At 66.7% G+C, this 57,317-nt stretch carries 50 protein-coding genes (2 of these 50 only partly in view); 22 read left to right on the top strand and 28 right to left on the bottom strand.

Annotated elements, in window-relative coordinates:
- Nucleotides 1-1,777 carry the 5' portion of a putative bifunctional diguanylate cyclase/phosphodiesterase gene (locus ACFSC3_RS08965; RefSeq protein WP_380940064.1) on the bottom strand. The gene continues 290 nt to the left of window position 1, outside the view, so the window shows 1,777 of its 2,067 coding nt (coding positions 1-1,777); its start codon is at nucleotides 1,775-1,777; the stop codon falls past the left edge of the window.
- A 140-nt stretch (nucleotides 1,778-1,917) separates the two neighbouring features.
- On the opposite strand from ACFSC3_RS08965, the gene thyA reads away from it, so the two are divergent.
- Nucleotides 1,918-2,847 carry a thymidylate synthase gene (gene thyA / locus ACFSC3_RS08960; RefSeq protein WP_380940063.1) on the top strand — a complete coding sequence of 310 codons (930 nt, stop codon included), beginning with the start codon at nucleotides 1,918-1,920 and terminating at the stop codon, nucleotides 2,845-2,847.
- Between the two features lie 77 nt (nucleotides 2,848-2,924).
- A complete protein-coding gene (locus ACFSC3_RS08955; RefSeq protein ID WP_380940062.1) occupies nucleotides 2,925-3,323 on the top strand; it encodes an STAS/SEC14 domain-containing protein in 399 nt (132 codons plus the stop codon).
- 642 nt (nucleotides 3,324-3,965) lie between these two features.
- Here ACFSC3_RS08955 and ACFSC3_RS08950 read toward each other — a convergent pair.
- Complete coding sequence (locus tag ACFSC3_RS08950) at nucleotides 3,966-4,487, bottom strand: hypothetical protein (RefSeq protein WP_380940061.1); 522 nt, start codon at nucleotides 4,485-4,487, stop codon at nucleotides 3,966-3,968.
- A 138-nt stretch (nucleotides 4,488-4,625) separates the two neighbouring features.
- On the opposite strand from ACFSC3_RS08950, the gene ACFSC3_RS08945 reads away from it, so the two are divergent.
- A complete protein-coding gene (locus tag ACFSC3_RS08945) occupies nucleotides 4,626-5,000 on the top strand; it encodes a PRC-barrel domain-containing protein (protein WP_380940060.1) in 375 nt (124 codons plus the stop codon).
- 3 nt (nucleotides 5,001-5,003) lie between these two features.
- Here the strand turns inward: ACFSC3_RS08945 and ACFSC3_RS08940 are convergent, their stop codons facing one another.
- Genes ACFSC3_RS08940 through ACFSC3_RS08930 form a run of 3 tightly spaced genes read right to left on the bottom strand, consistent with a single transcriptional unit; the run spans nucleotide 5,004 to nucleotide 9,533 of the window.
- Complete coding sequence (locus ACFSC3_RS08940; RefSeq protein WP_380940059.1) at nucleotides 5,004-6,056, bottom strand: hypothetical protein; 1,053 nt, start codon at nucleotides 6,054-6,056, stop codon at nucleotides 5,004-5,006.
- Nucleotides 6,053-8,254, bottom strand: coding sequence for an excinuclease ABC subunit UvrB (gene uvrB / locus ACFSC3_RS08935; protein WP_380940058.1), 2,202 nt, complete (start codon nucleotides 8,252-8,254; stop codon nucleotides 6,053-6,055). Before uvrB ends, ACFSC3_RS08940 begins: the two co-directional genes overlap by 4 nt.
- A 40-nt stretch (nucleotides 8,255-8,294) precedes the next feature.
- The gene (locus ACFSC3_RS08930) at nucleotides 8,295-9,533 is read right to left on the bottom strand and encodes an MBL fold metallo-hydrolase (protein WP_380940057.1); all 1,239 of its coding nucleotides are present in this window, start codon (nucleotides 9,531-9,533) and stop codon (nucleotides 8,295-8,297) included.
- Nucleotides 9,534-9,804: 271 nt separating this feature from the next.
- On the opposite strand from ACFSC3_RS08930, the gene ACFSC3_RS08925 reads away from it, so the two are divergent.
- The gene (locus ACFSC3_RS08925) at nucleotides 9,805-10,413 is read left to right on the top strand and encodes an opacity protein (RefSeq protein ID WP_380940056.1); all 609 of its coding nucleotides are present in this window, start codon (nucleotides 9,805-9,807) and stop codon (nucleotides 10,411-10,413) included.
- 95 nt (nucleotides 10,414-10,508) lie between these two features.
- Here the strand turns inward: ACFSC3_RS08925 and ACFSC3_RS08920 are convergent, their stop codons facing one another.
- Genes ACFSC3_RS08920 through ACFSC3_RS08910 form a run of 3 tightly spaced genes read right to left on the bottom strand, consistent with a single transcriptional unit; the run spans nucleotide 10,509 to nucleotide 12,635 of the window.
- Nucleotides 10,509-10,802, bottom strand: a complete 294-nt coding sequence (locus ACFSC3_RS08920) for a type II toxin-antitoxin system RelE/ParE family toxin (protein WP_380940055.1) — start codon at nucleotides 10,800-10,802, stop codon at nucleotides 10,509-10,511.
- Nucleotides 10,799-11,077 (bottom strand): antitoxin of toxin-antitoxin stability system, encoded by a 279-nt coding sequence (locus ACFSC3_RS08915; RefSeq protein ID WP_380940054.1) that lies wholly within the window; start codon nucleotides 11,075-11,077, stop codon nucleotides 10,799-10,801. Before ACFSC3_RS08915 ends, ACFSC3_RS08920 begins: the two co-directional genes overlap by 4 nt.
- Nucleotides 11,078-11,111: 34 nt before the next feature.
- A complete protein-coding gene (locus ACFSC3_RS08910; RefSeq protein ID WP_380940053.1) occupies nucleotides 11,112-12,635 on the bottom strand; it encodes a fumarate hydratase in 1,524 nt (507 codons plus the stop codon).
- Between the two features lie 81 nt (nucleotides 12,636-12,716).
- On the opposite strand from ACFSC3_RS08910, the gene ACFSC3_RS08905 reads away from it, so the two are divergent.
- Nucleotides 12,717-13,154 carry a JAB domain-containing protein gene (locus tag ACFSC3_RS08905; RefSeq protein WP_380940052.1) on the top strand — a complete coding sequence of 146 codons (438 nt, stop codon included), beginning with the start codon at nucleotides 12,717-12,719 and terminating at the stop codon, nucleotides 13,152-13,154.
- Nucleotides 13,155-13,158: 4 nt separating this feature from the next.
- Here ACFSC3_RS08905 and ACFSC3_RS08900 read toward each other — a convergent pair whose 3' ends face one another.
- The 4 genes from ACFSC3_RS08900 to ACFSC3_RS08885 form a co-directional block, all read right to left on the bottom strand.
- Nucleotides 13,159-13,866 (bottom strand): class I SAM-dependent methyltransferase, encoded by a 708-nt coding sequence (locus ACFSC3_RS08900; RefSeq protein WP_380940051.1) that lies wholly within the window; start codon nucleotides 13,864-13,866, stop codon nucleotides 13,159-13,161.
- 134 nt (nucleotides 13,867-14,000) lie between these two features.
- Entirely contained in the window at nucleotides 14,001-15,128 is a 1,128-nt protein-coding gene (gene prfB, locus ACFSC3_RS08895; RefSeq protein WP_380940050.1) for a peptide chain release factor 2, read from the bottom strand.
- Nucleotides 15,129-15,248: 120 nt separating this feature from the next.
- Nucleotides 15,249-17,759, bottom strand: coding sequence for a penicillin-binding protein 1A (locus ACFSC3_RS08890; protein ID WP_380940049.1), 2,511 nt, complete (start codon nucleotides 17,757-17,759; stop codon nucleotides 15,249-15,251).
- Between the two features lie 209 nt (nucleotides 17,760-17,968).
- Nucleotides 17,969-19,186 (bottom strand): N-acetylmuramoyl-L-alanine amidase, encoded by a 1,218-nt coding sequence (locus ACFSC3_RS08885; protein ID WP_380940048.1) that lies wholly within the window; start codon nucleotides 19,184-19,186, stop codon nucleotides 17,969-17,971.
- Between the two features lie 540 nt (nucleotides 19,187-19,726).
- Between ACFSC3_RS08885 and ACFSC3_RS08880 the strand changes: the two genes are divergently transcribed.
- The 5 genes from ACFSC3_RS08880 (at nucleotide 19,727) to ACFSC3_RS08860 (ending at nucleotide 26,839) form a co-directional block, all read left to right on the top strand.
- Nucleotides 19,727-22,432, top strand: coding sequence for an Rne/Rng family ribonuclease (locus tag ACFSC3_RS08880; RefSeq protein WP_380940047.1), 2,706 nt, complete (start codon nucleotides 19,727-19,729; stop codon nucleotides 22,430-22,432).
- A gap of 199 nt (nucleotides 22,433-22,631) precedes the next feature.
- The gene (locus ACFSC3_RS08875; RefSeq protein WP_380940046.1) at nucleotides 22,632-23,996 is read left to right on the top strand and encodes a M48 family metalloprotease; all 1,365 of its coding nucleotides are present in this window, start codon (nucleotides 22,632-22,634) and stop codon (nucleotides 23,994-23,996) included.
- On the top strand, nucleotides 23,993-24,706 hold the full coding sequence (locus ACFSC3_RS08870) for a DsbA family protein (protein WP_380940045.1): 714 nt from the start codon (nucleotides 23,993-23,995) through the stop codon (nucleotides 24,704-24,706). Before ACFSC3_RS08875 ends, ACFSC3_RS08870 begins: the two co-directional genes overlap by 4 nt.
- A 286-nt stretch (nucleotides 24,707-24,992) precedes the next feature.
- Entirely contained in the window at nucleotides 24,993-25,925 is a 933-nt protein-coding gene (locus ACFSC3_RS08865; RefSeq protein ID WP_380940044.1) for an ABC transporter ATP-binding protein, read from the top strand.
- A gap of 152 nt (nucleotides 25,926-26,077) precedes the next feature.
- Complete coding sequence (locus ACFSC3_RS08860; RefSeq protein ID WP_380940043.1) at nucleotides 26,078-26,839, top strand: ABC transporter permease; 762 nt, start codon at nucleotides 26,078-26,080, stop codon at nucleotides 26,837-26,839.
- Nucleotides 26,840-26,978: 139 nt separating this feature from the next.
- Here ACFSC3_RS08860 and glpX read toward each other — a convergent pair whose 3' ends face one another.
- Nucleotides 26,979-27,947 (bottom strand): class II fructose-bisphosphatase, encoded by a 969-nt coding sequence (gene glpX / locus ACFSC3_RS08855; protein ID WP_380940042.1) that lies wholly within the window; start codon nucleotides 27,945-27,947, stop codon nucleotides 26,979-26,981.
- 126 nt (nucleotides 27,948-28,073) lie between these two features.
- On the opposite strand from glpX, the gene ACFSC3_RS08850 reads away from it, so the two are divergent.
- Both ACFSC3_RS08850 and ACFSC3_RS08845 read left to right on the top strand, forming a co-directional pair.
- Nucleotides 28,074-28,406, top strand: a complete 333-nt coding sequence (locus ACFSC3_RS08850; protein WP_380940041.1) for a hypothetical protein — start codon at nucleotides 28,074-28,076, stop codon at nucleotides 28,404-28,406.
- A 60-nt stretch (nucleotides 28,407-28,466) separates the two neighbouring features.
- Nucleotides 28,467-30,326: an ABC-F family ATP-binding cassette domain-containing protein gene (locus ACFSC3_RS08845; RefSeq protein ID WP_380940040.1), complete on the top strand. Its 1,860-nt coding sequence runs from the start codon at nucleotides 28,467-28,469 to the stop codon at nucleotides 30,324-30,326.
- Between the two features lie 171 nt (nucleotides 30,327-30,497).
- Here the strand turns inward: ACFSC3_RS08845 and ACFSC3_RS08840 are convergent, their stop codons facing one another.
- Nucleotides 30,498-30,764: a DUF3297 family protein gene (locus ACFSC3_RS08840; RefSeq protein ID WP_380940039.1), complete on the bottom strand. Its 267-nt coding sequence runs from the start codon at nucleotides 30,762-30,764 to the stop codon at nucleotides 30,498-30,500.
- A gap of 69 nt (nucleotides 30,765-30,833) precedes the next feature.
- Nucleotides 30,834-31,208, bottom strand: coding sequence for a hypothetical protein (locus ACFSC3_RS08835; protein WP_380940038.1), 375 nt, complete (start codon nucleotides 31,206-31,208; stop codon nucleotides 30,834-30,836).
- 141 nt (nucleotides 31,209-31,349) lie between these two features.
- On the opposite strand from ACFSC3_RS08835, the gene ACFSC3_RS08830 reads away from it, so the two are divergent.
- Genes ACFSC3_RS08830 through amaB form a run of 4 tightly spaced genes read left to right on the top strand, consistent with a single transcriptional unit; the run spans nucleotide 31,350 to nucleotide 36,508 of the window.
- Nucleotides 31,350-31,751, top strand: coding sequence for an EVE domain-containing protein (locus ACFSC3_RS08830; RefSeq protein ID WP_380940037.1), 402 nt, complete (start codon nucleotides 31,350-31,352; stop codon nucleotides 31,749-31,751).
- Nucleotides 31,752-31,755: 4 nt separating this feature from the next.
- Nucleotides 31,756-34,032 carry a thiamine pyrophosphate-dependent enzyme gene (locus ACFSC3_RS08825; RefSeq protein WP_380940036.1) on the top strand — a complete coding sequence of 759 codons (2,277 nt, stop codon included), beginning with the start codon at nucleotides 31,756-31,758 and terminating at the stop codon, nucleotides 34,030-34,032.
- Nucleotides 34,032-35,030 carry an ACP S-malonyltransferase gene (locus tag ACFSC3_RS08820; RefSeq protein WP_380940035.1) on the top strand — a complete coding sequence of 333 codons (999 nt, stop codon included), beginning with the start codon at nucleotides 34,032-34,034 and terminating at the stop codon, nucleotides 35,028-35,030. Before ACFSC3_RS08825 ends, ACFSC3_RS08820 begins: the two co-directional genes overlap by 1 nt.
- The gene (gene amaB, locus ACFSC3_RS08815) at nucleotides 35,027-36,508 is read left to right on the top strand and encodes an L-piperidine-6-carboxylate dehydrogenase (RefSeq protein WP_380940034.1); all 1,482 of its coding nucleotides are present in this window, start codon (nucleotides 35,027-35,029) and stop codon (nucleotides 36,506-36,508) included. The genes ACFSC3_RS08820 and amaB overlap by 4 nt, the downstream gene beginning before the upstream one ends.
- Before the next feature lie 354 nt (nucleotides 36,509-36,862).
- Here amaB and ACFSC3_RS08810 read toward each other — a convergent pair whose 3' ends face one another.
- Nucleotides 36,863-37,339 (bottom strand): Ros/MucR family transcriptional regulator, encoded by a 477-nt coding sequence (locus ACFSC3_RS08810; protein ID WP_380940897.1) that lies wholly within the window; start codon nucleotides 37,337-37,339, stop codon nucleotides 36,863-36,865.
- 251 nt (nucleotides 37,340-37,590) lie between these two features.
- Between ACFSC3_RS08810 and plsY the strand changes: the two genes are divergently transcribed.
- Nucleotides 37,591-38,211, top strand: coding sequence for a glycerol-3-phosphate 1-O-acyltransferase PlsY (plsY, locus tag ACFSC3_RS08805; protein WP_380940033.1), 621 nt, complete (start codon nucleotides 37,591-37,593; stop codon nucleotides 38,209-38,211).
- Entirely contained in the window at nucleotides 38,204-39,286 is a 1,083-nt protein-coding gene (gene dprA / locus ACFSC3_RS08800) for a DNA-processing protein DprA (protein ID WP_380940032.1), read from the top strand. The genes plsY and dprA overlap by 8 nt, the downstream gene beginning before the upstream one ends.
- On the opposite strand, the gene ACFSC3_RS08795 is transcribed toward dprA, so the two are convergent.
- Nucleotides 39,277-41,058, bottom strand: coding sequence for an AcrB/AcrD/AcrF family protein (locus ACFSC3_RS08795; protein WP_380940896.1), 1,782 nt, complete (start codon nucleotides 41,056-41,058; stop codon nucleotides 39,277-39,279). The genes dprA and ACFSC3_RS08795 overlap by 10 nt on opposite strands.
- Before the next feature lie 154 nt (nucleotides 41,059-41,212).
- On the opposite strand from ACFSC3_RS08795, the gene ACFSC3_RS08790 reads away from it, so the two are divergent.
- Nucleotides 41,213-41,629 (top strand): GtrA family protein, encoded by a 417-nt coding sequence (locus ACFSC3_RS08790; protein WP_380940031.1) that lies wholly within the window; start codon nucleotides 41,213-41,215, stop codon nucleotides 41,627-41,629.
- 1 nt (nucleotide 41,630) lies between these two features.
- Nucleotides 41,631-42,359 carry a class I SAM-dependent methyltransferase gene (locus tag ACFSC3_RS08785; protein WP_380940030.1) on the top strand — a complete coding sequence of 243 codons (729 nt, stop codon included), beginning with the start codon at nucleotides 41,631-41,633 and terminating at the stop codon, nucleotides 42,357-42,359.
- 180 nt (nucleotides 42,360-42,539) lie between these two features.
- On the opposite strand, the gene ACFSC3_RS08780 is transcribed toward ACFSC3_RS08785, so the two are convergent.
- From ACFSC3_RS08780 to ACFSC3_RS08735, 10 genes are all read right to left on the bottom strand, one after another.
- Entirely contained in the window at nucleotides 42,540-43,580 is a 1,041-nt protein-coding gene (locus ACFSC3_RS08780; protein WP_380940029.1) for a glycosyltransferase family 2 protein, read from the bottom strand.
- 28 nt (nucleotides 43,581-43,608) lie between these two features.
- Complete coding sequence (locus ACFSC3_RS08775) at nucleotides 43,609-45,048, bottom strand: M48 family metalloprotease (RefSeq protein ID WP_380940028.1); 1,440 nt, start codon at nucleotides 45,046-45,048, stop codon at nucleotides 43,609-43,611.
- Nucleotides 45,049-45,235: 187 nt separating this feature from the next.
- Nucleotides 45,236-47,050 (bottom strand): DUF885 domain-containing protein, encoded by a 1,815-nt coding sequence (locus ACFSC3_RS08770; protein WP_380940027.1) that lies wholly within the window; start codon nucleotides 47,048-47,050, stop codon nucleotides 45,236-45,238.
- Between the two features lie 193 nt (nucleotides 47,051-47,243).
- Complete coding sequence (locus ACFSC3_RS08765) at nucleotides 47,244-48,284, bottom strand: sensor histidine kinase (RefSeq protein WP_380940026.1); 1,041 nt, start codon at nucleotides 48,282-48,284, stop codon at nucleotides 47,244-47,246.
- A complete protein-coding gene (locus tag ACFSC3_RS08760; RefSeq protein WP_380940025.1) occupies nucleotides 48,285-48,728 on the bottom strand; it encodes a response regulator in 444 nt (147 codons plus the stop codon).
- Nucleotides 48,725-50,236: a sensor histidine kinase gene (locus ACFSC3_RS08755; protein WP_380940024.1), complete on the bottom strand. Its 1,512-nt coding sequence runs from the start codon at nucleotides 50,234-50,236 to the stop codon at nucleotides 48,725-48,727. The genes ACFSC3_RS08760 and ACFSC3_RS08755 overlap by 4 nt, the downstream gene beginning before the upstream one ends.
- Nucleotides 50,237-50,275: 39 nt before the next feature.
- Entirely contained in the window at nucleotides 50,276-51,034 is a 759-nt protein-coding gene (locus tag ACFSC3_RS08750; protein WP_380940023.1) for a 3'-5' exonuclease, read from the bottom strand.
- Nucleotides 51,035-51,310: 276 nt separating this feature from the next.
- Entirely contained in the window at nucleotides 51,311-52,693 is a 1,383-nt protein-coding gene (gene pgmG / locus ACFSC3_RS08745) for a phosphoglucomutase/phosphomannomutase PgmG (protein ID WP_380940022.1), read from the bottom strand.
- A 189-nt stretch (nucleotides 52,694-52,882) separates the two neighbouring features.
- A complete protein-coding gene (locus ACFSC3_RS08740) occupies nucleotides 52,883-53,140 on the bottom strand; it encodes a J domain-containing protein (RefSeq protein WP_380940021.1) in 258 nt (85 codons plus the stop codon).
- Complete coding sequence (locus tag ACFSC3_RS08735; RefSeq protein ID WP_380940020.1) at nucleotides 53,140-53,958, bottom strand: division plane positioning ATPase MipZ; 819 nt, start codon at nucleotides 53,956-53,958, stop codon at nucleotides 53,140-53,142. The genes ACFSC3_RS08740 and ACFSC3_RS08735 overlap by 1 nt, the downstream gene beginning before the upstream one ends.
- A gap of 83 nt (nucleotides 53,959-54,041) precedes the next feature.
- Here ACFSC3_RS08735 and panC point away from each other — a divergent pair, with 83 nt between their 5' ends.
- Together panC and ACFSC3_RS08725 are read left to right on the top strand one after the other, a co-directional pair.
- The gene (gene panC, locus ACFSC3_RS08730) at nucleotides 54,042-54,881 is read left to right on the top strand and encodes a pantoate--beta-alanine ligase (protein ID WP_380940019.1); all 840 of its coding nucleotides are present in this window, start codon (nucleotides 54,042-54,044) and stop codon (nucleotides 54,879-54,881) included.
- 65 nt (nucleotides 54,882-54,946) lie between these two features.
- Complete coding sequence (locus ACFSC3_RS08725) at nucleotides 54,947-55,243, top strand: SEL1-like repeat protein (RefSeq protein WP_380940018.1); 297 nt, start codon at nucleotides 54,947-54,949, stop codon at nucleotides 55,241-55,243.
- A gap of 136 nt (nucleotides 55,244-55,379) precedes the next feature.
- Here ACFSC3_RS08725 and topA read toward each other — a convergent pair whose 3' ends face one another.
- Nucleotides 55,380-57,317: the 3' portion of a type I DNA topoisomerase gene (topA, locus tag ACFSC3_RS08720; RefSeq protein ID WP_380940017.1), read on the bottom strand. 624 nt of this gene lie beyond the right edge of the window; only the last 1,938 of its 2,562 coding nucleotides appear in the window; its start codon lies beyond the right edge, outside the window — the gene reads right to left on this strand; its stop codon occupies nucleotides 55,380-55,382.

Raw genomic sequence — 57,317 nt, 5'->3', positions numbered from 1 at the left:
TGACGCGGTGGCCGACCGGAGCCGCGGCGACACGGCCGCCGGCGCTTTGCGCCAGCACGTCCGCCTGCGACACCGCCTTGCCATACACCCACCCCTGGATGCTGGTGCAGCCCAGATCGCGGATGACGGCGATCTCGTCCTGCGTTTCGACACCCTCCGCGGTCGTCTCCATCCCCAGCGTCTCGGCCAGCGTCACGATCGCGCGGATGATGGCGGCGTTGCGGTTGCCGGGCACCGCCGCCCCGCAGACGAAACTGCGGTCGATCTTGATCTTGTCGAACGGCGCGCGGCGCAGATAGCCAAGCGACGAATAGCCGGTACCGAAGTCGTCGAGGCTCAGGCGCACGCCCAGCCCCTTGAGGCTGGCGAACATCGCATCGGTCGACGCGCCGTCGGTGACGAAGACGCTTTCTGTGATCTCCAGCTCCAGCCGCTCGGGCGCGATGCCCGAATTGGCGAGTGCGCTGGCAACGATCGCGGGTAGCGCGGGATTGGCGAACTGGATGGGCGAGACGTTGACCGCGACGCGCACCGTCTCGGGCCAGCAGGCGGCGTCGGAGCAGGCGCGACGCAGCACCCAGCTGCCGATCGCCTCTATCATCCCGCATTCCTCGGCTATGGGCACGAAGTCCGCCGGGCTGATCGCCCCGCGTTCCGGGTGCTGCCAGCGCAGCAGCGTCTCATAGCCGACGATGCTTTCATCCCGGGTCGACACGAGCGGCTGGTAGACGAGGTGGAACTGGTCGGCGACCAGAGCGTGGCGCAGATCGTCCTCCAGCTGTTTGCGGCTGCGCGCGTCGTCGAGCATTTCCTCGCGGAAGAAGCGGTGAACGCCGCGCCCGCTGCCCTTGGCGGCGTACAGGGCCAGGTCGGCGCTGCGGACGATCGTGTCGGAATCCTGCCCGTCCTCCGGCGCGACGGCGATGCCGATCGAACATCCGATCGAAATCGACGATCCGGCGATGAAATAGGGTTGCGACAGCGCGGTGATGATCGCGTCGGCGAGGACGGCAAGCTTCGCGCGGTCCGCCTCGCTCGGCACGATCACCTTGAATTCGTCGCCGCCTTGCCGACCGACCAGCCCCGCATCGCCGACCGCGCGGGTCAGCCGCTGCGCGACCTGCTTCAGCAGCGCATCGCCCGTCTGGTGGCCGAGCGTATCATTGACCGCCTTGAACCGGTCGAGGTCGAGCAGCAGCAGCGCAGCGGTGCGATAGCCGATGCCGATCTGCGCCAGCGTCTGGTCGAGCGCGAGGTTCATGCGCTGGCGGTTGGCGAGGCCGGTCAGCCCGTCGAACAGTGCCAGACGGGTGATCTCGGCCTCCGACCGGCGCTTGGCGGTCAGGTCGCTGCCCCAGCCGACGAAACCCTGGAAATTGCCGTTCGCGTCGATCAGCGGGCGGCCGGAGATCGACCACCAACGATCGGCGTCACCATCGACGGCACGCACCGAATATTCCTTGAAGGACGTCCGCGACGACAGGTGGAAGCCCAGCGTGCGTTCGGTCTCCGGCGAGTCGCTGTCGATCTGGAACAGGCTGGTGAGGGCAGCCCCCGCCGCGCCGTTGCGCGCCGACACCCGTTCGGCGACCTTCCGCGACAGATAGGTGATCCGCCCCTCGCGATCCGTCTGCCAGAACCAGCCGGAGCCCTGTTCCTCGAACGCGTCGACCAGTTGCAGCGCGCGGACACCGCCCAGCGCATCGTCCTCGCCGATATCCTCGGGTGCCGGTGACCGCCGGGAAGCGCCGAGCGCGCGAAAGGGTCGGATCATCATCGCCACGCCCTTAACCTATGATGGGCTGTCTTAAGGATTGCTCAAAAACGGTGGCGTCCCGGAAAAACACCGCCGCCGATCGGCGCGGCCCATGCGACGACGATTGTCGCTCCCCGGCTTCCCCCGTAAGGATCGTCGTCATGAACGGGGCGCATTACGAACAGCAATATCTCGACCTCCTGCGGCAGGTCTGGGACCATGGCGACGAGCGGCGCGACCGTACCGGGGTCGGCACCCGATCGCTGTTCGGGCCGACGATGCGATTCGACCTGAGCGACGACCGCATTCCGTTGCTGACGACGAAGCGTGTCGCGTGGAAGACGGCGACGCGTGAAATGCTGTGGTTCCTTAGCGGCAGCACCAATATCCGCGGCCTGGTCGAACAGGGCGTCCATATCTGGACCGACTGGCCGCTCGACACATATAATCGCGCGACCCGCGAAGCGCTGGACCGCGACGCGTTCGAGGCGCGTATCCTCGCCGACGACGCCTTTGCCGCGCGCTGGGGAGAACTCGGGCCGGTCTATGGCAAGCAATGGGTCGACTGGCCGGTGTACGAACCGGTCGAGGGTGGCCTGTATCGCAAGGCGGACCGCGGGATCGACCAGATCGCCGCGCTGGTGACGTCGCTGCGCACCAACCCGACCTCGCGCCGGCATATCTTCACCGGGTGGAACGTCGCCGAACTCGACCGGATGGCGCTGCCTCCGTGTCACATGACCTACCAATACCATGTCGCGGACGGGAAATTGTCGGGGATGCTGTGGCAGCGGTCCTGCGACCTGGGGCTGGGCTTCGCCTTCAATGCTTTTTCCGCCGCACTGCTGATCCGGATGCTGGCGCAGCAATGCGACTTGGCGCCGGGCGAGCTGGTGTGGAGTTGCGGCGACGCGCACGTTTATCTGAATCACGCGCATCTGGTCGAGGAACAGCTGACCCGGACGCCCCGCGGCGAACCGCGTCTGACGATCGCGCGGCGGCCGGAGACGATCTTCGACTATGCGATCGGCGACTTCGCCGTGACGGGCTATGATCCGCACGCGCATATCGCAGCACCGGTCGCGGTTTAAACCAAAACGGCGGAAAGTCGCAAAAATCGGCCATAAGGAACTGGTCGTAAATCCCTTACCGTGCAACACGCACCGCCATGAATACCGCACGCTTCACGGTCGACGTCCAGCCGGACAAGGGACTGTTCGAATCCGCAGTCATCGGATTCTGGACATTGTCCGACGTCGCCGCCTTCGCCGCGGCGATCGCGGCGGCCGCCAAGCGTATCCAGGACGAAACCGGCCGCGCCCCGGTGTCCGTCTGCGACTATACGCGCGCCGGCACCCAGTCGCAGGAGGTCGCAGATGCGATGGAGGCGATGATGCGCTCGCCCGTCGTCCGCTCCCGCCGGATCGGCATCTTCACCGGCAGCGCGCTGGCCCGGATGCAGGCCCGGCGTCTGCTGGCAGTGCGCGAGGAAGTGCGCTTCTTCGACACGCGCGCCGAGGCTTTGGCGTGGGTGATGGCGGATGACGAGGGCGCCGCCGAGCGCTGACTCGGTGTGGGCGTCGATTTAGTATCTAGCCCGTAAGCTGCTCCGTTCGCTTGGAACGGAATGAAGGCCTATCCTGGGGAAAGGCGAAGCGGGCGTGCGACTCATGTGCTTCGACTTCGCTCGGCACGAACGGCTCGGGATCAGCGCTACGATCGCTCGATGCGCCATGCCGCCACGCCGTCGGACGGAACCGCTGCGCGGTACCGCCGCCCGCCGTTGCGAGTCGGCGGTTTGCTGTCGCAAATCGCACGCCGCCCGAAAATGAAAGAGGCCGCCGGGGCGTCTCACGACGACCCCGACGACCTCCGACATGGTCAGCGGCCGGAGAGCTCCAGCCCGGGAGACCATGCGGGCCTCCGACATCTGATGCGGGTGGCGTTGATTGGGGGAGGATACCCCCCGCTCACCCTGACGGACCGACGATAGCGCCTGGTCCGCGCATCAGGTCAGACGCGCGTCTCCCGAACGAACTGAACCGACCCCACTGCTGAACCATGAGACATCGGATCACCTCCTTTCGCTTGTTGAACACGACGTACCGGTCACTCGGTACAGGGTGAATGTGAATCCGGACGCGCTCGCTTTCAAGTCTTGTAATGCGGGGAAATCACGTCACACTCGCGCGCCTGCCGGGACGCGGCCTTATCCGCGGCAATCCTCGACCACGCGCAACACTTCTGCCCAGGCGGGAACGACCAGCGGCGGCGCTCCTGCCGCCTCCACCACGAAGCGGCCGCGGCTGAAGCCCATCGCGTCGAGCAGCCGGTCGGTCGGCACCAGCGTCGCCTCCGCCCCGCTCGGTCCGACCTGCGCCGGCAATATTCGGTCGCCAGTACTGGTGCGGATCGTCAGCGCCGTCGCCGCGACGCCGGCACGCGTCAGCCGTACCGCATTGGCGGGTCGGTCGCAGGTCAGCGTCAGCACCGGGGAGCCCGTCCCGAACGTCGCCCGGCCGCCGCGCGCATCGGGGGCATAGCGCCATGTTCCCGGCGTCGCCGCCCAGTCGCGCCAATCAGACGACGGCGGCGGCGCAGGCGTCGGCGCAGGCGTGCGCACCGGCACGGGGATCGGCCGCGACGACGCAGGCGGCGGGGCATCCACGCGCGGTACGCAGCCGGCAAGGACGACGAGGGCGGCAAGCCCGGCGGCAGGAACGATACGCATCAGATACCTCTCATGAACCAGCGCCGCCGACGCCTCAAGGCGCGGTTCGGCCCGAACGGTGCCGACACCCGGGGAACCGAGCCCCGCCCCGCCGGTTCCCCATGCCAAGATACGCAATCCAGATCAGGACCCGATGAGATGACCACCGAAATCGATGCCGGCACGCTGCTGCTCGTCCAGGCCAACGTCGCCCACACGCTGAAAGTGCAGAGCCGCGACGGCAACACCGTCGGCACCGTCCATGCGCTGATGATCCACAAGGGCACCGGTCGCACCACCCACGCAGTCCTCAGCCTCGGCGGCTTCCTCGGCATGGGCAAGAGCTTCTATGCCGTGCCCTTCGAACTGCTGATCTACGATATCGCCCACGATCTCTACACGATCACCGTCGACAAGCGCCTTCTGGAAGGCGGCCCGAGCTGGGCTAACAACGCACCAACGTTCGACCAGGCCTATGCCGACCGGGTGGCAGGCTATTACGGCACGCGGACGGAGGATCTGCGCGAGGGGTGAGGGTTAGCGCCACGAAGCGCAGCGTATGGCAAAACGATAGAGTGTATCGCCGGGTGCTATCGGCGCGATCGAAACCCCTTTGGCTTCGATCGCAGCCGGATCAGTCGCTGTTTTTAGCGTAGCAAGAACAGCTTCCGGTGCTTCGAAATGGAAAACCGCGGGTTTCGCCGTGCCATCCGTAAAAAGGGCGCCACTGTTCTCCTCTTCGCGCGTCGAAGCCTTTACCGCGGCAAGCGTCTTAAAGCGCTTATCCCCGATACGCAGCGCGGGCCGCATTGTCGTTTCCGATGCGAGAATGCCGAACTGTCCGCTCCGACTGCAGAAAAGGCCACCGTCTGGCCGACGAGCATCGGCAGTGAATGGCACCGCAGCCGCATCGTCAGGGCCATTGGCTCCGCCCCAGCCTGTTCGGCGTTTCGCTTTCCGATCGAGATAACGGCCCAGATCTTCAACGGTCGCCGCTGCCTCGATGCCAAGCTCGCGGCGCAGCGCCGCCTGGGCCGCTCGTGCCCGAGCGTCCAGCGTCGCGGCGTTGCCCTGCGTGAGCGCCACGTAGCGATCCGCGACGCGCACCCACAAGTCGTCGACGGAATCGACACTTTCCGCCGAGCGCGAGAAAGGCTGACCGATCTGGTGGAGCGTGCCGTCGGTTCGGCCATACATCGCCAGCACCAGCTCGCCGGGTTGATAGAACATCCGGATGCAGGCGCCGAGACCGGAACTGAAATGTGGCTCGCTGAGCGGAGTGACCACACGTGGAACGGACTGACCGTTCCAGCCCGATACGCCTGTCAGCGCCAGATCGGAATCCGACGCTTGGCCTTTCAGAAATCGAATTGCACGAACCTTGACCCGGGGCTCGCTCGGGTCGTCGCCGAACTCGGACGGCGCCGACACCACCTCGACAACCGCGACGACCTCAGCCTGCCCGACAAGTTCGAGGTTGGTGGGCACGCGATAACTGCCGACCGTACTGCACGCACTGGATGATGTCGCGGCCACGCCCATCAAGACGGCCGTCACGATGAAGAACCATTTTTCCGTTCGTCGCATCACCGCCCCCGCCGCGACCCACCCGCCATACGTATAGCCTTCTGCTTGCCATAACGCGTCTTGCGCGTACCCGGCTTGCCCTCGTTCGACCGTCCCATCACCGGCGCCTTGTGCTCCGCGACGGGCAGGCCAAGTTCCTCCTGCTCCAGGCTGCGGATTTCGTCGCGGAGGCGGCCGGCCTCCTCGAACTCCAGGTTCGCGGCCGCGTCGCGCATCTTCTTTTCGAGCTCCTCGATATAGGCACGCAGATTGTGGCCGACCATGTGCGGGCGGTCCTCGTCGATCTCGACGGTGACCTGATCCTTCGAGGCGACGTGGGCGATGATGTCGCCGATGTTCTTCTTGACGGTCGCCGGCGTGATGCCGTGTTCCGCGTTGTACGCCTGTTGCTTCTCGCGGCGGCGGTTGGTTTCGTTGATCGCGCGTTCCATGCTGCCGGTCATACGGTCGGCGTAGAGGATCACCCGCCCCTCGACGTTGCGCGCGGCGCGGCCGATGGTCTGGATCAGCGAGGTTTCGGAGCGCAGGAAACCTTCCTTGTCCGCATCCAGGATCGCCACCAGCCCGCATTCGGGAATGTCGAGGCCCTCGCGCAGCAGATTGATGCCGATCAGGACGTCGTACACGCCAAGCCGCAGGTCGCGGATCAGCTCGATACGCTCCAGCGTCTCTACGTCGCTGTGCATGTAGCGGACCTTCAGCCCCGCCTCGTGCATATATTCGGTCAGGTCCTCCGCCATCCGCTTGGTCAGCGTGGTGACGAGCGTGCGATAGCCCAGTTCCGCGGTCTTCTTGCACTCTTGGATCAGGTCCTGGACCTGTTCCTCGACCGGGCGGATTTCGACCGGCGGATCGATGAGCCCCGTCGGGCGGATGACCTGTTCGGCGAACACGCCACCGGTCTGCTCCATTTCCCACTCGCCCGGCGTTGCCGAGACATAGGTCGTCTGCGGGCGCATCGCGTCCCATTCATTGAACCGCAGCGGCCGGTTGTCGATCGCCGAGGGCAGGCGGAAGCCATATTCGGCCAGCGTGATCTTGCGGCGGTGATCGCCGCGCGACATGCCGTTGATCTGGCCGATCGTCTGGTGGCTTTCGTCGACGAACAGCAGCGCGTTTTCGGGCAGATATTCGAACAAGGTGGGCGGCGGTTCGCCCGGCAGGCGCCCGGTCAGGAAGCGGCTGTAATTCTCGATCCCCGCGCAGGAACCGGTCGCCGCGATCATCTCGAGATCAAAGTTGGTGCGCTGCTCCAGCCGCTGCGCCTCTAGCAGCTTGCCTTCGCCGATCAGCTCCTGCAGCCGGTCGGCCAGCTCGAACTTGATCGCCTCGGTCGCCTGCTTCAGCGTCGGCCCCGGCGTCACATAGTGGCTGTTGGCATAGATGCGGATCGAATTGAGCGCCGCGACCTTCTGGACGGTCAAGGGATCGAACTCTACGATCTCCTCGATATCGTCGCCGAAGAAGGACACCCGCCAGGCGGTATCCTCATAGTGCGAGGGGAAGATTTCGAGATTGTCGCCCCGCACGCGGAAATTGCCGCGCTGGAAGGCGGCGTCGTTGCGCTTGTATTGCAACGCGACCAGCTTGCGCACGATCTCGCGCTGGTCGACCACCTGCCCCTTCTTCAGATCGAAGATCATCGCCGAATAGGTTTCGACCGACCCGATACCGTAAAGGCAGCTGACCGATGCGACGATGATGACGTCGTCGCGCTCCAGCAACGATCGCGTCGCCGAATGGCGCATCCGGTCGATCGCCTCGTTTGTCGACGATTCCTTTTCGATATAGGTGTCGGACCGCGGCACATAGGCCTCGGGCTGGTAATAGTCGTAGTAGCTGACGAAATATTCGACCGCATTGTTCGGGAAGAACGACTTCATCTCGCCATAGAGCTGTGCGGCCAAGATCTTGTTCGGCGCGAGGATCAGCGCGGGGCGCTGCACCCGCTCGATCACCTGCGCCATGGTGAAGGTCTTGCCTGAGCCCGTGACGCCCAGCAGCACCTGATCGCGCTCGCCCGCCTCAACCTGCGTCACCAATTCCTGGATTGCAGTCGGCTGGTCGCCGGCAGGTTCATAATCGCTGACGATCTCGAACCGCCGCCCGCCTTCCGCCTTGGGTGGACGCGCCGGGCGATGCGGCACGAAGCTCTGGTCGGTCTCGGGTTCGGCGAGGCTCTTGCGGATCTGGATGGCCATGGCGGGAATATGGCTCCTGTTGCGGTTTCGTTCCAGTGGCTCAACGCAATCCGCGAACCTCGGGCGTATCGAGGCAGCGGGTCATCGTGGCGGCAGAAACCGGCGCCGTCGCCGGCGGGGGCGCGTAGGCGGGGATAGTCTGGGGCATCCCGATCAAACGCACACCGAAATCCGAATATTCATCGCGTGGCGGCGGCAGGTCGATGCCGCGAACCTCGGGCACACGACGCATCATCCCCGCGCACCGGAGTGCCGCATCGAGCAACAGCGGCGGCGTGTCCCACGCCTCATAGCTCAACCGGAACGTGCCCCAGTGGATCGGGATCGCCCGCGACGCGCGCAAGCGGCGGAACACCTCGACCGCCTCGACGGGGCCGATGTGGCTGCCGGTTCGCATCTGACCGGGTTCGAAGCGGAACGCGCCGATAGGGATGAGTGCAAGGCGGATCGGCCCAAGTGCGGCCGCCTCGTCCGCCCAGCGGCCGTCGCCAAAGCCGGTGTCGCCGGCGAAGAACAGGTTGCCACCGGGCAGGGTCACGACGAAGCTCGACCACAGCGCGCGGTTACGGTCGGTGAACCAGCGGCTCGACCAATGGTGGTTGCGGGTGACATGGACGCGGACCGGTGCCGCACCGGCTTGCGGGCGCACCGGCACCGACCCGCCCCAATCCACCGCCGTCGCTTCGATACCGGCCGAACGCAGGATCGCGTCGTTGCCCAGCGCGGTGACGATCAGCGGCCGGTCGCGCTCCCACAATCGCTTGAGGGTCGCGAGATCGAGGTGGTCATAGTGATTGTGGCTGACGACGATCAGGTCGATCTTCGGCAGATCGGCAAACGCAATGCCGGGCGCCACGACCCGCTTCGGCCCGAAACCGAACGGGCCGGCACGTTCGCTCCATACCGGATCGGTCAGGATGTTGAGGCCGGCGGTCTGCACCAGCACCGTCGCATGGCCGACCCAGGTCGCGACCATGCGGTCGCCAACGATCCGAGCCTCTGGCTTGTTGGTCCGCATGGGTAGCGTCACGCGCCATTCTGGCCGCCCGTCGTCGCCCGTCGCCTGGCGCCACAGGAATCCGCCGCGTCCGCCTCGCCCCGGCGCGCGCGCCGTGTCTTCCCCGTCCGGATTCAAGAAGCGCGCGCCGTCATAATGCCCGCCAGCCGGCCCGACGTAATAGCGCCGGTCGAGGAAGCGCGGGACGATCACGGCAGCGAGTGCCGCCACGACGATCGCCCAGAGCAGGATCGCGCCGGCGCGTTTGAAGATCGTCGTCATGACATGGGTATCGCCGGGCGGGCACCGGGGTTCCATCTACCATAGCTAAATCGACATCAATATGCCGGATGACTGCCACGAAGCCGCCGCGGTCCATTCATCTTGCGGAAAGAAACCGTGGCAGAATCGCAACAATCGCAGTTTTCCGCCGATTTATTTCGGGTGCAGCGCAACAAAGCGAGGGCGTCGGCATTCAGCAGGTCCTCCACCGGCTGCGCCCGTGCTTCGAAGCCCGCCGCGCTGCCGGACACTGTAACGAAGAAGGTTTACCATGCGTAAGATCCTGACCGCCGCCGCACTTGCGGCAACGACCCTTGCTGTGCCCGCGTTCGCTCAGGACGCTAGCAGCACCGCTCCGACCGAAACCGTCGAAGCCCCCGACGGCACCCGCGCGTTCGGCATCGAGCCCTATTTCGGCATCCGCGGCGGCTGGGAGCAGTTCGATAGCGAAGGCAACCGCGCCGGCATTCCGGGCGTGCCGCGCAACAACAAGCTGAACGGCAGCCTGGTCGAGGGCATCGTCGGCGTGAACGTGCCGCTGGGGCCGGTGTTCGTCGGCGCCGAAGGTAACGTCGCCAAGGGCGTGTCGGGCGATATCGACTGGGAATATGGCGCCGCCGGCCGCTTCGGCCTCCGCGCCGGTGACTCGGGCCTCATCTACGGCAAGGTCGGCTACCAGTGGGTCAACTTCGCCAAGCGCGTCCCCACCAACCGCGACTATGACGACATCACCTACGGCGTCGGCTTTGAAGTCGGCCCGAAGGACATCGGTCTGGGCGGCATCACCGGCAACTCGGGCTTCCGCCTGCGCGGCGAAGTGTCGACCTTCGGCAACGCCCACAGCTTCCGTCCGACGCTGGGCATCGTAACGCACTTCTGAGGCGGGTGCCGCTTCGGCCCCGGCGGCTGGCCGCCGGGCCGGGTAACGGTACGTAACGGAAAAGCGGGTCGTCCTGACGGACGGCCCGCTTTTTCTTAATTCGAGTCGGACGACAAAGGTGGCCACAGGCGCGCGCTGTGGATCAGCACCAAAATCCAGACCGTTTCCTCGACGACTTCATAGACCAGGCGGTAGTTGCGGTGCGGCGTCAGCTCGCGCGTGCCCGGCACTTCACCAGGATGCCCGCGCAACGGAAAATCGATCAGACTTGCGACCGCAGTACTGAAGCGTTGATCCAACCGCGACGCCGCAGCCGGATCATGTTCGGTGACATAAGCCCAGATCGCCTCGCGGTCGGCGACCGCCTGCGGCGTCCAGACGATCTTCACGCCAACCGGTCGACCAAGCTGCGACGCACGGCGAACCTAGCCTCGACGCTATCATTGGGCTCACCTGATCCGGAAGCTACAGACCGCCGAGCCGCGTCAACCTTTCGATGAAGCAAGTCGCTATGATCCTGCCGTTCCTGCTGGCGCTTAACGAATTCTCGCATCAGCTCGCGAACGACCTGAGACGCGGGACGGTGGCATTGCTCAGCCGCCGCCATAAACTCATCGCGCAGTGCGGGTTCAAGTTTCATCGTAAATACGGCGGCCTTCGACATGGCATTCCTTCCGCGGTACTGACGACGTATATACTCACGCCGGCTGAAGCAACCCTTCCTTCGCGATCCGGTCGCGCCACACCAGCGGCGCGAGCGTGTGGACATTGGCGCCGTCGCTATCCACCGCGACCGTGACGGGGAAGTCGGCGACCTCGAATTCGTAGATCGCTTCCATTCCCAGATCCTCGAAGCCGACGACCTTGCTGCCCTTGATCGCGCGCGCGACCAGATAGGCCGCGCCGCCGACCGCCATCAGATAGGCGGACTTGTGGTCCTTGATCGCTTCCGTCGCGGCGGGGCCGCGTTCGGCCTTGCCGACGCAGGCGAGCAGGCCCTGGTCGAGCATCATGCGCATGAACTTGTCCATGCGGGTCGCGGTGGTGGGACCGGCGGGGCCGACGACTTCCTCCCCGACCGGATCGACCGGCCCGACATAATAGATCACGCGGCCGCGGAAGCTGACCGGTAGCTCCTCGCCCTTCGCCAGCATGTCGGCGATCCGCTTGTGCGCGGCATCGCGGCCGGTGAGCATCTTGCCGTTGAGCAGCAGCCGGTCGCCGTGCTTCCAGCCTTGCACGTCGGCGGGCGTCAGCGTGTCGAGATCGACGCGCTTGGCCGCCGTGTCCGGCGTCCAGTTGACGTCGGGCCACTCGTCAAGCTTCGGCGCTTCCAGATACGACGGCCCCGACCCGTCGAGCGTGAAATGCGCGTGGCGGGTGGCGGCGCAATTGGGGATCATCGCGACCGGCTTGCCCGCGGCGTGGCATGGCGCGTCCATGATCTTGACGTCGAGAATGGTCGATAGGCCACCCAAGCCCTGCGCCCCGATGCCCAGCGCATTGACCTTGTCGAAAATCTCGATGCGCAGCGCCTCGATATCGTTCTGCGGCCCGCGCAACTTCAGCTGAGCCATGTCGATCGGCTCCATCAGCGCCTGCTTGGCGAGCAGCACGCAATGTTCCGCCGTGCCGCCGATGCCGATGCCGAGCATCCCCGGCGGGCACCAGCCGGCGCCCATTTGCGGTAACATCTCCAGCACCCAGTCGACGATCGAATCGCTGGGGTTCATCATCTTGAACTTGGACTTGTTCTCCGACCCGCCGCCCTTCGCCGCGACATCGACCGACACCTTGCTGCCCGGCACCAACGTGACGTGGAGGACGGACGGCGTATTGTCCTTCGTGTTCCGGCGGGTGAATGCCGGGTCGGCCAGCACCGAGGCGCGCAGCTTGTTGTCCGGGTGGAGGTAGGCGCGACGCACGCCCTCGTCGACGACCTGCTGAAGCGAGCGCGAGGTGTCGTCGAGCACGCAGTCCATGCCCCATTCGACGAACACGTTGACGATGCCGGTGTCCTGGCAGATCGGGCGATGCCCCTCCGCGCACATGCGGCTGTTGGTCAGGATCTGCGCGATCGCGTCCTTGGCCGCTGGTGACTGTTCGGCGCGATAGGCGTCCCCTAGCGCGCGGATATAGTCCATCGGGTGATAGTAGCTGATGAACTGCAGGGCGTCGGCGACGCTGTCGATCAGGTCGGCGGTACGGATCGTGACGGTCATGGCCGACGCGATAATGTGCCGCGCCAGCCACGCCAAGCGCGAAGATGCGCGCACGATACGACCGAAACGGTGCGAAAACCGATGAAGTTGCGACTGGATCGCAACATGTCGCCGGTGCCATGTACTCCGATGGGGCAGGACGGGGACGAGCAGCGGATCGATCGCCTGTCGCGCGCGACCGCGCTGTTCGCCGGACTGGCGCGGGCGGACAGCGAAGTCGCCGGCATCGCCTATCTGGCAGAGGATGCGCGGCTGTTGGCACTGCGTGTCATTCGTGGCGGCGCGGACCGGGTCGCCGTGCCACCGCGCCTGCTCACGCTCGATGCGTTGGCGTTCAATGCCCGGGCGGTGATCGTTGCGCACAATCACCCGAGCGGCGATCCCCAGCCGAGCCGGCACGACCTGGCGCATCTGCGGTGCGCCGCGCGGACACTCGGCGCACTCGATATCCGGCTGATCGACCATCTGATCGTCACGCGCGAGACGATGACGAGCCTGCGCGCGCTGGGGATGATCTGACGGGTCAGCCCGGCTGAGCGCCCGCGGCGGTGCGACAGGGTTTGATCGCCTCGGGTGCAGGTCGCGGCCCTTCGGGACGGAACAGCGCGATGTAACCACCGGCCGATGGCATCGCGCGCAGCTCGATCCGCTTGTAACCGACCGCCGCGAATTCGCAGGTGAGCAGGGCCGGTGGCGTGCCGTGGTCCTGGGTCGAGCGGTTGGCGTCGACCACCACCACCGCGCCATTCGCCTTCAGCGAGGGACGCAGGTTCCACAGGAATTTATACGGCTGCTCGATCTCATGGTACATATGGACCATCAGCACGCGGTCGAAGCTGTTTTCGGGCAGTTCGGGATCGTCGGCCTCACCCAGCCGCACGCTGACATTGTCCAGCCGCTCGCGCGTCACGCGCTGCGCCAGCTTGTCGCGGACTTCGGGCACGATATCCTCGGCCAGCACGCGGCCCTTCGCCCCGACGCGGCTCGCCAGGCGGATGGTGTAATAGCCCTCGCCCGCGCCGATGTCGGCGACGGTCATGCCCGGCGCGATCCGCGCCAGATCCATCACCTTGTCCGCCTCGCGCAGCCGGTCGCGCGCTTCCTCAGTCGACCAGCGCGGGCTGACGATCTTGGCGATCGGGCGGTCGGGCGACGGGAAGCGGGGATCGTCGGCCTTGTTGCGGGGTACCGGTGCACCGGAACAGGCGGTGGCAAGCAGCCCGAATGCCACAACCCATCCCGTTCGTGTCGAGTAGCCGTCGAGCCTGTCGAGACGGCGTATCGAGACAGGCTTTCTCGATACGCGCTCTCGGCTTCGCTCGATCGCTACTCGAAACGAACGGAAGGGAGATGAGCTCTTCGAGCTCAATCGACGTCCTCCACCTCGACCGCCTCGCCCGTCACCCGCTGCGACAGTGCCGCCGCCATGAACGGAGTCAGGCCGCCGTCGAGCACGTCGCTCGGCGCGGTCGAGGTGACGCCGGTGCGCAGGTCCTTCACCAGCTGATACGGCTGGAGCACATAGGAGCGGATCTGGTGCCCCCAGCCGATATCGGTCTTAGTGGCGTTCTGCGCATTGGCCGCTGCCTCGCGCTCGGCCAGTTCGCGCTCGTACAGGCGCGCGCGCAGCTGGTTGAAGGCCTCCGCCTTGTTCTTGTGCTGCGATCGCTGGTTCTGACACTGAACGACGATGCCGGTCGGCAAGTGCGTGATGCGGACGGCCGAGTCGGTCGTATTGATGTGCTGACCGCCCGCACCCGATGCGCGGTACGTATCGATGCGCAGGTCGGCGTCGTTGACCTCGACCTCGATATTGTCGTCGATCACCGGATAGACCCACACCGACGAAAAGCTGGTGTGCCGCCGCGCCGACGAATCATAGGGGCTGATGCGGACCAGCCGGTGCACGCCGCTTTCGGTCTTGGCATAGCCATAGGCGTTCTCGCCCTTCACCAGCAGCGTCGCCGACTTGATGCCCGCCTGTTCGCCGGCGTGATAGTCGATCAGCTCGACCTTCATGCCGTTGCGCTCGGCCCAGCGCGTGTACATGCGCTGGAGCATCTCGGCCCAGTCCTGGCTCTCGGTCCCGCCCGCGCCTGAGTTGATCTCGATATAGGTGTCGTTGGCATCGGCCTCGCCGGCCAGCAGCGCCTTGACCTTATCGGCCTCGGCCCGCTCGGCAAGTGCGGCCAGTGCTTCCGTGCCCTCGGCCGCCATCGCGTCGTCGCCCTCGGCCTCGGCCATCTCGATCAGTTCGGCGGTATCGTTCAGCTCGCGCTCGATATCGCGGGTCGCGGTGATCGCCTCGTCCAGCCGCCGGCGTTCGCGCATGACGTCCTGCGCGGCCTTGGGATCGTTCCACAGCGCTTGGTCCTCGACCCGCGCATTGAGTTCGTCGAGCCGCCGCAGCGCGACGTCCCAGTTGAGGAACCGGCGCAGCAGCGACAGCGCGTCCTTGATCGTGTCGACGTGAGCCTGCGCTTCGGCGCGCATAATCAAAATCCTCTAACCACTGTCATTCCCGCGAAAGCGGGAATCCAGGGTCGCGAGCGGTGCGCTGCCTGGCTCTGGATCCCCGCTTTCGCGGGGATGACGAAACATATTGGGCGGGACTTAGTAAATCCCCCCCTCCCTTTGCAAGAAATCGCTGTCCCGGGCCTTTTCTGCCGGTCCCACCGCCTTGGTCGCCTGAGCCTTCGGGGCATCATCGTCCTCCGCTGTGCGGCGCGCCCGGCGGCCCTCGCTTTGCGGCTTGAACGCTTCCCAGATGACGCCGGCCTTGGGATCGTCCGACGTCGGGAAGGTGCCATAGACCGGCCGCCCGCTCATCCGGTCGATGCGGACCATGCGGATGCCCGGCGGCGCGCGGAACGGGACGACCGGCAACCCTTCGTAAGCCTTCACCGCGAACGACTTGAAGATCGGTGCCGCGAAGGTGCCGCCCTGCACCGCGCCGCCCAGGTTCCGCGGCGTGTCGTAACCGATATAGAGCCCCGCCACCATTTGCGGGGTGCCGCCGACGAACCACACGTCGGTCGGACCGGTGGTCGTGCCGGTCTTGCCCATGATCGGACGGTTCAGGTCGCGCAGCACGGTCGCGGTGCCGCGCTGGATGACGCCTTCGGTGATATGGACCATCTGGAACGCGGTCATGGCGTCGATCGCCTGGCGCCAGCGGCGCTGCGGGCGCGGCATGGCCGATCCGTCCCAGTCGGGCGCGTTGCACCCGTCGCACGGGCGCCAGTTGGCCGGCCAGATCACGCCGCCGCGACGGTTCTGGACGTAATCGATCAACGTCGGCTGCATCTGGCGACCGTGGTTGACCAGCATCGCATAGGCGTTGGTCATCCGCGTGACCGTCGTCTCGCCCGCGCCCAGCGCATAGGACAGATAGGGCGGCAGCTTCTGCGTCGAGACGCCGAGGCGCTGGATATAGTCGACCACCCGCGGCATGCCGACGGTCGCGGCGGTGCGCACCGTCATCAGGTTGCGCGACTGCTCGATCCCCCAGCGCATCGTCTTGGGCCCCGCGGCGCGCATGTTGCCGAAGTTGCGGAAGCATTTCTGGCCCAACCGCGCGCCCTGATAGACGCAGAACGGCCCGTCGACGATGATCGACGCCGGCGTCATGCCGCTCGCCAGCGCGGCGGAATAGACGATCGGCTTGATGGTCGATCCCGGCTGGCGCATCGCCTGCATCGCGCGGTTAAAGCTGCCCAGGCGATCGTCGAAGCCGCCCTGCATCGCGAAAATGCGGCCGGACGACGGCTCCTCGACCACGAAGGCGCCCGACACCTTTGGAACGCTTCGGAGCGCCCAGCCGCCGCCGGCCGGTGCGACGGCGATGATGTCGCCAGGCTTCAGCGCCGCGAACGCCGTACCGCCGACGCCGCGCACCGGCATCTGCGCATTGCCGCGCGCCAGCGTGCCGGTCTTGCCGTCGGAAAAGCCGATGTCGGCGCTGTCGCCCACCTTGGACACCACGATCGCGACGCGCCAGTCGAGATAGTCGAGGCCGAGGTTGGACGCGATCAGCTGCGCACGCCACGTCTCGTCCGTCACGTCCTTGTGCTCGAGCGGGCCGGCCCAGCCGCGCCCGCTGTCGTAGCGCAACAGGCCGGCGCGCAACGCGTCGCGCGCATAGCCCTGGAGCCGCGGATCGAACGACGTGCGCACCCAAAGCCCGCCGTCATAGACGCTGTACGGCCCGGAACTCGCCTTCTCGCCATAGCGGTCGAGCAGTTCGCGGCGCACGGCTTCCACGAAATAGCCGCCGTTATGCTCATTGCGCGCGCTCTGGCGCGGCACGGTGCCGAGCGGCTGGGCGACGGCGGCGTCATGCTGGGCCTGGCTGATGAAGCCGTTCTTCAGCATCTCCCCCAGCACCCAGTTCCGTCGGCCCATCGCGCGATCGTAATGACGTTCGGGGCCATAGTTGGACGGCCCCTTGGGCAGGATCGCGAGATACGCCATCTGCGCGAGCGAAAGCTGATCGAGCTCCTTGTCGAAATAGGCATGCGCCGCCGCTTCGACACCCGCGGCATTGCGGCCCAGTTCGATCTGGTTGAGGTAGAGTTCCAAGATCTGCTGCTTGGTCAGCGCGCCCTCGATCTTATAGGCCAGCATCGCCTCGCGCGCCTTGCGGACATAGCTGACTTCGTTGCCGACGAGCAGGTTCTTGGCGACCTGCTGCGTGATCGTCGACGCGCCGATCGGGCGCTTGTCGCTCCTGAGGTTGGTGATGAACGCCGCGACGATGCCGGGATAGTCGACGCCGGAATGTTCGAAGAAGGTCCGGTCCTCCGCCGCCAGAAACGCCTTCACCAGCAGCGGGGGATATTCGTCGTAGCTGAGTTCGACGCGGCGCAGACGGGCATAGCTCTGCAGCGGCTGGCCGTTGCGGTCGCGGACGTTGGTCGGCAGGGACGGCTCATAGGCGCGCAACTTCTCGACCGAGGGCAGGTCGCGTGCAACAGCGAACCACAGCCCGGCGATTGCACACAGCCCGATCGCGGCGAGATAGGCGAGAATCCGCACCCACCGCCGCCCCCAGGCGCGCCGGATCCGGCCGGGCTCGCGGGGCTCGCGCGCCGCGCGCGGGTCGGTCGTACTGGTGTCGGGCATTGCGGGCGCGTTCTAGCCGGACGGAAGGCGCGGAAGAAGACAAAAGTTTTTCTCACGCAAAGGCACGAAGCCACGAAGAAAGCGGCGCTTGTGGCCACGACCGGCCGCGCCGGCTGCCTTCAGATCATAAGGTCTCGCCGGCACGAGATGGTCTCCAAAGCGCTGAACGCCCTTCGTGCCTTCGTGTCTTCGTGCGAATCAAACCGCCGTCATTGCTCCGCCGCCAAATCCCCGCTTCGCCCCGCCAGCCGCGTCGCGAAATGTACCTCGACCGCCCGCCGCACGCTCTGCGCCACTTTCTCGCGCCCCTCGCGCGAGTTCAGGAAATCGGCGTCGCGCTGGTTGGAGATATACCCCGTCTCGAACAGGATCGACGGCACGTCGGGCGCCTTCAGCACCATCAGCGAGGCCATGCGGTGGAAGACCGGCTTGGTCGGGATCAACGGGCGCGCCTCCCGCCCCAGCACGCGGGCGAAGCTGGCGGAGGTGTTCATCGTCTCGCGCTGCGTCAGGTCGATCAGGATCTGCGAGATGTCGGCCCCCGCCCCGCCCAGATCGACGCCCGCCAGGATATCGGCCTTGTTCTCCCGCGCCGCCAGCCGCGCGGCTTCCTTGTCGGACGCGATTTCGGAGAGGGTATAGACGGTCGCGCCCGATGCGTCCGACGACGATGCGCTGTCGCAGTGGATCGAGATGAACAGCGCCGCCCCCATCCGCCGGGCCAGGCCATAGCGTTCGCGCAGCACCAGGAAACGGTCGTCGTCCCGCGTCAGCGCGACGCGCGCGCGACCCGACGCCACCAGTTCGTCGCGGATCGCCTTGGCAACCTTCAGAGTCAGGTCCTTTTCCTGCAACCGCCCGTCCGGCGACACCGCGCCCGGATCATGCCCGCCATGCCCGGCATCGATCACGACCAGCGGCAGGCGCGCGGCGCCGACCGCTTTCGGCAGCGGCAACGGCCTGGACGTCGCCGGCACGCGCATCGTGACGCTGTAATCGTCGTCGTCGCCCGTGGCGCGCGCGGGCGTCATATAGCTGATGCGCCCCTCTCCGGAGGCACGAGCGAAGCCGCGATCGTCGACGGTCTTGAGCGTCAGCGTGAGCGTGCGCCCGTCGGCATCGAACACGCCGCCGCTGACGATCGCCGGCGCGTCGAGGTCCAGTACGATCCGCATCCCGCCGTCGCGCGCGGCCTGGCGCACATTCGCGATCGGTCCGCCGATACTGGCACGCCCGCCCGGCGCGACGCCGCCCAGATCGATCGCGATCCGGCGCGGCGCATTCAGGATGAAGCTCGACGCCTCCGCCACGCGCGCGTCGAATGTCAGCACGATCTGGCCCCGCTCGACCCGGATGTCGCGCACCGTTCCCGCCCAGCTCGGAACACCGGTGAACAGGCCGGCCAGGAGGGCGAGGAACGCCAGCATATGCGACCTATGCCGCGCTCCCGCGGCGGCGGTCCAGCCAAAAGACATGGATCACGTACCCTCGAATCGATCGTGCGTACTACCCACTCACGGAAAACGTATGGTGAATAAACCAGCTTAACATCATCTTATCCCTACTTGTTACGACGTCGCACCCACTAAAGTTAAAAGCCGGGGCGGACGGTTGCCGGTGTGGCGCAGGGGTGCTACGCGTCCTAGGTCGGCACCAAGGGCAACCGATCGGTATCGCCCGATCGCCCGTACCGACGGACAGGAAAGATCGCCGCGACCGTCCGGTCGCGCGCGCAACCAGGTTGACGCTGACAATGAGGCATATCCCGCTCCGCCTCCATCGCACCGCTCCGGCGGTTCGCGTGGGTGGTGCGGTCACGCCGGACCAAGTCTCCGGCGGGCGTGCCGTGTCAGCAGACGCACATTTCTCTCTCACCCCGCAGCCGGGCGTCCCGCCCAGGCCGCGACCTATAGAAACGCGCGCGCCGCGCCCCTTATGCGGAGCAGCGCGCGCCCGGAGACTCATCCATGACCATGCGTATGCTGATCGACGCACGCCACCGGGAAGAAACCCGCGTGGCCGTCGTCAAAGGGAATCGAATCGAGGAATTTGATTTCGAAAGTGCCGAGCGCAAGCAGCTCAAGGGCAATATCTATCTCGCCAAGGTAACCCGGGTCGAACCGTCGCTGCAGGCGGCCTTCGTCGACTACGGCGGCAACCGCCACGGCTTCCTCGCTTTCAGCGAAATCCACCCCGACTATTATCAGATCCCCAAGGAAGATCGCGAAGCCCTGCTGCGCGAGGAGGCGGAGCATGCCGCCGAGGAAGCCGCCCTGCGCGCCGAGGCCGAGGACGAGTTCCACGGCGACGAGGGCGGCGAGGTCGAGCACGCCGACGACGATGCCGATCACGACCATGATTCCGACGAGTCGGACCATGACGACGATTCCGAGGAAGTCTCGGAAGGCGAGAATGGCGGCGAATCCTCGTCGCGTCGCCGCCGTCGCGGTCGCGGTCGCGGGGGTGACGACAGCGCGGTAGACCAGCTGCGCGAGCGCCGTATGAACCTGCGCCGCCGCTACAAGATCCAGGACGTAATTCGCCGCCGCCAGGTGCTGCTGGTCCAGGTCGTCAAGGAAGAGCGCGGCAACAAGGGTGCGGCGCTGACCACCTATCTCAGCCTCGCCGGCCGCTACTGCGTATTGATGCCGAACACCGCGCATGGCGGCGGCATTTCGCGCAAGATCAGCAACGCGGGCGACCGCAAGCGGCTGAAGTCGATCATGGCCGACCTGGCGCTGCCGCCGTCGATGGGCTGCATCGTCCGCACCGCGGGGCTCCAGCGCACCAAGGTCGAGATCAAGCGCGATTTCGATTATCTGGCGCGCCTGTGGGACGGCATCCGCGAGGAAACGCTGAAGTCCGCCGCGCCCGCGCTGGTCTATGGCGACAGCGACCTGATGAAGCGCGCGATCCGCGACATCTACAACAAGGAGATCGACGAGGTCATCGTCGAGGGCGAGGAAGGATACCGCCAGGCCAAGGAGTTCATGAAGCTCCTGATGCCCAGCCACGCCCGCCGCGTGAAGCATTACAGCGACCCCGTGCCGCTGTTCCAGCGCGCGCATGTCGAGGATCAGCTGGCCGCGATGTACCATCCGGTCGTCCAGCTGAAGTCGGGCGGCTATCTGGTCATCAACCCGACCGAAGCGCTGGTCAGCATCGACATCAACTCGGGCCGCTCGACCCGCGAACATTCGATCGAGCAGACCGCGACCGCCACCAATCTGGAAGCCGCGCAGGAAATCGCGCGCCAGCTGCGCCTGCGCGACATGGCGGGCCTGGTCGTCATCGACTTCATCGACATGGACCACAGCTCGAACGTCCGTAAGGTCGAGAAGGCGATGAAGGAGGCGCTGAAGGATGATCGCGCCCGCATCCAGGTGGGCCGCATCTCGTCGTTCGGCCTGATGGAGATGAGCCGCCAGCGCCTGCGCACCGGCGTGCTGGAGGCATCGACCCGCCAGTGCCCGCATTGCGAAGGCACCGGCCTGGTCCGTACCGCGTCGTCGGCCGGCCTGTCGGCGCTTCGCCTGATCGAGGACGAAGCTGCCCGCGGCCGCGGCGCCAACATCACGCTGCGCGCATCCCAGGAAGCCGCCTTCTACCTGCTCAACAACAAGCGCGCCGAACTGGCCGAGATCGAGGATCGCTACGGCGTCCGCGTCGAGGTGCTGTCCGACGGCGAGGTCGAGGGGGCGCGCATGTCGGTCGAGGCCAGCGGCCCGCCGCCCGCTCACGCCCCGCGCTTCGACGCGCCAGTCCAGGATCTCGACGACGACCTGCCCGAGGAGGAAGAGGACGAGATCGAGGACGAGGTCGAGGAGGAAGAGGAAGTCGAGGAGCGTCCTGCCCGCCGCGAACGTGCCGAGCGTCCCGAACGCAGCGACGACGAGGGCGAAGGCCGCAGCCGTCGCCGCCGCCGTCGTCGCGGGCGTCGCGGGCGGGGCCGTGACGAGGGCGAAGGTGAGGCTCGCGAGGACGCCGAGGGCGAAATCGCCGCCGATGGCGACGCCGAGACGGTCGAAGAGGCCGAAGCCGTAACCGAAGCACCGACCGAAACCGCGACCGCCGACGAAGGCGAACCCCGCCGTCGTCGCCGTCGCGGGCGTCGTGGCGGTCGCCGCGAGAACGGTGAGCGCACGGAAGCCGCCGAGTTCGTCGGCGAGCAGCCGGCCGAAGACGCGGTCGAACCGCAGGCCGATGCCGTGTCGGACGTCGAAGTCGCGCCGGAGCCGGTCGCCGAGGAAGCGCCTGCCAAGCCCAAGCGCAGCCGTCGCCGCAAGGCCGACGCCGAGGCACCCGCTGAGGTCGCTGAAGCATCGGTCGAGGCCTCCGCGCCGGTCGAGGACGCTGCTGCCGAAGCGCCGGCCAAGCCCAAGCGGTCGCGTCGCAAGGCCGCCGCACCGGTCGAGGCCGAGACGCCTGCCGCCGAAGCTCCGGCCGAGCCCGCGGCAGATGCCGACGCGCCCAAGCCGCGCCGCCGCCCGTCGCGCAAGAAGGCTGATGCTGCGCCGGCAGCCGATGATCTCGCCGCCGTGACGATCGCGCCGACCGTTCAGGCCGACGCCGCCGTCCCGCTCGACGACGCAGCCGGGCCGGCCGAATCGGGGGACGACGCCAACGGCGAAGCCCCCCGCCGCGGCTGGTGGCAGCGGACCTTCGGTGCCTGACACGATAAGGATCCTCCCCGCGAGCGGGGAGGGGGACCATGCGCAGCATGGTGGAGGGGGTTCTCCACGAGCGATCGGCTCGCGACCCGCCCCCTCCATCGGCCGCGCCGGTTCCCCTCTCCGCACACGGGGAGGATCACCCGGTCTTCACCCCCCATTCAGCCGCCGGCCGTCATGGATCGGCGTCATGGCGCCATCCATGATCCAGCCCCTTCGCCGCGGGATTGCCGCGCTCGCCGCCGTCGCCCTGCTCGCCGCTCAACCGGCGTCGGCCCAGTCGATCCTGCGCGATGCGGAAACCGAAGCGCTGCTCGCCGACATGTCGCGCGACATCGTCACCGCCGCCGGCCTCAACCCCAAGAACGTCCAGGTCGTCGTGATCAACGACAAGTCGATCAACGCCTTCGTCGCGGGCGGGCAGATCGTCTACATCCACTCCGGTCTGATCGACGCCGCCTCCAACGCCAACGAAGTGCAGGGCGTCATCGCCCACGAAGTCGGGCACATCGCCAACGGCCACATTCCGCTCCAATCGCAGGGCTATAGCGGCGCGATGGGTATCTCGCTCGTCAGCCTGTTGCTCGGCGTCGCCGCGATGGCGGCGGGCGCGGGCGAGGCGGGCGCCGGCATCCTCGCCGCCGGCCAGCGCGCTGCGCTCGGCAAGCTGCTCGCCTTCACCCGCGTCCAGGAATCGAGCGCTGATGCCGCCGGCGCGCGCTATCTGTCGACCGCCGGCATCACGGGCAAGGGCATGCTGAGCTTCTTCAAGAAGCTGCAGAACATGGAATTCCGCTACGGCATCACGCAGAGCGAGGGCAGCTACGACCGCACGCACCCGCTATCCGGCGAACGCATGGCCGCGCTCGACGCCGTGACGCGCGGCGTGCCGTCGTGGAACAAGCCGTCGAATGCCGACATCGAAGCGCGGTTCCAGCGCGTGCAGGCGAAGCTGCGCGGCTACGTCAACGATCCCAAGGAAACCCTGGTCAAATATCCGCTGAGCGACCAGTCGGTGCCCGCGCACTACGCCCGCGCCTATGCCTATCATCTGTCCGGCTATCCCGATCAGGCCGCCGCCGAGAGCGCGGCGCTTATCAAGGCACTGCCGCACGATCCCTATATCCTGGAACTCCGCGGTCAGATCGTGATGGAGGGCGGCGATCCCAAGGCGGCGCTGGCTCCGCTGCGCGAGGCGACCGCGGCATCGCGTAACGCCCCGCTGATCGCCACCACCTTCGGCCACGCCTTGGTCGCGACCGACGATCCGGCGAATTTGGACGAAGCCGAGAAGGTCCTGCGCACCGCCGTGCAGCGCGACGGGCAGAATCCTTGGGCGTGGACGCAGCTCGGCACCGTCTACGAACGCAAGGGAGATGCGGCACGTACGGCGCTGGCGACGGCCGAGCGCGCCAATCTGATGGGCGACACGCGCACCGCGCTCGTCTCGTCCCGCGCGGCGATGGCGGGCCTGCCCAAGGGCACCGCCGACTGGATCCGCGCGCAGGACATATTGATGGTGTCGCAGACCGCGTGGGAAGACGAGCGCAAGGACCGCCGCCGATGACGCTCCGCCCCTGGGCGCTCGCCGCCCTGCTGCTGCTCGCCGGCCTGCTCGGCGGCATGGCCGCCTTCGGCCTCCAGCGCCTGCAACCGCCGCCGGGCGACGTGCGCGCGTACCTGCTCGCGCATCCCGAAATCCTGCCCGAGGCGATGGAAAAGCTGCGCGACCGCGAGACGGCGAAGCTCGTCGCCGAACATCGCGATGACGTGTTCACGCCCTACCCCGGCATGATCGGCGGCAATCCGAAGGGCGACGTCACCGTCGTCACCTATATGGACTATGCATGCGGCTATTGCCGCGCGAGTCTGCCCGAGATCGAACGGCTGACCGCGTCGGACAGCGGCATCCGGATCGTCTACCGCGAATTGCCGATCCTCAGCGCCGACAGCCGCACCGCCGCGGCCTGGGGCGTCGCGGCGGCGGAGCAGGGCAAGTACCTGCCCTTCCACACCGCCCTGTTCGCCGCCGGCCGACCGACCGAAGCCGCGGTGATGGCAGCGGCTGCAAAGGCCGGCCTCGACATTGCCCGCGCGCGGGCCGTGGTCGCGTCCTCGGAGGCGGCAGCCGAACTGGACAAGAACCTGCGCACGGCCGGAGCCCTCGGCATGACCGGTACGCCGGCGTGGGTGATCGGGGACCGGATCATCTCCGGGGCAGTCGAGCAGGACAAACTGGTCGAAGCGGTGAAGGCAGCTCGCGAGAAGAGAAGCTGATTTTCACGCAAAGGCGCTAAGGCGCGAAGAGAAGAAGGGTAGGAGATTTCACGCGGAGACGCGGAGACGCGGAGGCGTCTCGCTTGCTGCGTCAGCAGCCTTCATCTGAGGCCGCGCAACCCAATGTTCGCTTAAGGAAAAATGGCCCGCTGCCGCAGGCGATGATCTCCGCGCCTTCGCGCCTCCGCGTGAATCCTAATCTTCTTAGCGCCTTCGCGCCTTCTCTGAACCATCTCTTCTTTTCTTCGACACTCGCCCCTACCTTACGGCCAAAGGGGCCAAGCCGATGCCGGAAACGATCCTCGCCGTCCGCGGCGTCAGCAAGACCTATGGCTCCGGCCATCACGCGCTCGACGACGTCACGCTCGACATCCGCAGGGGCGAGATCTTCGCGTTGCTCGGACCCAACGGGGCGGGCAAGTCGACGCTGATCAATACCATCTGCGGCGTGGTGACGCCGACCGCGGGCACGATCACCGTCGGCGGGCATGACGCGGTGCGCGATTACAAGCCCTCGCGCATGATGATCGGGCTGGTGCCGCAGGAGCTGTCGGTCGACATGTTCGAAACGGTGCTGGCGACGGTCAAGTTCAGCCGCCGCCTGTTCGGCCGCTCCGCGCACGACGCCTATATCGAGCAACTGCTGCGCGACCTGTCGCTGTGGGACAAGCGCGGCGCCAAGATCATGGAGCTGTCCGGCGGCATGAAGCGCCGGGTGCTGATCGCCAAGGCGCTCAGCCACGAACCCGACATCCTGTTCCTCGACGAACCCACCGCCGGCGTCGACGTGTCGCTGCGCCGCGACATGTGGAAGCTGATCGGAAGTCTGCGCGAGCGCGGCGTCACCATCATCCTGACCACCCATTACATCGAGGAAGCCGAGGAAATGGCCGACCGCGTTGGCGTCATCACCGGCGGCAAGCTGTTGCTGGTCGAGGACAAGGCCGAGCTGATGAAGAAACTCGGCAAGCGCGAGATGGACCTGGCGTTGCAGGAGCCAATGGAGGCTATCCCGCCGGAACTGGCGGAATGGCATCTGAGCCTGGAAAACGACGGCCACACATTGCGCTACGTCTTCGACGCGCAGGCCGAGCGGACCGGCATTCCTTCGCTGTTGCGCAAGCTGAACGACCTGGAGATCGGCTTCAAGGACCTGGAGACGTCGAAGTCGAGCCTGGAGGATATCTTCGTCGGGCTGACCGCGAAGAAGGCGGGGTGATGATCGGGATCAAAATCCTCCCCGCTCGCGGGGAGGGAGACCATGCGCAGCATGGTGGAGGGGGCGTGCCTCAAGCGGATTGGCTGGTGGAGAGCCCCCTCCACCACCGCTGCGCGGCGGTCCCCCTCCCCGTGCCGGGGAGGATTTAAGACATGAACACCCACGGCATCTGGGCGATCTATCGCTTCGAAATGGCCCGCGCGTTGCGCACCTTGTGGCAGAGCCTGGTCACGCCCGTCATCACCACCAGCCTCTACTTCGTTGTCTTCGGCGGCGCGATCGGCAGCCGGATGCAGGAAGTGGGCGGGGTCGGCTATGGCAGCTTCATCGTGCCCGGCCTGATCATGCTGTCGCTCCTCACGCAAAGCATCGGCAATGCGTCGATCGGCATCTACTTCCCCAAATTCACCGGTACGATCTACGAATTGCTGTCGGCACCCATCTCGGCGATGGAAATGGTGATCGGCTATGTCGGCGCAGCGGCGACCAAGTCGGTGGTGCTCGGCCTCATCATCCTCGCGACCGCGGCCTTCTTCGTCGACTTGCGGATCGAACATCCGTTGGCGATGCTCGCATTCCTGATTCTGACCAGCGTCGCCTTCAGCCTTTTCGGCTTTATCATCGGCGTCTGGGCGAAGGGATTCGAGCAGCTGAACTTCGTGCCTGCGCTGCTGATCACGCCGCTGACGTTTCTGGGTGGGGCCTTCTACTCGATCGACATGCTGCCGCAGCCATGGCGGACGGTCAGCCTGTTCAACCCGGTCGTGTACCTCGTCAGCGGATTCCGCTGGAGCTTCTTCGGCCAGGGCGATGTCGATGTGGTGTGGAGCCTGGCGTTTACCGCGGGGTTCCTGGGGGTTTGCCTGGGCGTGATCGCCTGGATTTTTAAGAGCGGGTATCGTTTAAAAAATTGATCCTCCCCGGGACGGGGAGGGGGACCGCGACGCGTAAGCGGCGTGGTGGAGGGGGCTCTCCGCATCCGACGTCGCTCGCGGCCCGCCCCCTCCACCATGCTTCGCATGGTCCCCCTCCCCGCGCGCGGGGAGGATTTGCTTACAACCGATGCTCGCCCTTGACCCAGCGCACGGTACCGCTGCTCGCGCGCATCACGACGCTTTCGGTCGTCATCTTCGCGCCTTTGCGCTTGACGCCCGCCAGCAGCGAGCCGTCGGTCACTCCGGTCGCGGCGAAGATGCAGTCGCCCTTCGCCAGATCGGTCAGGTCGTAAATGCGGTCGAGGTCGGTGACGCCCCACTTCGCCGCACGCTCGCGCTCGGCATCGTTGCGGAACAGCAGCCGGCCCTTGAACTGCCCGCCGATGCAGCGCAGCGCGGCGCAGGCCAGCACGCCTTCCGGCGCACCGCCCGAGCCCATGTAGACGTCGACCGTCGTCTCCGGATCGGTCGTCGCGATGACGCCGGCCACGTCGCCATCGCCGATCAGCATCACGCCGCAGCCGATGCTGCGCAGCTCCGCCACCAGCGCCTCGTGACGCGGGCGGTCGAGGACGCAGACGGTAATCTCGTGCGGCTCGACGCCCTTGGCTGCGGCGACCGCGCGGATATTCTCGGTCGGCGACTTGGCGAGATCGATGATGTCGGGGGGATAGCCCGGACCGACCGCCAACTTTTCCATATAGACGTCGGGCGCGTTCAGCAGTTGGCCCTCTTCGGCGATCGCCAGCACGGCGAGCGCGTTCGGCCCGGCCTTCGCCGTTATCGTCGTGCCTTCCAACGGGTCGAGTGCGATGTCGATCTTCGGCCCCTTGCCGATCGCCGACCCGACCTTTTCACCGATGTAGAGCATCGGCGCCTCGTCACGCTCGCCCTCGCCGATCACGACGGTGCCGTCCATGTAGAGGCCGTTCAGCGATTCGCGCATCGCCTCGACGGCGGCGGCATCCGCCTCCTTCTCGTTACCGCGACCGACCAGCTTCGACGCGGCGATCGCGGCGGCTTCGGTGACGCGGACCATTTCCAGGACCAGGACGCGGTCGAGGACCGTGCTCGCGGTGTCGGTCATGCATTCCCCTCTATATTTCGCTGCCGGCAGGACGCCGGAAATTGACCTGCGCGTTACCGGGGGCGGCGGGGCTTGTCGAGGGACAGACGCTACGGCTACCAAGGTGTTCGAAGAGGATTCTGTCCCATGTCGATGCTGCTTGCGCTGCTGATGATTGCTCCATCGGACGAATTCGCCGCCTATCGTGCCGCGACGCGCGCCGAAGTGCCGTGTTCGCGCGCGAGTTCGACCGACGAGGTGACGGTGTGCGGCCGGCGGGAAGCTGATCGCCGATACCGCGTGCCGCTGGTCGGCATTCCGGTGCGCGATCAGGTGCTGGTCCAGACCGATCGGTTGCTGGAGGACAAGATCGACCGCTGCGGACGCCAGCTGATGACCAACAGCTGCGGCTTCGTCGGCGTGACGATGACCTCGGGCGGTGCCGGGACCAGTCTGAAACCGCGCAAGCTGAAGGAATAGGGGCGCACGCGACCGGGCGCGCAGTTGCGGGATGCCGCCCGCCCCTGTATCCGCGCGCCCATGCTAAACCTCAACGGCATCACCGTCCGCCTCGGCGGGCGCACGATCCTCGATCGCGCCTCGGCCGCACTGCCGCCGGGCAGCCGCGTCGGCCTGATCGGCCGCAACGGCGCGGGCAAGTCGACGATGGTCCGTGTGATCGCCGGGATGCTGGAGCCGGACGAGGGCTCCGCCGACATGCCGCGCGGCGCCAAGATCGGCTATATCGCGCAGGAAGCGCCATCGGGCGAGAAGACCCCGTTCGAAACGGTGCTGGAAGCGGACGTCGAGCGCGCCAAGCTGATGGCGCTGGTCGAAACCGACATCGATCCCGATACGATGGGCGATGCGTACGAACGCCTGATCGCGATCGACGCCTATACCGCGCCGGCGCGCGCCAGCCGCATCCTGTTGGGACTCGGCTTCGACGACGACATGCAGAACCGGCCGCTCGACAGCTTTTCGGGCGGGTGGAAGATGCGCGTGGCGCTCGCCGCGCTGCTGTTCTCGCAGCCCGACCTGTTGCTGCTCGACGAACCGTCGAACCACCTCGATCTCGAAGCGGTGATGTGGCTGGAGGACTTCCTGCGCGACTATCGCGCGACGATTGTCGTCGTCAGCCACGAGCGCGACTTCCTGAACAACGTCGTCGACCATATCCTGCACCTGCAGGGTGGCAAGGTGACGCTGTACGCCGGCGGCTACGACTCGTTCGAGAAGCAGCGCGCCGAACGCATGGCGCAGCTCGCCGCGGCAAAGGCGAATCAGGAGACACAACGCGCCAAGCTCCAGGACTATATCGCCCGCAACTCGGCCCGCGCCTCGACCGCGAAACAGGCACAGAGCCGCATCAAGCTGCTGTCGAAGATGCAGCCGATCGCGGAACTGGCGAACGACCCGTCGCTGACGTTCGACTTCCCCGATCCCAGCGAATTGCGCCCGCCGCTCATCACGCTCGACCTGGCCGACGTCGGCTATAACGAGACGCCGATCCTCAAGCGGCTGAACCTGCGGATCGACCCGGACGACCGCATCGCGCTGCTGGGGCGCAACGGCAACGGCAAGACGACGCTCGCCCGCCTGCTCGCCGCGCAACTCGCGCCGATGGCGGGCACGATGAATGCGTCGGGCAAGATGAACGTCGGCTATTTCACCCAATATCAGGTCGAGGAACTCGACACCGACGACACGCCGCTCGAACATATGACGCGCACGATGAAGGGCGCGACGCCCGCTGCGGTGCGCGCGCAGTTGGGCCGGTTCGGCTTTTCGGGCGACAAAGCGACGACGAAGGTCGGCAAGCTGTCGGGCGGCGAGCGCGCGCGCCTGGCGCTGGCGATCATCACCCGCGACGCGCCGCACCTGCTAATCCTCGACGAACCGACCAACCACCTCGACGTCGACGCGCGCGAGGCGCTGGTACAGGCGCTGAACGGTTACAAGGGCGCGGTCATCTTGGTCAGCCACGACCGCCACATGGTCGAACTGACCGCCGACCGGCTGGTGCTGGTCGCGGACGGCGCGGCGAAGGAATTCGACGGCAGCCTCGACGACTATATCGCGATGATCCTCAGCGGCGACGATACGCCAAAGGCCGACAAGCCGAAGAAGAAGGACAAGGCGGCGGCAGCGGCCGCGCGCGAGGCGGAAAAGGTAGCGCGGGCGGCGGCGAAGGAAGCCGAGGCGGAAATGGCGCGACTGGAGAAGGAGCGCACGGCAGTCGACCGCGCGATGTTCGATCCGTCGACCGCGGAGCCCAAGCTTGCGAAGCTGTCGATGTCCGAGCTGATGAAGCTGCGGGCAGAGCTTACGGAAAAGCTCGACGCCGCCGAGGCGCGGTGGATGGAAGCGACCGAAAGCCTGGAGCGTGAGGCGGCTTGAGTTAAGAAGGTTTGATTCACGCAAAGGCGCAAAGGCGCGAAGGGTCTCGCTTGCCGCGTGAGCGGCCCTTAAAACATCAGACAGTGTCGCGATCCCAAGGTCTCGCTGACGCGAGACGATCGCCGCTGATCCAGCCGTCTTAGCGCCTTCGCGCCTTCGCGTGAATCAGCCTTACTTTTCTTCTTCTTCCGAGCCCTCAGCCGACGTCTCGTACCAAGCCTCGACCGGACCGGTCAGCTTGATCGTCAGCGGCTGGCCGTGGCGGTCGACCTTCTTCTGGAGCTGGACGCGGATCCAGCCCTCGGAGATCGAATATTCCTCGACGTCGCGGCGCTCGACGCCCTTGAAGCGGATGCCGATGCCGCGGCGCAGCGCGTCTTCGTTGAAGTGGGGGCTGCGCGGGTTGTTCGACAGCGTGTCGGGAGGGGTATCGCTCATGATCCGCCCCCTGCCCCATCGCCGCGCAAAAGAAAAGCGGCGCCGGGATGACCGGCGCCGCCCAAGCTCTTACCAGCCGCCGCGGTCGCAATAGCGGACACGAACGGTGCGCCCGATATACGGATCATAGACCCGGCGCGTGTAGCAATCGTTCCAACCCTGATAGCGGTTGTAGTAATTGCGGGCATAATAGCCGTTGTTCGGAAAATAGCCGCGCTGGTCGTAGTAATTATAGTCGTAGCGGTAGCGCGGATCGTAGCGATCGCGCGACGACAGTGCTGAACCGATCGCCAGTCCGGCAATGCCCGCGATGATCGCGGTGCCGGTGTTGTCGCGGTCGCGGTAATAGCGCCCGCGCCACTGTGCCTCGGCCGGGGCCGCGGCGGTCAGAGCCGTCGCGCCGAGCACCGCGCCGAGGGTCGCCTTCTTCAACAGGGTACGCATGGTCAACCTCCTCAAACTCGCAAGGTCGGAATGAAGGGTTCAACGCCGATTCGACCGTGCTTGTTGCGTTTGTTACGGCTAGGCGACTGAACTCGGGTGGAATAACCCGTTTAATCGGCGTTCAGGGAGTGAAAGCGGACGATGGCCTATTGGTTGCTGCGGTCGGAGCCGGATGCCTATAGCTGGCAGGATCTGGAGCGCGACGGCGCGACCGAATGGGACGGCGTGCGCAATGCGACCGCGCGCATCCTTCTGAAGGCGATGCAGCCCGGCGACCAGGCGATCTTCTATCATTCCAATACCGAAAAGGCCGCGGTCGGGATCATGGAGATCACGCGCAGCTGGCGCGAGGACGGCGCGGACGGCAAATGGGCCTCGGTCGCAGTGAAGCCGCTTCAAAAGCTCCCCCGCCCCGTCACGCTCGCCGAGATCAAGGCCCAGCCGCGACTGGAGAACATGATGATGCTCAAGCAGTCGCGCCTGTCCTGTTCGAAGGTCGAACCGGACGAATGGGCGGTGCTGATGGAGATGGCGGGGGCCTGACGCCGTGATCGACGCCGCCGAAGCCGTCCATGCGAAGCTCGTCGCTCGCCTGAAATCCGGCGACCTGCCGCCAGCGACGCCGGCCGACGAATTGTCGCGTGAGGATGTCGTTCAGATTTTCCAAAGCCAGGTGTCGAGCCGCCAGCTCGACCGGCTGTCGCGCAAGTTGCAGGCGCGCGGCGAGGGGTTCTACACGATCGGCAGTTCGGGGCATGAAGGCAACGCCGCGGTCGCGCACGCCAGCCGGCTGACCGACATGGCCTTCCTCCATTATCGATCGGCCGCGTTCCAGATCGAGCGGTCGAAGCTGGTCCCCGGCCAGACGCCCGAATGGGACATGCTGCTGAGCTTCGCGGCGTCGAGCGAGGATCCGATCGCCGGCGGACGGCACAAGGTCATCGGGTCGAAGCCGTTGTTCATCCCGCCGCAGACCTCGACCATCGCCTCGCACCTGCCCAAGGCGGTCGGGGCGGCGTTCAGCCTCGGGATCGCGCGGCGCATGGGGCTGGAGGATACACCGCTGCCGAGCGATGCGGTCATCATCGCCAGCTTCGGCGACGCCTCGGCCAATCACTCGACCGCGCAAGGCGCGTTCAACACTGCCGGCTGGGCTGCGCATCAGGGCACGCCGATGCCGATCGTCTTCCTGTGCGAGGACAATGGCATCGGCATCTCCACTGCGACGCCCACGGGCTGGATCGAGACGCAATTCCGCCATCGTGTCGGGCTGCACTACATCCAGTGCGACGGCACCGATCTGGGCGATGCCTGGAGGGGCGCGCGCGAGGCGATCGACCATGCCCGTCGCACGCGCCGGCCAGTGTTCCTGCACATGGCGACCGTGCGGCTCTACGGCCACGCAGGCAGCGACATCCAGTCGGTCTATCGCGCCAAGGCGGCGATCGAGGCGGAAGAAGCGCGTGACCCGCTGCTGAAGACCGCGGCGTTGCTGGTTCAGATGGGCGTGCCGGCGGACGAATTGCTGGCGATCTACGACGCGACCGAAGCCCGCCTCGCCCGCGCCGCCGAACTGGCGATCGCCCGGCCGAAGCTGGCGACGGCGACGGACGTGATGGCGAGTATCGTCCCGCCCAGGGTCAACCCCCGCCCCGCGCGCACCGTCACGTCGGAGGACCGCACCACGCTGTTCGCCCGCGACGCCGGCCAGATCGACAAGCCCCAGCATATGGCGCGGCTCATCAGCTGGGCGCTGGCCGAACTGATGCTCGAACATCCGGAGATCATCGTCGCCGGCGAGGACGTCGGGCCGAAGGGCGGCGTGTATAACTGCACCGCGCGCCTGCACGAGCGCTTCGGATCGGCGCGGGTCATCAACACGCTGCTCGACGAACAGGCGATCCTGGGGCTGGCGATCGGGGCGGCGCACAATGGCCTGATCCCGATCCCCGAAATCCAGTTCCTGGCCTATGTCCACAATGCCGAAGACCAGATCCGAGGCGAGGCGGCGACGCTCAGCTTCTTCTCGAACGGGCAGTACACCAACCCGATGGTCGTGCGGATCGCGGGGCTGCCGTATCAGAAGGGCTTCGGCGGGCATTTCCACAACGACAATTCGCTCGCCGTCTTTCGCGACGTTCCGGGCGTGGTGCTGGCGGTGCCGTCGAACGGCGCCGATGCCGTCGCGATGCTGCGCGAATGCGTCCGGTTGGCGCGCGAAGAGGGGCGCGTGGTCGTGTTCGTCGAACCGATCGCGCTCTACATGACCCGCGACCTGCATGCCGAGGGCGACGGGCTGATGACGGCGAGCCTGTCGGAGGTAGCGCCGGTGCGGATCGGCGAGGTCGGGGTTTACGGCGATGGCGAAACCCTAGCGATCGTGACCTATGGCAACGGCGTGTTCCTGTCGCGACAGGCGCAGCCGATCCTCGCGGCGGACGGCATCGACGCGCGGGTGATCGACCTGCGCTGGCTGGCGCCCTTGTCGGAGGATGCGCTGCTGGCGGCGGTGGGGAATCGCCCGGTGCTGATCGTCGACGAATGCCGGGTGACGGGATCCCAGAGCGAGGCGCTTATGGCGTTCTTTGCGGAGAAGGTGCCGGGGCGGCGGGTGAGCCGAATTGCGGCGGAGGACAGTTTCATCCCGCTCGGCAAGGGCGCGACGCTGACGCTGCCGAGCAGGGACCGGATCGTGGAGGCGGCCCTTAAAGCCCTCTCCCCTTCAGGGGAGAGGGTTGGGAGAGGGGAAGGTGTCTCACCGAGACCATCGCCTGAGGATAGGCCCCTCTCCCCGGCCCTCTCCCCTGAAGGGGAGAGGGAGTGATGGCGCGCCCCACCGCCCTCGTCGTTGCTCCGGGCCGTGGGAGTTACGGCAAGACCGAACTCGGCTCGCTCGCCCGTGCGGGCGTCGACCTCGCCCCCTACGACGCGATCCGCCGCGCCGCGGGCAAGCCCACCCTGTCTGAGCTAGACGAAGCCGACCGCTTCTCCCCCGGCACCCACCTCGCCGGCCCGAACGCCGCGCCGCTGATCTATGCCGCGTCGATGGCCGACATGGCCGCGATCGATGCGGACCGGGTCGAGGTCGTCGCAGTGACCGGCAATTCGATGGGCTGGTACACCGCGCTTGCCGCCGCCGGTGCCGTCACGCTGGAACAGGGCTTCCGCATCGCCGACGCGATGGGCGTGAACTCCGGTCGCCACGGGCCGGGCGGGCAGCTGGTGCTACAGACACTCGACGACGACTGGCAGCCCGTCCCTGGACTGCGTGATAGGGTCCTGAAACTCGCGACGCGCACCGGCATGAGCGTGTCGATCGACCTCGGCGGCACGATCGTGCTCGCAGGCGACGAGGGAGCGGTGAAGGCGTTCGCCGCCGACAGCCCCGTGCCCGCCACCCGCCTCGCCGGTCACGGCCCCTTCCATACCGCATTGATGGTCGACAGCAGCGCGGCGGCGATGGCGGAATTGCCCGCGGCCTGGTTCGGCAATCCGGACGTGCCGCTGATCGACGGCACAAGCCGCATCTGGCAACGCTGGGCGAGCCCGGCCGAGGCGCTGTGGCGCTACACCTTCGCTGCGCAGATCCTGACGGCCTATGACTTCGCCCGCGCGATCCAGGTCGCGGTGAAGGAATTCGCGCCCGACCATATCATCCTGCTCGGCCCCGGCGACACGTTGGGCGGAGCGATCGCGCAAGGACTGCTCGGCATCCGCTGGCTCGGCATGGCGACCAAGCAGGATTTCGTCGCCCGCCAGCGTGAAAACCCTTTCCTCATCTCGATGGCCCGCCCCGATCAACGAAAGCTCGTGACCCGATGACGACCGCGCAGGACGTGACGCCCCTTCTCGACCGGCTGGGTGTGCGGCGATCGAGCAGCGGGCTGGAAGCGCGATCCCCGATCGACGGCGCGAGTCTCGGCCATGTCGCCGAATGTGCCGACGTCGGCGCGATTATCGGCGAGGCGGCCGCGGCGTTCGACCGCTGGCGTCGCGTTCCTGCTCCCCGGCGCGGCGAACTCGTTCGTCGGCTGGGCGAGGTGCTGCGCGAGAACAAGGACGACCTCGGCGCGCTGGTCTCCACCGAAGTCGGAAAGGTCACGTCCGAAGGTCTTGGCGAAGTCCAGGAGATGATCGACATCTGCGACTTCGCCGTCGGGCTGTCGCGGCAACTGCATGGCCTGACCATCGCCACCGAACGCCCCGACCACCGGATGATGGAGACGTGGCACCCGCTGGGCGTCGTCGGCATCATCACGGCGTTCAACTTCCCCGTCGCAGTCTGGGCTTGGAATGCGGCGCTGGCCCTAGTGTGCGGCGACAGCGTCGTCTGGAAGCCATCGGAAAAGGCGCCGCTGTGTGCGCTTGCCGTGCAGGCGCTGTTCACGGAGGCCTGTCGCCGCTTCGGGGACGAGGCGCCTGCGGGCCTGTCGGGGCTTGCGATCGGTGGCAGGACGGTCGGGCAGGCGCTGGTCGACGACGCGCGCGTCGCGCTGGTGTCCTCGACCGGATCGACCGCGATGGGGCGCGCGGTCGGGCAACGGGTCGCGGCGCGGTTCGGGCGGTCGCTGCTCGAACTCGGCGGCAACAACGCGGCGATCGTGCGCCCGTCCGCGGACATCGACCTGAGCGTTCGCGGGATCGCCTTTGCCGCGATGGGCACGGCAGGTCAGCGCTGCACGACGCTGCGCCGCCTGTTCGTCGACGCGAACATCTACGACCAGTTCGTCTCCCGGCTGAAAGCAGCCTATGCCAGCGTGCGCGTCGGCGACCCGCGCGAAGAGGGGGTGCTGGTCGGCCCGCTGATCGACGAAGAGGCGTGGTATGCGATGGGCGGCGCGCTCCAGGCCGCGCACGATATGGGCGGCGTGATCACCGGCGGCGAGCGACTGGAGCGTGCCGGCACCTATGTCACCCCCGCGCTGGTCGAGATGCCGGCGCACGACGGCCCGGTCCTGGCCGAGACGTTTGCCCCGATCCTGTACGTCCTGAAGGTATCGGACCTGAATGAGTCGATCGCGCTGAACAATGCGGTTGGCCAGGGACTGTCCTCGGCGATCTTCACCAACGATCTACGCGAGGCGGAACTGTTTCTGGCGGAATCCGACTGCGGCATCGCCAACGTCAATATCGGAACGTCGGGCGCGGAGATCGGCGGGGCCTTCGGCGGCGAGAAGGAGACGGGCGGCGGACGCGAGAGCGGCTCCGACGCGTGGCGCGCCTATATGCGGCGGGCGACGAACACGATCAATTACGGGCGGACATTGCCGCTGGCGCAAGGCGTGACGTTCGATATTTGACCGTCGACTTCCGAGATGAGGTCTTGTCGTGCTCAGGCTGAGCCTGAAGCGGTGGAAACCGTCATCCCGGATCGAGCCCGGGATCACGAAGACACGAAGAACGGACTTTGCTTGATCGGCTCAATGTCGATCCGACCTAAACCGCTCTGGAATTGGTGTTGCTCTGTCGAAACACTGTCCTTTTCGGTCCGGGAAACTGCGGTGCCAAGAAGAACAGTATTTCGAGTCGTTGGCTTCGAGTGACGAGCATCTCCCTCGAGATCACTCGAAACGAGCGGCAGTTTCGATGCCCGACACGAAAACGGCCCCTCCCGTCGCCGGGAAGGGCCGTTTTCACCAGGTCTCGAGTCGCGATCAGCCTTCGGCGGGCTTGCGACCGGGCTTCTTCGCGCCGGCGGGGCGAGTCATGCCGGGCTTGCGGCCCAGACCGATCTTCTTCGCCATTTCGCGACGGGCATTCGAGTAGCTTTCGCTCACCATCGGATAGTCCGACTTCAGGCCGAAACGCTCGCGATATTGTTCCGGCGTCAGGCCGTGGCGGGCGAGGTGGCGACGCAACGTCTTGTACGGCTTGCCATCGATCATCGAGACGATGAAATCCTTCGAAGCCAGCGACTTGCGCACCGACACGGCCGGGGCCTGGGCGGGCGAAGCCTCGCTGACCGGCTCGATATCCGTACCGCCCGACAGCGTACCGACGGCCTCGTGCATGGCACGCAGGAAACCGGGAACTTCTTCAGCCGATGCGCGAGTATTGGGGTTCGACAACCATGCGATCGTCAATTCGGTCGCCAGCTCGACAGCATTCGACATTTCGTTCTCTTCGGCCATGTTTTGGGGAAACTCCATTCGATTTAGCTGCTTTAGCAAGCCAATTTGCGGGTCAAGTCAAGATAAGAGTCATCAACATTGGTCAATTACCGTGCCGTCGTTGAACGATTTCCTTTATTAAGCATAAAGATAAGGGCGATCAGCAACAGGCGGGAGCAAATCGGCAGGCCAATCTATCGATACGGTATAACCCACATGGCTTGATCGATAACGTTGCGAAATGCGCAATGACAGCTTAGCAATGGGACGGCATGCAGGGGGCAGTTACCCAGATTCTATGGCTTGCGCCCGCGGCGGCGCTCGCGATCGGCTATCTGCTCGGATCGATCCCGTTCGGGGTCATCCTGACGCGCCTGGGCGGCGCAGGCGATCTGCGTCAGATCGGGTCCGGCAACATCGGCGCGACCAACGTCCTGCGTACCGGGCGCAAGGGGCTGGCGGCGGCGACGCTGTTGCTCGATGGGTTCAAGGGCTGGCTGGCGGTGGCGATCGTTGCCTGGGCGTTTCCGGGCGAGGCGCAACTGGCGGCGGCCGGCGCCTTCCTCGGCCATTGCTATCCGGTCTGGCTGCGGTTCAAGGGCGGCAAGGGCGTCGCCACGCTGATGGGCATCGTGCTGGCGCTGCACTGGCCGCTCGGGCTGATCTATGCGGTGGTCTGGTTGGGGCTGCTGGCGGGTTTGCGCATCTCGTCGGTGGCGGGGATCGCCGCGGCGATCAGCGCGCCGGTGGCGGCTGCGATCTTGGGGCGGTTCGACCTCGTCGCGCTGCTGATCGCCCTGGCGCTGATCGTCGTGTGGAAGCACCGCGAGAATATCGAGCGGCTGCTCGCGGGTACCGAACCCCGCGTGGGCGGACGAAAGACGCTTGGCTGATCCACGCGACGTCGCACGGCTGCGACTGATCCGCACGCGCGGCATCGGCCCAGTTACCTACGCGCAATTGCTGTCGCGCTTCGGCAGCGCCGAGGCCGCGCTGGAGGCCTTGCCGACGCTGGCGCGACGCGGGGGCGGCACGCCGCCGCCGATCGCCGACCCGAGACTGGTCGAACGCGAGATCGCCGACGTCGCGCGACTGGGCGCGCGCCACCTGTTCGTCGACGATGGCGATTACCCCGCGCTGCTGGCGGAAACCGAAAGCGCCCCGCCAGTCCTGACCGTCCGCGGCGACCTGGCCCTGGCGCAGCGGTCGACCGTCGCGGTCGTCGGGGCGCGCAACGCATCGGCCGCCGCCTGCCGCTTCGCCCGCATGCTGTCGGCGGCCCTGGGTGAGCGCGGGATCACCATCGTCTCGGGCCTTGCGCGGGGGATCGATACCCAGGCGCATGTCGCCTCGATCGCGACGGGTACGATCGGCGTCATCGCGAGCGGGATCGACATCGCCTTCCCGCCCGAGAACCGCGAGTTGCAGGAGGCGGTGGCGACGCGCGGGCTGCTGCTTGCCGAACAGCCGCTGGGCGAGGAACCGCGCGCGCGCAACTTTCCGAGCCGCAACCGCATCATCGCCGGCCTCGCGCTCGGGACGGTGGTGGTCGAGGCGGCACCCAAGTCCGGCTCGCTGATCACCGCGCGACTGGCGGCGGAGGCCGGGCGCGAGGTGATGGCGGTGCCCGGCAGCCCGCTCGATCCGCGCGCACAAGGTTGCAATCTGCTGATCCGCGAAGGCGCGACTTTGGTGCAGACCGCCGACGACATCCTGGAGGCGATCCGGCCGATCGACGCCCGTGCGGTGCGCGCGGTGCGATCACACTATGCCGGTCCGCCGCCCGACGATGCGACCGATGCCGATCGGCGACGGATCGGCGACCTTCTCGGCCCGGTGCCGGTTGCGGTCGACGAACTCATCCGCCTGTCGGGCCTGTCGCCGGCAAGCGTGCAGACCGTGCTGCTGGAACTCGAACTCGCCGGCCGACTTGATCGCCACGCCGGCGGGCGCGTCTCCTACCGATAGTCGATCCGCCACAGCCGCAGCGGCGAACCTTTGGGCAGCGGCACCGGGACCAGCCACGACGGCACACGCCCCTTGGCAAGCTGGCCGTAGAAGCCGTTCTTCGCCTTCGCCCGGTACACCGTCGTCTCCGCCATGTTCGGACAGGTCAGCAGCATCCGCGCGCCATGCGCCTTGGCGATGCTGAAGAAATTGTCGGGCGTGCCGGTAAAGGCGTGATGGACGTCGAGGATCGCATCGCCGTTGCGGTGATAGGGGCCGGCGATGCCGTAATGATGGGTGAGCACGATCAGCCGCGGACCGAGGTCGACGTGCGTGAACATCACCGTCGTCGGGAAGCGGTCGAGCACCCGTAGCGCCGGGATCGAAGCACAGCGGGCGTTGGCGCGCTGGACGATCTGCGTCGTGCGGCTAGGCTTGCCCGCCGGCAGGAACTGGAGCGCCAGGCCGGCGGCCGTTCCCGAGATTACGAGAAACACGGCGACCGAGCCGAGCACCCGCACTGCCATCAGCCGGTGGCCGAGACACCATGGCACGAGCAGCCAGGCCAGGGCGGTCGCGCCCGGCACCGCTAGCAGCTGCGCCGCGGGGCCAGCGCGGACCTGCCACAACAGCATCAGCACGGCGAAGGCGGTGAACAAGGTCACCGGCATCCATCGCGCGAACGCCGGCGTCGATCGCGCCCGCCACAGCGCCACCAGCGCGCCGATCAGCCCGGCGACCGGCAGCGCGGCGATCGGGAGCGAGAGCCGGATAGGATGTTGGTAGATCGGCTTGGCCTCACGAACATTGTTCAGCCACGTCTTCTGCAATTCCGACGAAACACCCTCGGGGCGTCCGAGGCATTGCGGAAAGAAACCGACAAACCCGCCCGCGATGATCGCACCGGCCGCGACCGCCAGCCCCAGCCGGACGCCGCGACTCGCCGGGTTGATCCGCGCGATCCCGAACAGCAGCGCGCCTGCTGCGACCAGCACCGACAGCCACACCGGCGTCATCGCATCGCAGCGCATCGCCTGGTTGGCGTTCGACGCGAACAGCGCGAAGCCCAGCGCGCTGCCGCCGCCGAGCGTCAGGGCATAGGTCGTCAGCCGCCGCGCCTCGCCCGCATCCCACACCCAGCGGAGCGTCAGGATCGCACCGGCCATCGCGCAATAGGGCAGCATCTCGAGCCCGATCGACAGCGACACCGCGGTCGCCAGCCCGACGATCGCACCACCGCGCGCCTGCCGCTCGTCGGCCAGCCCCGCGACCGTCAGCGCCAGCATCGCCAGCTGCCAGCCGTGGTGGTCGATCCGCATCGGCATGAACATCAGCATCGCCGACATACCGCCCAGCATGATGACGAAGCCCAGCGCATAGGCCGATGGCGCGATCAGCCGCCGCATGACAAAGGCGAGCGCGATCATCGCGATGCTGAGCGGCAGCATCGGCGCGATGCCGCACGCCAGACGCTCCGCCCAGGCGATGCCCACGAACGGCTTGAAGATCAGGATCAGCGCGGCGATCGGCAGGTCGACGATCCGGCTCCAATGGATATTGAAGCCCTGCGGCGGGTTCAGCCGATATTGCGTCAGGTCGTACCAGCCCTGCCCGGCGAGCAGCCCGCGGACCTGCATCAGCCGCATATTGTCGTCGGTGTCGCCCAGCGCCAGCCAATAGACGCCGCCCCAATGGTCCCACAGCCAATAGGCGGCGATGGCCAGCCAGGTCAGGATCGTGACCTGGCGCCAATGCCTGGCGAGCAGGGTTTCGACGCGCGACGCCGCGGTGATGTTCAATTCGCTTCCCCCGCGGCGGAGAGGGGGATAAATGCCCGCCCCACATCCGTTCGCCCTGAGCCTGTCGAAGGGCTGGCCTTCGTTTTGCCGGTTAGAAGAAAGGGCAGGGCTTCGACAAGCTCGGCTCGAATGGTTCAGGAGCATTTTCTTGGGTCTGCGTGTCCTTCATCATCTGAACTCGGGCAGCGTGCTCGGCCAGCTGATCCGCTATGCGATCACCGGCGGGGGGGTGACGCTGCTCGGCGCGGGGCTCTACACCGGGCTCGTCCTGACGACGCCGATCCATCCGCAGGCGGCGATGGCGGCGGCCTATCTGGTCTGCGTCGCGGCCGGCTATGTCCTGCACAGCCGCTGGAGCTTCCGCGGCCACGGCACCCGCGACAATCCAGGCAGGACGACGTTTCGCTTCTTCGTCGCCAGCCTCATCAGCTACGCCATGAATGCATTCTGGACGTGGCTGTGCACTTCGGCGCTCGGTTTGCCGGACTGGACGCCGGTGTTACCCTTGCTCTTCGTAACGCCGCTCGCGATGTTCGGTATAAACCGCAATTGGGTTTTTAAATAAGATGGACCGTATTGTTTACGACCGCATGGCGGCACATGATTCCACCCATTGGTGGTATCGCGCCCGCCGCGACATCCTGTCGGCCTATGTCGCGCGCTATGCGCAACTGCCGAAGGACGCGCGCATCCTGGAGATCGGCTGCGGCACCGGACACAATTTGCCGATGCTGGCGAGCTATGGTGAGGTCGACGCGATCGAGATCGACGACGCCGCGCGCGAAATCGCCAGCAAGCGGCTGGGCAAGGCCGTCGGCACCGCGCCGTTGCCCGAACTGGCCGGCGTCGAGCGCAGCAGCTACGACATGGTCGCGGTGCTCGACGTGATCGAACATATCGAGGACGATGTGGCGGCGCTGCGCGCGATGGGCGAGGCGTTGAAGCCCGGCGGCAAGATCCTGATCGCGGTGCCGGCGCACCAGTGGATGTGGAGCGCGCATGACGTGGTGAACCACCACAAGCGCCGCTATTCGAAGGCGACGCTCGACAAGGCGATCCGCGATGCCGGGCTGACGCACAACGGCCTGCGCTGGTTCAACTCGCTGCTGTTCCCGGTCGCGGTCGCCGCGCGCGTGGCGGGCAAGCTGACCGGCAAGGACGACAGCGACGATTCACCGCCGGCCAAGCCGGTCAATGCGATTTTGCAGACGGTCTTTCGACTGGAGCGGCACCTGCTGGGCCGCGTGCCGCTGACCCCGGGGCTGTCGCTGATCACGCTGGCGAGCAAGCCGTAATCGACGCGACTCCCGTTCGGGGGATGTCGGAAACGATCGGCCGTATCCACCCCCGTTCGCCCTGAGCGAAGTCGAAGGGCGGCCCTCCGCCATGTACTTCGACTGCGCTCAGCACGAACGGTAGAAGAAAGCTGATCGAAACCCACCCTAGCAAAGCTGGCTAGGGACGAAGTGGTACCGTCAGCCCTCTTCGTGCTGGCTGGCCGCGATGAGTCCTTCGGTCGGTTCCGGCCGCACCGGGCGCGGGCCTTCGCCGGCGCGGTAGCCCAGGCTTGCGCGGCCCTGCACGGGGCCGGCGACGTCGGCGACCAGGTACAGCGGCCGCTTCTTTGATTCGACGTAGAGCCGCCCGATATATTCGCCGATCATTCCCAGTACGAACATCTGCACGCTGCCCAGGAACAGCACGACCAGCATCGTCGAGGTCCAGCCCTGGACCGTGCGCCCGAGCACGAAGCTGCCCATGACATAGAGGAACAGCAGCAGTGTCGCGCCGGTCAGCGCGAGGCCGACATGGCTGGCGAAGCGCAAGGGGGCGGTGGAGAAGCCGGTGACCGCATCGAGCGCGAAGCGGATCATCTTGGCGAGCGGATATTTGCTCTCGCCCGCCAGCCGCTCGTGCCGGTCGTAGAGGAAGGGCACCTGACGGAAGCCGACCCAGGCGACCATCCCGCGAATGAATCGCGCCTGTTCGGGGAGCGACAGGAAGGCATCCAGCGCGCGGCGGCTCATCAGGCGGAAATCGCCGGTGTCGAGCGGGATCGGCACGTCGGTCACGCGGTCGAGCACGCGGTAGAAGGCCGAAGCGGTCGCCTTCTTGAAGAACGTCTCGCCATCGCGCTTGCGGCGGACGGCATAGACGACGTCGGCCTGTTGTTCGACCATCGTCGCGCGCATGTCGATCAACAGTTCGGGCGGGTCCTGCAAATCGGCGTCGATCACCAGGATCTGCTCGCCCGCACACAGATCGAGCCCGGCGGTCAGCGCCAGCTGATGCCCGTGGTTGCGCGACAGGTTGATCGCGACCAGCCGCGGGTCGGCGGCGGCGAGGCGCTGCATCACGCTCCAGCTCGCATCGCGCGACCCGTCGTTGATCAGCACGATCTCATGATCGTCGCCTACCGCAGACCGCGCGGCGGCGGAGACGCGCGCGTGAAGCTGCTCGAGGCACGCCTCCTCGTTATAGCAGGGGATCACGACGGAGAGGGCCGGACGAGTCATCCGGCCCGCTTAGCGTGCTCGCGGTCCGCTATCCAGCCACCACCAGCTTGACGAGCGTGCCCGGCGTCAATCTCGCGTGGGCGGTCAGGCCGTTCAGCGTCAGGAATCGGTCGCGCTGGAAGCTGGGATAGGCCATCTGGCGCGACAGGCTGTCGCTCGTGTCGCCGGCGCGGACGGTGTGGATGCGGATGCGCTTGCCGCGGATCTGCGCGGCTTCCGCAGCGGTCATCGGGACGAAGCTCGCCAGCAGCGGGTCGAACGGGCCGATGCCCGTCCCCTGCGGGGTGACGATCGTCCAGGTATAGGTGCCCGACGGCAGCTGCATCGCGACGACGGTCGCGTCGACGCGCTGGTTGTTGGCGGCGGCGCTGACGGTGGCAATGGCGGCAGGGCGGCCCGAGATCGTCGTCTCGCGCACCTGCGACGCATCGATGCGCCCGCCGATGCCGGAGAAACGCTGCACGACCGCCTGGGCCGGGTCGGCGCGACCGGCGGCCATCAGTTGCGCCTGACCGCGCTGTCCGGCGACCGTCACGGCATCCGCGGCATTGGCGATGGTGTAGCCGGTCGGCGCAGTGAAGCGCAGGCGCATGACCGGGTGGCGGAAGGTCTGACCGTCGATCACGCCCTGTGCGGGGTCGTCGTCATAGGCCATGCCGTCGAGCATCCGCAGGAAGGTGGTGTCCTGCGCGGACGACGTGCCCGCGCGGCCGGTCTGCTGCGCCAGTTGTCGCGCCCGCTGGACCCGCGCGGCGCTCGACGGGTGGGTGCTGAGCCACGACGGCGTCGCGCTTGCGTCGCGGCCGGCGAGCCGGGCCTCCAGCGCGGTCTCCGCCCCCAGCGCGCCCAGGATCAGCGGCGCGCCGGCCGGATCATAGCCCGCCCCCGCGACATAGCGGATGCCGAGCGTGTCGGCCTGATATTCCTGATCGCGACCATATTTCAGCGTGTAGAGCCCGGCCGCCTGCTGCGCGCCGGCACCGATCAACTGGCCGATCCCCGAATTGCCGGCGACCGCACCGACGATGCCGGCGAGCACTCCGCCGATCGTCGACGTCTTCTGCCGCCCCGCCGAATGGCGCGCGGCGACGTGGCCGACCTCATGCCCCATGACGAAGGCCAGTTCGTCCTCGCTGTTCATCAGCGCGAGCAGCTGGCGTGTGACGTACACATAGCCACCGGGGATGGCGAAGGCATTCTCGACCGGCGAATTGAGCAGCTGGACGGTAAAGTCGTTCTGCGAATTGGACAGGCCGGACTGGAGCGCGACCCGCTTGCCGACGCGTTCAACGAATGCCGCCTGCGGACCGTCGTAGCGGCCGCCGAATTGCGCGACCAGTTCGGGGTTCGCCTGCGCCCCCTGCGCGCGATCCGACTGGCTGATCGACCGTGCAGCCTGGGCCTCTGCGGCAACGGGCGACAGCGCAAGCGCCGCGGAAGCGGTGGCGAGGGTCAGGCGACGTAACATGGATTGCTCTCCCGGCAGATCGTTACGCGGGAGAAAGCAGATTCGCCTTTCCGGTTCCACAAGCGATAGCCCTCTCCCCTTCAGGGGAGAGGGTTGGGAGAGGAGCAGTGCCGCAAGCTCTCGCTCTCGGTGAGACACCTCCCCCTCTCCCAAACCCTCTCCCCTAAGGGGAGAGGGCTTCGTGCGGTTACACCAAAGCTCGCGCACGCTCCTCGACCAGCCGCTCCAGGATCGTCAGCGGCACCGCGCCGTCGCGCAGCACCTCGTGGAACGCCTTCACGTCATACTTCGCGCCAAGGATCTTGCGCGCATTGTCGCGGGCGCGGAGCCACGCGATGTGGCCGACCTTGTAGCTGCACGCCTGGCCGGCCTGAGTGCAGTAGCGCTCGACCTCTCGCTGCGACCGGGGCCGCGCAAAGCCGGTGGTCGCGACCATGTAATCGGTCGCCTGTTCGCGGCTCCAGCGCTTGGCATGGATGCCGGTGTCGACCACCAGCCGGGCGGCGCGGAACAGGAAGGATTGCAGGTAACCCGCCTTCTCCAGCGGCGTCGCATAGCCGCCCAGTTCGTCGGCGACCTGCTCGGCATAGAGCGCCCAGCCCTCGCTGTACGCGCTGAACCCGCCGACCTTGCGAATGAGCGGCTGGTCGCTGCCCTGCGCGATCGTGATCTGGAGGTGATGGCCGGGCACGCCCTCGTGATAGGTCAGGCTGGGCAGCGTGTATTTCGGCCAGTCGGCGACCGACTTGAGGTTGATCCAATAGATCGCCGGGCGCGATCCATCGAGCGCGGCGCGGCTATAATAGCCGTTGGAGGCGCCGTCCTGGATCTCGACCGGCACCGCCTGGATCATCAGCGGGGCGTTGGGCGGAGTGTTGAACGCGCGCGCCAGCTTCGCCTGCATCGCGGCATTGCCGGCGTTCAGGCCATCGATCAGCTCCTTCTTGCTCGCCGGGGTGTCGAGATAGAGCTGGTCGGGTCGCGCATTGAGGGCGGTCAGCCGCTCGCCAACCGTGCCCTTGGTCAGCCCCTGCCCCTTCAGGATGGTGTCGAGCTGCGCACTAATCTCCGCCACCTGTTGCAGGCCAAGCTTATGCACCTCATCGGGCGTAAACTTGGTCGTCGTCGCCTGTTCGAGTGCAGCGGCGTAGAGTGCCGCGCCCTGTGGCACATCCCACAGCCCCGCCGACGTCCGCGCGGTCTTCCGGAGCTTCGTCACAAGCGCGATCTGGCGGTCGAGCGCGGGATAGACCTCCTTCTCGACGATCGCGGCACAGCGCGTGCCCCAATCGCCCGGAATCTTTCCGGTCGTGCGGCGGACGATCGACCGGGTCAGCGTATTGTCAGCAGGTGCAGGCTTCCGCAACGCCGCCATCTGCCCCAGCGCCAGATCGAGCGAGAAGCCCGGCGCGAGATAGCCGCGCGCGGCCTGTGCCTCCTGATTCGCGCTGTCCTGATCAAGCGCGGTGGCAAAGGCGCGGGTCCGCTCCAGATAGGCCTCGGCATCGTCGGCGGTCGCGATCGTGTGCGAGGAGTTCAGGAAATCGGGGACCGAGAAATAGGCGCCGGCCTGCTGGGTGATGACGAACGGCCGCTGCGGCGAATCGACGCCGAACTGCTCCGGCCCGACGATCTGCGAGCGCAGCTGATAGAGCACGACGTCGCGGTTGAGCTGCGCGCCCTTCGACAGCGTGGCGGGGTCGACCTTCTCGATCGCGTCGATGGCGGCCTTGGTGCGTGCGAGGTTCGCCGCGCGGGCCGCCGGACTACGGTCGCTCAGCCGGCGCTTGAGCGGCGCGCCCGCCCCCTTGTCGAAGCCGAGCGAGGTCGCGAGTTCGGGCGAGCGCATCACCGCCTCGCGAAACGTCGTGTCGAACAAGCTGTTGAGCGCGGCGTCGCCCGGTCCGACGGCCGGTGCCGCCTGCGCGGCGAACGCTTTCGCGGGCACCAGCCCGATCGCTCCCGCTGCGGCCGTCGAGGCCAGGAAATTGCGCCGATCCATGTCCATTCTCCCACATCGGAGCGTCGTCCCCCCATCCGTTCGTGCTGAGCGAAGTCGAAGCACCGGTCTTCGTGCCGCAACCGGCTCAGCGGGCCTATCGGAGAACGGTGCTTCGACGTCGCTCAGCACGAACGGGAATGGGTAGAGCCCCTACGAACCAACAGCTTACCCACGCCGACGCGCACGGCAAGCGTCAGTTGAGCGAGGCCACCAGGCTGGCGCGCAGGCCCTGCGGCGCGTTGGGGGTATAGACCACCGCCGATTGCAGGCTCTGCGCCATCGTCCGCACCAGCTTCGTGCCGAGACCGGTACCCTTGGGCGCGGCAGTCTCGTCGATACCACAGCCGTCGTCCTCGACCGCCAGCTCGAAGCGGTCGTCACCCTGCCGCCGCAGCGCGACGCGGATTTCGCCGCCGCAGGTTTCGGCATAGGCATATTTGCAGGCGTTGCTGACGAGTTCGTTGACGATGACGCCCACCGACACCGCACGGTCGGTCGGCAGGCGGATCGGGTCACTGATCAGCAGGATGCGGTGTTCGGGGCTGGTCGACCATGCCTGACCGAGTTCGTCGACCAGCGCGCGCAGATATTCGTCCATCTCCACGCCCTCGACATCGTTCGAGGTGTAGAGCCGGCGGTGGACCGCGCCGATCGCGGCGATGCGCGCCTGGGTGTCCTGCAGCGCGGCGCGTGCCGCCTCGTCCTGGATCTGGCTCGATTGCAGGTGGACGAAGGCCGAGACGAGTTGCAGCGAGTTGGCAACGCGGTGGTTCACCTCCTTCAGCAACGCCTCCAGCCGCGCGTTCGACGCGCGCAATTCCGCCTCGGCCAGATCCTTGCCGCGCTGGAGCGCCTGCTTGACCATGACGTTGGCGATCGCGCCGGTCAGCAGGTCGAAGAAATCTTCGCCCACCGTCTTCACGACATAATCGGCCGCGCCCGCCTTCATCGCGGCGACGGCGACGCGTGCGTCCTCCGACCCTGAGACATAGATGGCGGCCGGCGGATCGGGCAGCTGGGCGAGGCGCCGAAGCGTCTCCAGCCCGTCGAGGCCGGGCATGTAATGATCGATCGCGACCAGATCGAACCGCGTCTCCGCCGCCAGCGCCAACCCCGCCTCGCCATCGGTTGCGGTGGTGACCGTCATCCCGCGACGCGTCAGCGCGCGCTCGGCGAGCCGGCACAGGCCTGCATCGTCGTCGATGTAGAGGATTCGGGCGCCGGCGTGGGGCACTTAGTCGGCCTGGTCCGGAACCTGGATGACCGACAGGAACAATCCGAGCTGGCGGATGGCCTGGGCGAAATTCTCGTAGTTCACCGGCTTGGTGATGTAGACGTTGCAGCCCAAGTCGTAGCAGCGCTGGATCTCGACCTTGTCGTCGGTCGTCGTCAGCACGACGACGGGCGTGCGCTTCACCGCCGAGCCCTCGGCCTTCACCTTGGCCAGAATGTCGGTGCCGCTCATGTCGGGCAGGTTGAGGTCGAGCAGGATCAGCGCCGGGCCGTTCAGCGCCGGCCCCTGCGCGTCATTGAACATATAATCGAGCGCGGACGTGCCGTCGGTGAAGTGACGGATGTCGTTGTTGATCCCGGCACGACGGATGTTCTTTTCGATGAGGCGCGCATGGCCTTCATCGTCCTCGATCATCACGATGGTGACGGATTGATGCGCATTCATGCAGGCAGCCCTGACGTATCTATGGTTAGCGGAAGGTTAATTCGGAACGTCGCACCCTGCCCCAGTTCGGAGACGACGTCGATCGTTCCGCCCAGGCGGTAGGTCAGCGCGCGGACATGGGCCAGGCCGATGCCCTCGCCCGGCTGATCCTGCACGCCCGAGCGGCGGAACAGGTCGAACACGCGGGCATGGTCGCGCGGATCGATCCCGCGACCGTTGTCGTCGATCTCGAACACCGCACGCGCGCCGACCTTCTGCCCCGATATGGCGATGCGGACGGGCCGCGCGGGATCACGGTATTTGACCGCATTCTCGATGACGTTGGCGAAAACCTGTTCGATCGACAGGCGGTCGGTGACGAGCACGGGCAGCGTGCCGGCAACCGTCACCGTGCCGCCGATCTCGTCCAGCCGATGCTGAAGCGTGTCGCGGATTCCACCGACGAGGGCGGCCATGTCGATGCGTTCCGGCGTGATCGTCCGACGCCCCTCACGCGACAGTTTCAGGATGGCATTGATGAGCCGGTCCATCTTCTGCGTCGATGTCCGGATGAAGCCGATCGCCTCGGGCAGGTCCTCGCGCGCGGCGAAGCGGGCTTCGTCGGTCACGATCTCGGGCGCCGATTCCTCGGCGCGGTCAAGCAGCTCGGCCAGCGCCTTCTGTCCCGTCTCCAGCTCGGCGGTGAAGCCCATGACGTTGACCAGCGGCGAGCGCAGGTCGTGGCTGACGATATAGGCGAAGCGCTGGATTTCCTCGTTCGCGCGGGAAAGGTCGGTGGTCCGCTCGACCACCTGATCCTCCAGCGTGTCGTTCAACTCCTGCAACCGCGCGCGCGATGCCGACAGGTCGCGGGTGAAGCGGAAGATGGTGACGAAGGACACGCCCGCGACCAGCATGACGAGGAAACCGGCAGCGCCGAGTGCGGTCAGGAACGTCGCGGTGCTAGCGCGCTGGTCGGCGCTGCGATCCGCGAGTAGCGCTTCCTCGGCCGCCAGCATCACGCGCAACCGGGCGCGGATCGCGCGCATCCCGGCGACCGATCCATCGACATCGAATCGCTCGACGGCGAAGGCACGGTTGCCGGTGCGGGTCAGCGTCATCGATTCGCCGCGCTCGCCCTGCACCCGGTCCAGCAGCCGCCGGATGCGCGCGACGGCGTCGGTCTGGACGGGATTGTCGAGCGTCAGCGCCTCGATATCGGCAAGCTGTGGCCCCAAACGCGCGATATTCTCGTCATACAGCTCACGGAACAGGTCGCGGCCGCTCAGCAGATACCCGCGACGCGCGGTTTCCGACTGTTCCAGCGTGACCTGGAACTGGCCGATCGCGTCGCGGACCTGATAGCTGTGATCGACCAGCGCAGCATAACGCTGGGTGCGGTCGGTGCTGGACCAGGCCGCAAACCCGGCGCCCAGAAGCGCGACAAAGCCCAGCGCCATCGCCCACAACAGCAGGCGGCGCAGCGCGCGATCATCGTCGCGGATTTGTGCGGATACGCCCCAGGCCACACCCGCCCCCTTACGGTAAATGTGTAGCGTTGCAATGAACTAGAGCAATAGCTCCTGCGCGGAGGCGCGTCCGATCTCACCACCCCCGCGTCGGCGCGCGAGTTCGGTTTCGGCGGTGAAGCGGATGTCGACGTCGCGATCAGTGAGGAAGCCGACGAGGCTTTCGTTGTCGATCTCGCGCCATTCCTTGCCGCGGTCGGGACCGTAGCGCACGCGCGGAAGGAGGCCCGGCGCTTCGCTCCATTCGACCAGTTGCGCGACTGATGCCTCGTTCAACTGGTCGCGGACGTGGAAGGCGGTGACATACGCGTCGGGAAACGCCCGATGCGCGGGCAGACCGCGCTCATGCTCCAGCCCCGCGGGCTTACGCCAATAGCGCAGCATCTGGTTCGAGAAGCCGGGACTGTCGGGCCACAGCCGCAATGCGCATTTCCACGTACAGATCCACTGGTTGCCGTGTGTCAGCGCAGAGGTGCAGAATTGCTGCTCGAACGTCGCGCGGTGCGCGGCCAGCGCCACGCGGCGCGGCCAGGGATCAAGGATCTGCCGCGCGACATCATGCCAATAGCGGGCGTCGGCCACGTCCTCGTCGCGGATGTGGTGAACCGCCATCGTGACCGGCGGGATCGGCCGGCCGGGATTGACCAGCACGCTGCCCCCCTCGCCCTCCAGCTCCCACCGCCCGTCGGGCTGGAGTGTCACGTCCTGCCAGCCGATCTCGACCACGGCATGAGTGGGCGGGGCGTTGCCGGTGGTTTCGAGGTCGATGACGCGGACGATGCTGGGGGTAGAGCGCATCCTGCCCATGTGGGGGTTTTGAGGGGAAGAAGGAAGAAGGGTTGATTCACGCAAAGGCGCAAAGGCGCGAAGAGAAGAGGGTTCACGCGGAGACGCGAAGACGCGGAGGATGGATCGCCTGCCGCGCGAGCGGCCCACATTCATCGACGAACGGCATGACGGTCTCGCCGACGCGAGACGATCGCCTCATTCGAACTCCGCGCCTCCGCGCCTCCGCGCCTCCGCGTGAAAACTTCTTCTTTGCGCCTTTGCGCCTTTGCGTGAACCAAACCTTCTTCAGTGCGCCGCCTGCGGACCCCGCTCCAGGCCGCTCGCCGCCAGCTGGGCGTCGATCATCGCCATCAGCCGGTCGAGCCCGGCCTGATCCTTCGCCTCGGCCCGCGCCACCAGCACGTCCTGCGTGTTGGACGCGCGCAGCAGCCACCAGCCGTCCGGCGTATTCACGCGGGCGCCGTCGGTGCGGTTGACGTCGGCACCCTCAGCCTCCAGCCGATCGAGCACTTCCTCGACCACCGCGAACTTGCGCGATTCGTCGACCTGGAAGCGCATTTCGGGGGTGTTGACGAACGCCGGCATCTCGCCACGGATCTGCGTCATCGACTTGCCGATGACATGGACCGCGTTGATGACCTGGACCGCGGCGTATTGCGCGTCGTCGAAGCCGTAATAGTCCTGCGCGAAGAAGATGTGGCCCGACATCTCGCCAGCGAGCGGCGCGTGGGTTTCCTTCATCTTGGTCTTGATCAGGCTGTGGCCGGTCTTCCACATCAGCGGTTCGCCGCCCAGTTCGGCAATGCGGTCGTAGAGCATCTGCGACGCCTTCACGTCGGCGATGATCGTGGCACCCGGCTCCTTACGCAGCACCGGCACCGCCAGGATCGACAGCAGCTGGTCGCCCCACACCACGCGGCCCTCACCGTCGATCGCGCCGACACGGTCGCCATCGCCGTCGAACGCCAAACCGAAGTCGAGGCCCTTTTCGGCGACCAGCGCCTTCAGGTCGACCAGGTTCTTTTCCTCGGTCGGATCGGGGTGGTGGTTGGGGAAGGTGCCGTCGATATCGGTGTAGAGCGTGTGATGCTCGCCCGGCAGCAGCTTCACCAACTTCTCGATCACGCGGCCGGCCGCGCCATTCCCTGCGTCCCAGCCGATGCGGAACGTGCCGCCGGCATAGCCCGCGAACAGGCGGCCGACATAATCATCCTCGATATCGGCGTCGGTGACGGTGCCTTCACCCTCTTCCCAATCGCCGTCCGCGGCCATCTTGCCCAGCTGCTGGATCTGCTCGCCGAAGAACGGCTTGTGCTGCAGCACCATCTTGAAGCCGTTGTAGTCGGCCGGATTGTGGCTGCCGGTGATCTGAATGCCGCCGTCTACTTCGAGCGTCGCTTCGGCGTAATAGAGCATCGGCGTGGGGCCAAGGCCGACCCGCACGACGTCGACGCCGCTGGCGGTCAGTCCGTCGACCAGCGCGGCCTCCAGCATTTCCGACGACACGCGCCCGTCGCGCCCGACCGCGACGCGGGTGCCGCCAGCGCGGCGGACCAGGGTCGCGAAGCCGCGCCCAATCGCGCGCGCATCCTCTTCGCCGAGCGTCTTACCGACGATGCCGCGGATATCGTACTCGCGCAGGGACGTGGGGTCGAAACGATGGGTCAAATCGGGTCTCCGGAAATACGCTTGCGCCCTACCCGTTCGTGCTGAGCTTGTCGAAGCACCGTACTTCGTGCCGCAAGCGACGTGCGGGCGGAGCAAAGAACGATGCTTCGACAAGCTCAGCACGAACGGGATGAGGCGGGGTCAGGCTATGCAAAGCATGAGTGACGATTTGGTTGCACTTGCGAAATGTCAGGACTGAAGCCGCCGCAACAGTACGTCGCGCGCGTCGTTGATCTGGCGTGTCAGTTCGGCCGATCCGCCGCGATCGGGGTGAACCCCGGCCAGCAACCGGCGGTGGGCGGCGCGCACATCATCCGCATCGGCATTCGCGCCGACGCCCAGGATATCGCGCGCACGGTCCACCTCGGGCAGGCGCGTCTTCGCCTTGGGTTTCAGCACCCACCACACCGCCGCCATCAGCGCGAGCGCAAGCAGCAGCTTCGCCATCAGGCGGCCGCATCCCGGAACAGCGGCATCGCGCGGTCCTGCGTCGGTTCGGGCAGCGCCAGCCCCGACATCATCTCGCGAAGTTCCTGCCGCGCGGCGACGTGGCTGAGCCCCATGCTGCCGAATTCCTTCGAATCGAGCATGGTCAGGCCCGAGGGGAAGAGTTCGCGATAGATCACGCGTTCGCTGAGGCCGGGGATCACGCGGAAGCCGACCCGCTTCGACAGCTGGTCGATCGCTTCCGACACGCGGCGCATGTTGCGCGCCTCGATATGCTGGAGGCGGTTGCGCAGCACGACCCAGTCGATCGTCGCCCCGTCGGCGCGGGCGCGGGTCTTGCGCGCGTCCCAGATCAGTTCGGAATAGAAGCTGGGGCGCGTCACCTTAAAGGTGTCGGGATCGACCTGGCCGATCAGGTCGAAGTCGACGAAGCTGTCGTTCATCGGCGTGACGAGCGTGTCGGCATTCGTCGCGGCGATCCGCGCGAACTTGTCGTCGCGGCCCGGCGTGTCGATGACGAGGAAGTCTGCGTCGGCGCTCAGCCGGTCGAGCGTCTCGGCGAAGAAATCGTCGCTCTCGCCGTCATGCGTGGCATGAACCGGTGTCACCAGCTCGCGGCCAGTGCGCTTCTGCGTCGCGGCGCGATTATCGAGATAGCGGCCCATCGTCCGCTGGCGATGGTCGAGGTCGAACGCAGCGACCCGCGCGCCCCGCACCGCCAGTGCGATCGCAACGTGGACGGCAGTCGTCGACTTGCCCGTCCCACCCTTTTCATTGGCGAAGACAATGACGTGGAGCGGTTTGGTTGCGTCGGCCAAGTGGCGACAATCCTTCGTGTTGATCGCGTAAATCCCTGCCCCTAAAGGGCGTGGCTCTCCGCTTTACCGAAGGGCTCACCGCCGTGCAAACCATCCGTCTCCTGTCAGAGTTGCGCGCGTCGCTCGCCGCCCTGCGCGCGCAAGGCGACGACATCGCGCTGGTGCCGACGATGGGGGCGCTGCACGCCGGGCACATGGCCTTGGTGGCGGAGGCGAAGCTGGCGGCGAAGCGCGTCGTCGTGTCGATCTTCGTCAATCCGAAGCAGTTTGGCGCGAACGAGGACCTGTCGCGCTATCCCCGCAAGGAGCTGGCCGACGCGCGGATGCTGAGCGACGCCGGGGTCGACGTGCTGTGGATGCCGCCGGTCGAGGAGGTCTATCCGGCCGGATTTGCGACCAACGTCTCGGTATCGGGGGTCAGCGAAGGACTCGACGGTGCGGCGCGGCCCGGCCATTTCGACGGAGTCGCGACCGTCGTCGCCAAGCTGTTCAACCAGGTCCGGCCCGACGTCGCGCTGTTCGGCGAAAAGGATTTCCAGCAGCTGGCGGTCATCCGCCGCATGGTCGCCGACCTGGACTTCGGCATCGATATTCGCGGCGTGCCGACGCAGCGCGACGACGACGGTTTGGCGCTGTCCTCGCGCAACGCATATCTCGTTGCCGAAAATCGGAGCAGCGCCGTGGCGTTGCCGCGCGCGCTGGGCGTCGCCGCGGCGACGATCGAGAAGGGCGGCGATGCGGTCGCGGCCCTGTCGACCGCCCGCGACACGCTGATCGCGGCGGGTTTCGAGGTCGATTATGTCGAGCTGGTCGATGCCGAGACGCTCGCCGAGCCCGTCCCCGGGCGCCCCGGCCGCCTGCTTGCCGCCGCGAGAATCGCGGGCACCCGACTAATCGACAATGTCGCGGTAAAATACGGTTAATTGCGTTAACCATTTTCTTACCGCTCGCGGCCCAATCTGACCCCACTGAAAATGGGGTTCGGACTATGGCTAGCAGCGAAAAGACCGCCGCGTTCCTGATCGAAAGTCGGATACGCGATGCCGCGCGTGGCAACATGAATGCGTATTACGACCTGGGCATCGCCTATTCGAGCGGGTCGCAGGGCGTCGACATCGACCTGATCGAAGCGCACAAATGGTTCAATCTGGCGGCGATCGCCGGCAACACCCGCGCGCAGGAATGCCGCGCGGAAATCGCCGACGAAATGAGCGCACGAGATATTATCGTGGCGCAGAAGGCGGCACGGGCATGGCTGCAGGCCGGAATGCGCGCGGCGGCGTAAGTTTCGCTCCTCCCCGTTTACGGGGAGGTGGCAGCGCGAAGCGCTGACGGAGGGGGCCTCCGCGCAGCGATCCGCTTGGGGCACGCCCCCTCCACCATCGCTGCGCGACGGTCCTCCTCCCGGTGCCGGAGAGGATTTACTCCGCCGCCTTTTTGACCGCAGCCTTCTTCGCCGGCGCCTTTTTGGCCGCGGGCTTCTTGGCCGCCGCCTTCTTCGGCGCAGCCTTCTTCTTGCCCTTCTTCGCCGGTGCCGCCGCCGCGCGGGCGTCGATCAGCTGGGCGGCTTCCTCCAGCGTCAGTTCGTCGGGCTGGACGGTCTTCGGCAGTGTCGCGTTCGTCTCGCCGTCGGTGACATAGGCGCCGTAGCGCCCTTCCATCAGCTTCAGCTCCAGCTCCGTACGCGGATGCTTGCCCAGCACCTTCAGCGGTTCGCGTGCAGCGCCGCGCGCCGGACGCCCACCGCCCGCCGCCGCTTCGGCCAGCTTGACGACGGCGGCGTTCATGCCCGTCTCGAACACGTCGGCGGTCGACTGCAACCGTGCATATTTGCCGTTGTGCGCGAGATACGGGCCATAGCGGCCGATCGAGGCGGTGATCGGCTGGCCCGTCTCGGGATGGTCGCCGATCGTACGCGGCAGGCTCAGCAGCTTCAAAGCCCAATCGAGGTCGAGTTCCCCGATGTCCTTCGGAATCGACGCGCGCTTGGCCTCCTTGCCCTCGCCGAGCTGGATGTACGGGCCGAACCGTCCCAACTTGCGTTCGACCGGCAGGTTCGTCTCGGGATCGGTCCCCAGCGTCTCCGGCCCGGTGTCCTCACCCGCAGCCCCACCCGGCTGCGCGAAGCGGCGGGTGTATTTGCACTCCGGATAGTTGGAGCAGGCGACGAACGCCCCGAACCGGCCGCCGCGCAGCGACAGCCGCCCGTCGCCGCAGTTGGGGCAGGCACGCGGGTCGCTGCCGTCGTCCTTCGGCGAGAACAGATAATCGCTCAGGAATTCGTCCAGCGCGGCGGTCACCTCGCTCGGCTGGCGCTCCTTCACTTCCTCGGTGCGCGGCTTGAAGTCGCGCCAGAAGGCGTCGAGCACCGCCTGCCATTCGGCGCGCCCACCAGACACGTCGTCGAGCTCTTCCTCCAGCCCCGCGGTGAAGTCGTAGCTGACGTATTTCTCGAAGAAACGTTCGAGGAAGGCGGTCAGCAGCCGCCCCGATTCCTCGGCATAGAAGCGATTTTTCTCCAGCCGGACGTAACCGCGGTCCTTCAGCACGTCGATGATCGACGCGTAAGTCGACGGACGCCCGATGCCGAGTTCCTCCAGCCGCTTGATCAGCGACGCGTCGGAGAAGCGCGGCGGCGGCTGGGTGAAATGCTGTTCGCTCTGCACGCCCCGCTTGGCCGGGGCATCGCCCGACTTCAGGTGCGGCAGGCGGCGCGAATCTTCGTCACCGTCATCGTCGCGACCTTCCTCGTACAGCGCGAGGTACCCGGGGAAGAGCACGACCTGCCCGGTTGCGCGCAGCACGCATTTGCCGGCGCCGTCCTCCAGTTCGATCGAGGTCCGCTCCATCCGCGCCGCCGACATCTGGCTGGCGAGCGCGCGCTTCCAGATCAGCTCGTACAGGCGGCCGTGGTCGCCGGAACCGGCCCGGTCCTTCGAGAAATCGGTCGGGCGGATCGCCTCGTGGGCTTCCTGGGCGTTCTTCGCCTTGGTCTGATATTGCCGTGGCTTTTCGGGCACATAGCCGCCGTCATAGCGCTCGATCACGGCTTTGCGCGCCGCATCGATCGCCGACCCGTCCATCTGGACACCGTCGGTCCGCATATAGGTGATCGCGCCGTCCTCATACAGCGCCTGCGCGATCCGCATGGTGTGGCTGGCCGAGAAGCCGAGCTTGCGCGCCGCCTCCTGCTGGAGCGTGGAGGTGGTGAAGGGCGGTGGCGGGTTGCGGGTGGCAGGCTTCGTCTCGACACGGGCGACCGAGAAGCGACCGGCCTCGACATCGGCCTTCGCGCGCGTCGCCGTTCCCTCGTCGCCGATCGACAGGCGGTCGAGCTTCTTGCCCTCCCACGCCGTCAG

The organism is Sphingomonas floccifaciens (assembly GCF_042681125.1).
GTDB lineage: Bacteria > Pseudomonadota > Alphaproteobacteria > Sphingomonadales > Sphingomonadaceae > Sphingomonas > Sphingomonas floccifaciens.
The sequence above is the reverse complement of the archived record's forward strand: the minus strand, read 5'-3'. Positions and strand labels throughout refer to the sequence as shown.

Bases quoted from the DNA above. Each gene is read 5' to 3' on its own strand.
- thyA (WP_380940063.1), top strand. From the start codon at position 1,918: ATGAACGGGGCGCATTACGAACAGCAATATCTCGACCTCCTGCGGCAG.
- ACFSC3_RS08955 (WP_380940062.1), top strand. From the start codon at position 2,925: ATGAATACCGCACGCTTCACGGTCGACGTCCAGCCGGACAAGGGACTG.
- ACFSC3_RS08950 (WP_380940061.1), bottom strand. From the start codon at position 4,487: ATGCGTATCGTTCCTGCCGCCGGGCTTGCCGCCCTCGTCGTCCTTGCC.
- ACFSC3_RS08945 (WP_380940060.1), top strand. From the start codon at position 4,626: ATGACCACCGAAATCGATGCCGGCACGCTGCTGCTCGTCCAGGCCAAC.
- uvrB (WP_380940058.1), bottom strand. From the start codon at position 8,254: ATGGCCATCCAGATCCGCAAGAGCCTCGCCGAACCCGAGACCGACCAG.
- ACFSC3_RS08930 (WP_380940057.1), bottom strand. From the start codon at position 9,533: ATGACGACGATCTTCAAACGCGCCGGCGCGATCCTGCTCTGGGCGATC.
- ACFSC3_RS08925 (WP_380940056.1), top strand. From the start codon at position 9,805: ATGCGTAAGATCCTGACCGCCGCCGCACTTGCGGCAACGACCCTTGCT.
- ACFSC3_RS08915 (WP_380940054.1), bottom strand. From the start codon at position 11,077: ATGTCGAAGGCCGCCGTATTTACGATGAAACTTGAACCCGCACTGCGC.
- ACFSC3_RS08910 (WP_380940053.1), bottom strand. From the start codon at position 12,635: ATGACCGTCACGATCCGTACCGCCGACCTGATCGACAGCGTCGCCGAC.
- ACFSC3_RS08905 (WP_380940052.1), top strand. From the start codon at position 12,717: ATGAAGTTGCGACTGGATCGCAACATGTCGCCGGTGCCATGTACTCCG.
- prfB (WP_380940050.1), bottom strand. From the start codon at position 15,128: ATGCGCGCCGAAGCGCAGGCTCACGTCGACACGATCAAGGACGCGCTG.
- ACFSC3_RS08890 (WP_380940049.1), bottom strand. From the start codon at position 17,759: ATGCCCGACACCAGTACGACCGACCCGCGCGCGGCGCGCGAGCCCCGC.
- ACFSC3_RS08885 (WP_380940048.1), bottom strand. From the start codon at position 19,186: ATGCTGGCGTTCCTCGCCCTCCTGGCCGGCCTGTTCACCGGTGTTCCG.
- ACFSC3_RS08880 (WP_380940047.1), top strand. From the start codon at position 19,727: ATGACCATGCGTATGCTGATCGACGCACGCCACCGGGAAGAAACCCGC.
- ACFSC3_RS08875 (WP_380940046.1), top strand. From the start codon at position 22,632: ATGATCCAGCCCCTTCGCCGCGGGATTGCCGCGCTCGCCGCCGTCGCC.
- ACFSC3_RS08870 (WP_380940045.1), top strand. From the start codon at position 23,993: ATGACGCTCCGCCCCTGGGCGCTCGCCGCCCTGCTGCTGCTCGCCGGC.
- ACFSC3_RS08865 (WP_380940044.1), top strand. From the start codon at position 24,993: ATGCCGGAAACGATCCTCGCCGTCCGCGGCGTCAGCAAGACCTATGGC.
- ACFSC3_RS08860 (WP_380940043.1), top strand. From the start codon at position 26,078: ATGAACACCCACGGCATCTGGGCGATCTATCGCTTCGAAATGGCCCGC.
- glpX (WP_380940042.1), bottom strand. From the start codon at position 27,947: ATGACCGACACCGCGAGCACGGTCCTCGACCGCGTCCTGGTCCTGGAA.
- ACFSC3_RS08850 (WP_380940041.1), top strand. From the start codon at position 28,074: ATGTCGATGCTGCTTGCGCTGCTGATGATTGCTCCATCGGACGAATTC.
- ACFSC3_RS08845 (WP_380940040.1), top strand. From the start codon at position 28,467: ATGCTAAACCTCAACGGCATCACCGTCCGCCTCGGCGGGCGCACGATC.
- ACFSC3_RS08840 (WP_380940039.1), bottom strand. From the start codon at position 30,764: ATGAGCGATACCCCTCCCGACACGCTGTCGAACAACCCGCGCAGCCCC.
- ACFSC3_RS08835 (WP_380940038.1), bottom strand. From the start codon at position 31,208: ATGCGTACCCTGTTGAAGAAGGCGACCCTCGGCGCGGTGCTCGGCGCG.
- ACFSC3_RS08830 (WP_380940037.1), top strand. From the start codon at position 31,350: ATGGCCTATTGGTTGCTGCGGTCGGAGCCGGATGCCTATAGCTGGCAG.
- ACFSC3_RS08820 (WP_380940035.1), top strand. From the start codon at position 34,032: ATGGCGCGCCCCACCGCCCTCGTCGTTGCTCCGGGCCGTGGGAGTTAC.
- amaB (WP_380940034.1), top strand. From the start codon at position 35,027: ATGACGACCGCGCAGGACGTGACGCCCCTTCTCGACCGGCTGGGTGTG.
- ACFSC3_RS08810 (WP_380940897.1), bottom strand. From the start codon at position 37,339: ATGGCCGAAGAGAACGAAATGTCGAATGCTGTCGAGCTGGCGACCGAA.
- plsY (WP_380940033.1), top strand. From the start codon at position 37,591: ATGCAGGGGGCAGTTACCCAGATTCTATGGCTTGCGCCCGCGGCGGCG.
- ACFSC3_RS08785 (WP_380940030.1), top strand. From the start codon at position 41,631: ATGGACCGTATTGTTTACGACCGCATGGCGGCACATGATTCCACCCAT.
- ACFSC3_RS08780 (WP_380940029.1), bottom strand. From the start codon at position 43,580: ATGACTCGTCCGGCCCTCTCCGTCGTGATCCCCTGCTATAACGAGGAG.
- ACFSC3_RS08775 (WP_380940028.1), bottom strand. From the start codon at position 45,048: ATGTTACGTCGCCTGACCCTCGCCACCGCTTCCGCGGCGCTTGCGCTG.
- ACFSC3_RS08770 (WP_380940027.1), bottom strand. From the start codon at position 47,050: ATGGATCGGCGCAATTTCCTGGCCTCGACGGCCGCAGCGGGAGCGATC.
- ACFSC3_RS08760 (WP_380940025.1), bottom strand. From the start codon at position 48,728: ATGAATGCGCATCAATCCGTCACCATCGTGATGATCGAGGACGATGAA.
- ACFSC3_RS08750 (WP_380940023.1), bottom strand. From the start codon at position 51,034: ATGCGCTCTACCCCCAGCATCGTCCGCGTCATCGACCTCGAAACCACC.
- ACFSC3_RS08740 (WP_380940021.1), bottom strand. From the start codon at position 53,140: ATGGCGAAGCTGCTGCTTGCGCTCGCGCTGATGGCGGCGGTGTGGTGG.
- ACFSC3_RS08725 (WP_380940018.1), top strand. From the start codon at position 54,947: ATGGCTAGCAGCGAAAAGACCGCCGCGTTCCTGATCGAAAGTCGGATA.